Here is a 57,035-nt window from a genome sequence, read left to right as displayed (position 1 = left end):
GAGCACGTCCAGGGAGCAAGCGCGTCTGCAGATCTGACGTCGCTCGACGAGCTGGTCGGCCTGGAGGCGGTCAAGAACGAGATTCGCAAGCTCGCCGCCCTCGCGCGTGCGCAGGTGCGGCGACGCTCGCAGAACCTGCCCGTGCAGGCGGTCGCCATGCACATGGTCTTCACGGGCAATCCGGGCACCGGCAAGACGACGGTCGCACGCCTGGTGGGGCGGATCCTGGCCGGCCTCGGCTTGCTGGGGAAGGGGCACGTCGTCGAGGTTCAGCGTTCCGATCTGGTCGCCGGAACGATCGGCGGAACCGCCCTGAAGGTCCAGGAGCAAGTCAAGAATGCGCTGGGTGGCGTGCTGTTCATCGACGAGGCGTACGCGCTCTCGCGGGACGGCAATCAGGGCTCGGACTTCGGGGCCGAAGCCATCGAGACGCTGCTCAAGGAAATGGAGGACAAGCGCGATCAGCTCGTGGTCATCGTCGCCGGCTATACCAACGAGATGCGGCGCTTTCTCGAGGCAAACCCAGGGCTCAAGTCGCGGTTCGCCCGGCATGTCGAGTTCGAGGATTACGGACCGGCCGAGCTCGTCGAGATATTCCACAAGCTTTGCAAGGACGAGCAGTATCGCCTGGTCGACGGTGCAGCGGAGCACGCCGCCGTCGCGTTCGAGCGCATGCACCGACGACGGGGATCCAGTTTCGGCAACGGGCGGGATGTGCGCTCGCTGTTCGAGAGGGTGAAGGAGCGGCAGGCGATGCGATTGGATTCGCAGCCGCACGCCGACCTGCAGTCCATTGTGGCGCAGGATTTTCCCGAGCTCGATCGCGGCATCGGGGACGATCTCGAGGGCGCCTTGCGCGAGCTGGATGAGTTGATCGGGCTCGCGACGGTGAAGGACGAGGTGCGCAATCTCACGAATCTCGCCCGGGTGCAGATGCTGCGGCGGGAACGTGGCCTTTCGGTCCAACCCGTATCGTTGCATATGGTGTTCACGGGCAACCCGGGGACCGGCAAGACCACCGTCGCACGCCTGGTCGGCCGCATCTTCTCGGCTTTGGGCTTGCTCGAGAAGGGTCATGTCGTGGAGGTGCAACGCGCCGATCTCGTTGCCGGCTATATCGGCCACACCGCGCTGAAGGTCCAAGAGAAGGTCAAGGCGGCCCTGGGCGGTGTGCTGTTCATCGACGAGGCGTATGCATTGGCCCGGCAGGAGGCGTCGGGGTCTGATTTCGGCAAGGAAGCCCTCGATACCCTCTTGAAGGAGATGGAGGACAGGCGCGATCAGCTTGCGGTCATCGTTGCCGGTTACGGCGAGGAGATGCACCAGTTCGTCGAGACGAACCCGGGGCTGAGGTCGCGCTTCACGCGATACATCGAGTTCGCCGACTACGAGCCGGAAGACCTTTACCGGATCTTCCGGCATCTATGCGCACGCGGAGGCTATCGCTTGGGGCCACTGGCGGAGCAGCGTGCCAGGACGGCGATCTCCGCATTGTACGGCGGTGATCCAAGGACGTTCGGCAATGCCCGGGCGGCGCGCACGCTGTTCGAGAGGACCATCGAGTCGCAGGCGGCGCGGATCATTGCCGATCCAGGCGCCGACCCGAGCGAGCTCGTGGCCGACGACTTCCATGCCTGATACAGGCTATGGCCTTTCATCCTCCTCCACAGCTTCGCTGGGGAGGAGGATGACTCAGATATGCAACGCCTCGCCCAGCGCGCGCAGGCTGGCTTCGTGGAACGCCTCGCCCAGGGTCGGATGGGCGTGGATGGTGCCGCCGATGTCCTCCAGCCGCGCACCCATCTCGAGGGCGAGGCCGAACGATGAGGCGAGCTCGGAGACACCGGGACCGACCGCCGCGATTCCCAGCACGAGATGATTGTCGGCGCGCGCGGTCACGCGCACGAAGCCGTCGTCGTTGGCCAGGGTGAGGGCGCGGCCATTGGCCTGGAAGGGGAATTGCGCGGTCAGGATCTCGCGGCCGGCGCGCCGCGCGTCGTCGGGCGAAAGCCCGACCGTGACGATCTCCGGATCGGTGAAGCACACGGCCGGGATCGCGGCCGCATCGAACACGCGCCGGTGCCCGGCGATCTGCTCGGCGACGACGACGCCCTGCGCCATGGCGCGATGGGCGAGCATCGGCTCGCCGGTGAGATCGCCGACCGCCCAGACGTTGCGCATCGAGGTCGCGCAGCGCTCGTCGATCTGCACGGCGCCGCGATCGAGCGTGAGGTCGAGCCGCTCGAGCCCGAAGCCCGAGAGCCGGGCGCGCCGGCCGGTGGCGACCAGCACGCGGTCCATCGCGATGGTGCGCCGGCCGATCCCATCCTGGTCGACCGCGAGGGCACTGCCGTCGTCCGACAGGCCGGCAGCCTTGGCCTGCGTCAGCACCTCCATGCCGAGCGCACGCATCCGGCGGGCCACGGGGCGGACCAACTCGGCGTCGTAGGCGGGCAGGATGCGGTCGAGGGCCTCGACCACGGTCACTTTCGAGCCGAGCTTGGCGAAAGCGATGCCGAGCTCGAGGCCGATATAGCCCGCGCCGACCACGGCCAGCCGCTCGGGGATGGCGTCGAGCGACAGCGCCTCGGTCGACGAGATCACCTTGCCGCCGAACGGCAGGGACGGCAGTGCGGCGGCGACCGAGCCGGTCGCCAGCACGACATGCTCGGCCCGGATCACCTGAGGCCCGGTATCGGTCTCGACGCGGCAGCTCTTGCCGTCGGTCATCTCGGCGCGGCCCTGCACGATCTTGACGTGATGGCGCTTCAGCAGCGCGCCGACGCCGCCGGTCAGGCGGCCGACGATGCCGTCCTTCCACTCGACGGTGCGGACGAAGTCGATGGTCGGCCGCTCGACCTTGAGTCCGAACGGCGCTTTGGTCGCCTGCTCGACGGCCTGGTGAAAGGCCTCGGCAGCATGGATGATCGCCTTCGACGGGATGCAGCCGACGTTGAGGCAGGTGCCACCCAGCCCACCCTCGCGTCCGTCCTGCTCGACGAGAACGACGTCGAGGCCGAGCTGGCCGGCCCGGATGGCGGCGACGTAGCCGCCCGGTCCGCCGCCAACGATCAGCACCTTGGCAGTAATGTCGGCCATCTCACGCCTCAATGAACAGGGTGGCCGGCTCCTCGAGCAGGGCCTTGAGCCGCTGCACGAAGCGCGCCGCGTTGTAGCCGTCGATCACGCGGTGATCGAACGACGACGACAGGTTCATCATGGTGCGCGGCACGAACTGGCCACCCTGCCAGACCGGCCGCACGACCTGCTTGTTGATGCCGATGATCGCCACTTCCGGGCGATTGACCACCGGCGTGGTGACGATGCCGCCCAGAGGGCCGAGGCTGGTGATGGTGATGGTCGAGCCGGTGAGCTCGGCGCGTGTCGCCCGTCCTTCGCGTGCCGCCTCGGCCAGGCGCGCTATCTCGCGGGCGAAGTCCCACAAGCCGAGCGCCTCGCAATGCCGCACCACCGGCACCAGCAGGCCGTTATCGGTCTGGGTCGCGATGCCGATATGGACGCCGCCGTGCCGCTCGATGGTTTCGGCTTCGTCGTCGTAGAGCGCGTTCATCTCGGGAAAGTCGGCGACGCCCTTGACCACTGCCTGCATCAGGAACGGCATCAGGGTGAGGCGCGGCCGGTCCTGTTTCTTCTCGGCGTTCAAGGCGGCGCGCAGCTCCTCGAGCGCGGTGACGTCGACCTCCTCGACATAGGAGAAGTGGGCGACCCGCCGCTTGGAGTCCGCCATCTTCTGCGCGATGCGTCGGCGCAGGCCGATCACCTTGACCGTCTCGACGTGCTGGTTGGGCGTACGGCCGGCCGGTGCTGCGGTCGCCGGACCGCTCTTCAGGAAGGCGTCGAGATCGTCGTGCAGGATGCGGCCGGTCGGCCCGCTGCCGCGGACCTGGCGCAAATCCACGCCGGCGTCGCGCGCGCGCCGGCGCACGGCTGGCGAGGCGAGCGGCTTCTCGCCGGGCGGTCGCGGCGGGCCCAGCGAGCCCGAGGCCACCGGGCGCGGCGCGGGTGGCGCCGTTTCGGCGATGATCGGCTGGGTCGGCGCGGGCGTCGGCAAGGGCGTCGGCGCGACGGGCGCGGAGGCGAGCGCTTCGCGGGGAGCCGCCTTCACCTCCTGGTCGCCTTCGCCCGCGACCTGGAGGCGCACGAGCTCGGCGCCGACGGCCAGCACGCCGCCCACCTCGGCGCCCAGGGCCACCACGGTGCCGGCAACCGGCGAGGGGATCTCGACGGTCGCCTTGTCGGTCATGACGGCAGCGAGAACCTGGTCCTCCAGCACCGACTGGCCGACCTCGACATGCCATTCGACCAGCTCGGCCTCGGCGACGCCTTCGCCGACATCGGGCAGCTTGATGATGCGGATGCCCATCTCAAGCCTCCATCACGGACTTCAGCGCGCGGCCGATTCGCGCCGGGCCGGGGAAGTAGTCCCATTCCTGGGCGTGCGGATAGGGCGTGTCCCAGCCGGCGACGCGCACGACAGGGGCTTCGAGGTGATAGAAGCAGTTCTCCTGCACCAGCGCGCTGAGCTCGGCGCCGAAGCCCGAGGTCAGCGTCGCCTCGTGCACGACGACGCAGCGGCCGGTCTTCTTCACCGAGGCGGCGATCAGGTCGAGGTCGTAGGGCACCAGCGTGCGCAGGTCGATGATCTCGGCGTCGATGCCGGTTTCCTGCGCGGCGGCCTCGGCGACGAACACCATGGTGCCGTACGCCAGCACCGTCACGACGGAGCCCTCGCGCCGGATCGCCGCCTTGCCGAGCGGCACGGTGTAATGCCCGTCCGGCACCTCGCCTTGCGGATGGCGCGCCCACGGTGTCACCGGGCGGTCGTGATGGCCGTCGAACGGGCCGTTGTAGAGCCGCTTGGGCTCGAGAAAGATCACCGGGTCGTTGTCCTCGATGGCGGCGATCAGCAGGCCCTTGGCGTCGTACGGGTTGGACGGCACGACGGTCTTGAGGCCGGCGACATGGGTGAACAGCGCCTCCGGGCTCTGGCTGTGGGTCTGGCCGCCGAAGATGCCGCCGCCGGTCGGCATGCGTACCACCATGGGCGCGGTGAAGCCGCCGTTCGAGCGGTAGCGCAGGCGCGCCGCCTCCGAGACGATCTGGTCGTAGGCCGGATACATGTAATCGGCGAACTGGATCTCGACGCAGGGGCGCAGGCCGTAGGCCGCCATGCCGACGGCGGCGCCCACGATGCCCGATTCGCTGATCGGCGCATCGAAGCAGCGGCTCGAGCCGTACTTCTGCTGCAAGCCTTGGGTGCAGCGAAACACGCCGCCGAAATAGCCGACATCCTCGCCGAACACGACGACGTTGTCGTCACGCGACATGCAGACGTCCATGGCGTCGCGGATCGCCTCGACCATGGTCTTGCGCGGCATCGCCTACACTCCCCCCTGCTGGCGCTGGCGGCGCAGGTGAGGCGGCATCTCTTCGAACACGCCTTCGAACATGTCGCGTGCCGAGGGGTGCGGGCCGGTGTGCAGGGTGCCGTGGGCCTCGGCCTCCTTCTGGATCGCGATGACCTCGGACAGTATCTCGGCCTCGGCCTGCTTGTGCCGGTCCTCCGACCAGGCGCTGCGCTGGATGAGATGGTTTTTCAGCCGCAGCACCGGATCGCCGAGCGGCCAGGCGTCGGACTCGGTCTTGGGCCGATAGGCCGAAGGGTCGTCCGAGGTCGAATGGGCGCCGACGCGGTAGGTGACGTACTCGACCAGGGTCGGCCCGAGATTGCGGCGAGCGCGCTCGACCGCCCACCTGGCGACGGCATGGACCGCGGGATAGTCGTTGCCGTCGACGCGCAGGGCGGGGATGCCGAAGCCCAGCCCGCGCGCGGCGAAGGTGCCCGAGCCGCCGCGCGCGATGCCTTGGAAGGTCGAGATCGCCCACTGGTTGTTGACGATGTTCAGCACCACCGGCGCCTTGTAGGTCGAGGCGAAGACCAGCGCGGCATGGAAGTCGGACTCGGCCGTCGAGCCGTCGCCGATCCAGCCGGCGGCGATCCTGGTGTCGCGCTTCATCGCCGAGGCCATCGCCCAGCCGACCGCCTGGATGTACTGGGTGGCGAGGTTGCCCGAGATCGAGAAGAAGCCGTGCTCCTTCGACGAATACATCACCGGCAGCTGCCGGCCCTTCAGCGGATCGAGCTCGTTGGAATAGATCTGGTTCATCATGTCGCGCATCGGATAGCCGCCGGCGATCAGCAGCCCGGCCTGGCGATAGGTCGGGAAGTTCATGTCGCCCGGCTCGAGCGCCTTGCGGAAGGCGCAGCTCACCGCCTCCTCACCGAGATGCTGCATATAGAACGAGGTCTTGCCCTGTCGCTGCGCCATCTGCATGCGCGCATCGAAGGCGCGCAAGGTCATCATGTGGCGCAGGCCCTCGAGCAGCTCGGCATCGCTCAGCAGCCCGGCCCACGGACCGACCGCCTTGCTCTCGCGATCGAGCACACGGATGATCGAGAAGGCGAGATCGCGGATGTCGGCCGGCGCGCAGTCAACCGGCGGCCGCCGCACCTCGCCGGCCCGCGAGATCGGCACGTCGCTGAAATCGGGCGTCCCGCCCGGCCGCACCGCCGGTGCCGGGACATGGAAGCTGAGCGGACCTGGTTCGGGCATCACGGGCTCCCGGGCACGGCAGGGACGTCGATCGCGCCCCCGTATCACCTCATGCCGAGACGGGAGCGTAGCGAGCGTCTCGAAGCAAGGGCAACAGGCAGTTCGATCGCAAAGCAACACGCAAGGAAAGGTCCCTCGCTAGGCTCGGGATGACAGTATTGGTGTCATCCCGAGCGCAGCGAGGGACCTTTCTTTCGCGGGCGGGTGACCCGGCAACTGAGGAGTCATGCTCTTCCGGACCGCGTATGTGGACGGCCCCTTGATTACAAGAGTTTTTTGACGCCAGCGGCGTCAAAAGAGAGTTGGGGAGTGGTCTGCGGCGAGCAGCCAGTCAAAGTTGAAGACTGCCCGCCTCGCGACGGGCGTAGCGCTTCATCCTCGGGGGCCCACAGGAGGCGCGCGCCGCGCAAGCGCCCGTTAAGTGGCTGGCGGAGCGGCGCGCGGGTCCCTGTGGGCCCCGAGGATGAAGCGCGCGTGGGCGCCCGACGAGACTGGTCATCGAGCGCATCATCGCGTCAGGTGTGGTGCCGTGGACGATGGCTGGCCGGCTAGCGGCACGAACTGCTTGGATAGAGGAACGGTCGAGGCGATTGCGGTCGTATGTCCGGTCTGTTGTCGCGATGAAGATCGCTGCCAAGATGGTTTCCGCGTCCCTGAGTTCCTAACGAGCGAGCGGCATCGAATGCCGCGCGGTCCGACGGAGTGTCCCAGGGAACTCTTATCACCTGATCAGTCCATCTCCTCGTTGTTCGAGCAAGCCTCGGCCGTCAGCGTGATGTGATGTCCACAGTCACGATTTCTATGCGGCGATTGCGATGGGCTCACCTCTGGTTAGGGTGGCGGGGCGCTTGGCCGGGACGTGGTTTGGGTCATAGCGTTGGCCGCTGACCATGAGCCTCCAGGCGATGCGGGCGGTCTTGTTGGCCAGCGCCACGGCGACCAGCTTGCGCGGCTTGCGCCGCAACAGGTCTGCCAACCACGGCGAGGGCTGGATGCGGCCCTTCATGACATGCTCGATGTAAGAGGTGGCTCCTGCGACAAGGATGGCGCGCAGGCTTTCGTCGCCGGCGCGGGTGATGCCCCCCAGCTTCTGCTTTCCGGCGGTCGAGTGGTCCTTGGGCGTCAGGCCGATCCAGGCGGCGAACATTCGGCCACTGGCGAAGGCCTTGGGGTCGGTGGTCCTGATCGCCAGCCGGCACGCCCCGATCGGCCCGATCGTCGGCACCTCGACCAGGCGCCGGCTGAGTTCGTCGGCACGATGCCATGCCTTGAGCCGACGCTCGATCGTCGCCAGCCTGGGCGCGAGCTCGGCGAACTCCTGGCCGAGAACGTCGAACATCTCCTTGGCAAGGTCCGGAACACTGCGGTCCTCGGCAAGCTGGCCCAGCAGCCCCTCGATCTTGTCGAGCCCCTTGGGGACGACAAGGCCGAACTCCGCCGCGTGGCTGCGGATCGTATTGCTCAGCTGGGTGCGCCGCTTCATCACACTCTCGCGTATGCCGAGCAACATCTGGGCGGCCGACTGCTCCTCGCTCTTGACCGCCACGAAGCGCTTGCGCACCCGCGGCCGGCTCATCGCCTCGCAGATCGCCTCGGCATCCTTCGCATCATTCTTGCCGCGCGCAACATAGGCTTTCACGTATTGCGGCGGGATCAACACAACCTCATGGCCGAGCTTGCGCAGTTCACGCGCCCAATGGTAGCTCGCCCCGCACGCCTCCAGGCCAACCACCGTCGGCTCGAGCGTGGCGAAAAACGCCAGAAATTGCGCCCGCCGCACCTTGCGCCGCAACACCACCCGCTCGGCCTCGTCGACACCGTGCACCTGGAAAACGCTCTTCGATGTATCGACCCCTATCCGTGCTATCTTTGCCATGGACGGCTCCCCTGGTGTGAGATTTCAACGACCTCACCTTGGCACATCGATGCCGTCGGGGGGCCGTCCACACCAACGAGCGGGACCCTCTACTTCGCTGAGGGCAGGCGCTCGCGGTTCAGGACTCATGACCCCTCCGCCCCGTATGACGGGGCACCTCCCCAGCTTCGCTAGGGAGGGGAATGAATCACGGCAGCGCGTCGGGCGAGAAGCCCGCCGGCACCTTCAAGCCCATCCGCGCGCGGAACTGTTGCGACCAGGTCCTGTTCGCCACCTTCTGGGCCTCGGCCAGGATCGCGGGCTCGTCCATCGTCAGAACCACCCCGTCGCGCATCAGCCACTTGCCGTCGACCATCACCGCCTCGACGTCGCGCGCCTGGCCCTGATGGACGAAGGTGGAGACGACGCGCAGCACCGGCACCATGTGCGGGCGCACCAGGTCGACCATGATCAGGTCGGCCTTGTTGCCCGGCGCCAGCCAGCCGCCGTCGGGGATGCCGAGCGCGCGATAGCCGTTGCGGGTCGCCCAGCGGAGCGCGTGCTCGGGCGTCGGGTTGCGGCCGTCCGCGCGCCGGATGCGCTCCATGAACAGGCCGGTGCGCAGCACCTCGACCATGTCCTCGGCCATGTTGTCGCTGCCCATGGCGATGGTGCAGCCGTAGGACTCGAGATCGGCGATGCGCGGGCTCAAGCCGCGCCGGGCGGCGATGGCGGCATTGAAGGAGACCGTGACGCCGGCCTTGCCCAGGATCGTCTCCTCGCCCGGTTCCATGCAGCGGCAATGGGCGCATATGAGCCGGTCGTTGAGGAAGCCGAGATCGGCCAGGTACTCGGTCGGCAGGCGGTTGCGATGCGCCTTGACGGCCGCGACCTCGCCCCAGATCTGGTTGAGATGGATGGTGGCCCAGGTGCCGAGCTTCTGCTGCAGCGCGCGCAGGTCCTCGAGCAGCTCGGGCGAGCACATGTCGGGCGCCCACGCCGAGACGGCGATGCGCAGCCGTCCGTCCGCCTTGCCGTTCCACTTGTTGAAGGTGTCCTCGATGATCCGGAGATGGCGCTGGCCCAGCGCGCGGTCGAGCTGGTAGGGCGCCGGATCGCCGATCTCGGTGCCGATTCGATCGAAGGCCCGCTCGCCCAGCAGGAAGCGCATGCCGGTGTCGGCCAGCGCGCCGGCATAGTCGTCGACGTTGTTGGAATCCTCGAGCGCCAGGGTGGTGCCGCTGCGCAGCGCTTCGAGCGCGCCCAGGAGCGCCATGGTGCGCCGCTCATCCGGCGTCATGGCCGGCAGCGGGATTGGCGACAGGCCGCCCGAGAAGGGCGGCTTGTGCGGCGGCGAGAGGTCCTCGAACACGCCACGCGCCAGGGTCATGGTGAAGTGCGTGTGGACGTTGGCGAAGCCCGGCATGACCATCTTGCCGGTGCCGTCGACGCGCTCGGCGGCCGGGTAGCGGGCCAGCAGCTCCGCGCTCGGCCCGATGGCGGCGATGCGATCGCCCTCGATGGCGATCGCGCTGCCGTAGTGCACGCTGTCGCGATCGTCGACGGTGACGATCGCCGCGTCATGGATGACCGTGGTCACGGTCTCAGCCGGTCTGGACGCTGGCGCCGCCATCGACCGGCAGGGTGACGCCGGTGATGAAGTTCGCCTCGTCGGACGCCAGGAACAGGGCGGCGTTGGCGACGTCCCAGCCGGTGCCCATCTTGCCGCGCAGCGGCACCTTGGCGTCGCGCTCGGCCTCGACCTGGGCGCGTGTCTTCTTGAACTCGCGGGCCCGCGTGTCGACCGCCATCGGCGTGTTCATCAGGCCGGGCAGGATGACGTTGGCGCGGATGCCGTACTTGGCGTTCTGGTAGGCGAGCTGCTCGGTGAAGGCGATCATCGCCGTCTTGCTCGCCTTGTAGGCGACGTAGGGATAGGTCGTGATGGCGGCCATCGAGGAGATGTTGACGATGGCGCCGCTCTTCTGCTCGCGCATGATCGGGATCACGTGCTTGCAGGCGAGGATCACGCTCTTGAGGTTGATCGCCATGCAGCGGTCGTAGGCCTCCTCGGTGATCTCCAGCAGCTCGGCATCACCGCCCGAGATCGAGACGCCGACATTGTTGTGCAGGATGTCGATGCGGCCCCAGCGGGCATGCGCGTCGGCGACCATCGCCTTGAGGTCGGCGTCCTTGGTGGCGTCGGCGCGGAACGCGACGGCGGTGCCCTGGTTCTGGCCGATCAGCGCCACCGTCTCCTCGGCGCTTTTGAGGTTGTGATCGACGCACAGCACCTTGGCGCCCTCGCGGGCGAAGGTCAGTGCGGTGGCGCGGCCGTTGCCGACGCCCTCGCCGGGGCTTTGGCCGGCGCCAACGACGATGGCGACGCGATCTTTCAGGCGCATGTCAGCTCACTCCCGGAATCGGATACTGTTGGAGCACTTCCTTGTAGTAGGGCTCGTTGTCGATCTTCATGGTCGCCAGCACGCGCACCACGGCGCAGTAGAAGGCGATGGTCAGCACCAGGTCGGTCATGTGCTCGTTGCTGAGGTGCTGCTTGATCTCGGCGAAGGTCGCGTCGGACATGCCGATGTCGCGCACCATCTCGCGGGCGCCCTTGAGGATCGCCTTGGCGAGCGGCTCGAGCGCGCTGGGCTTGCCCTCGGTCTCGGCCATCAGGCCTTCGATGTCGGCATCGGTGACGCCGAACTCCCTGCCGATCTTGACGTGATGGGTGAACTCGTACTCGGAGCGCTCCATCCAGCCGACCTGCAGGATGGCGAGCTCGCGCAGGCGCGGATCGAGCTTGCTCTTGAAGCGGATGAAATTGCCGATGCCGTTGAAGGCCTTCGCCATGTCGGGCGAGTTGACCAGCAGCTTGTGCAGGTTGGTGTTGCGCTTGAGCATGTCGCGATACTCGGGCGCGACCTGGTCGGGCTCGAGATACGGTAGACGGGCCATTCTTCCTCCGGGCTTCGTTCAAGGGCTGCTTCGCGCCGACCGGCGCGGGTTGTATTCGACCGGCATCGTAGCATTTGTTGCGTCCGAGCCATCGGGTGCTCGCGGTTCAGTCTCCGCAGAACGATATTCTTGTTTTCCTTCAAGCAATTGACGGCTCGAAAGAATGGCGATCGTCATGACATAAAGCAACTTGTATACTCGCGCGAAAAGTGTAGTGTGGCGATGCGCCCGTGCGACATCCTGATACGAGCGGGCGCCACATCGATGACACGTTCCAGCGCGATGTCGCGCGCCCCCCGACGAGGGTTCCAGGGAGTCCTGAAGACCGCCCGGACCGGAGCGTCCGGAGGATGATGAGGAGTGGTCGAGCTATGGCTTTTCCGATCGCGACGCCGGCCGAGCTGATCGGTCAGCTCTACGTCGGGTACTTCGGTCGCGCGGCCGATCCGGCCGGATTGGATTACTGGGTGGATCGCTTCAACGACGGCATGTCCCTGCTGGCGATCGCCAATTCGTTTGCCGTGCAGCCCGAAGCGACGTCTTTGTACAGCTACCTGGCGGCGCCATCGCTCGGCGATCCGCAAGCCTTCATTGCGGCGATCTACCGCGACCTCTTCAACCGGACTCCGGATGCGGGAGGCCTGGCCTATTGGGTGGATCAACTTACGGCGCAGGGCACGCCACCCGGGCAGATGGTGCTGGACGTCATCTCGGGTGCGCAGGGGGCGGACATCACGACCATCCAGAACAAGACGCACATTGCGGTCGCCTACGCGCAGAGCTTCGTCGACGACAACGTGGCCTGGAATCAGATCGACAACATTGGAGATGCCCGCGCCGCGGTGGCGTACGTGACGCACGATCCTGCGACAGTGGTGACGGTTGAGATCGCGATCAGCGCGATATCCTCCGGCTACCAAGTGTGGTTCGAATCGGGGTTGATAAACGCGCCGATCAATGGCGATGTCATAATTGTTCGACCGGTTGTAATCAATGCCTTGAACGTGACGGCCGACGACGCCACGACCAGGATTGTCGGTAGCTACGACGATGTGACGGTCGTCGGCAAGTCTGGCGGCGTTGGCGTCGGCGAGACGGTGTGGCTCGTGCACGATCCGGCGGTCACCACGGGCGTGATCGGCGTCGACCTTCGCGCGGTAGAGGGTCCGACAGCGGTGTACAACGCCGGGGGCACGCACTCGCTGTCGATCACCGGCGGCGTCGGCACGACCAACACGCTGGTCGGCGGATTGGCGGCGGACACGATCGTGGCCAAGGGCACCGGTCCGGGATTCGGCTCGAACTTCATCTGGGGAGGTCTCGGCGGAGACACCGAGACCGGCGCGGCCGGCGGTGCGACTGGCAATGTCGGGACCGTGTTCCTGATCAATGACCGGGCTGAATCGCTTGGCAACGCACCGCATGGTCCGGACGCGACCCTTGTGCACATCACAAACTTCCACCCCAGCATCGACACGCTGCTGATCAATCCGGCAGCGCTGGTGATGGGCGACGTACCCGTGTTCCTCGGCGACGCAGCGGAGTATTACAATGCGCTGGCGCTGCTGGCGGGCGGGGGCGCAGCGCGGACTCAGGCGGTCTACCAGCTCGATGACCGGGCGTTGTGGATCGACGCCGACAATAACGGCCTGCTGAACACGCACGACATCAAGGTGCTCATCGATTTCTCGGAGTGGAGATTCCAGCCCGGCGCGATCAGCTTCGGCAACCTGCTAGGCCTGTTCGACGGCCACCAGGTGACGAACTACATTGATGCAAGGCTCGCTCCTCCTGGCTCGGATGGCACGGTCGACCTGATCGGCGTGCTGGACGATATCGACGGCAATTCAACGTCCTAGTGACTCTCCGAATCGCGCTCCGGACCCTGGAGCGTGACGCCGCCGTCGATCACCAGCACCTGGCCGGTGATGTAGCGGGCGTGGTTGGACAGCAGGAAGCGCACGCCGTGGCCGATGTCCCAGCCGGTGCCTTCGATCTTCAGCACCGAGGCCTTGGCGCGGGTGGCGCGGGCTGCCTCGCTCATGCCGTTGCCGCGGGCATAGACCATGGGCGTGTAGACCGGGCCGGGGCAGATGCAATTGACGCGGATGCGGTCCTTGCCGTGATCGACCGCCATCGCCTGGGTGAGGCCGATCACCGCCGCCTTCGACGTCGAGTAGGTGGTGAGGCCGCGCGGCCGCAAGGCCGAGATCGACGAGATGTTGACGATGGCGCCGCCCTTGGCTGTCTTGATCATCGCCGGGATGGCATGCTTGCTCAGCAGGAACATCGTCTCGACGTTGACCTGCATGACGCGGCGATACTCCTCGGGCTTCTCGTCGACGACGCTGCCGCGGCTGCCGATGCCGATATTGTTGTCGAGGAAGTCGAGCCGGCCCCAGCGATCGACCGCGGCATCGACCAGCCGCTTGCACTCCGCTTCCTTGGTCATGTCGCCGGCATGACACACGGCGGTGCCGCCCTCGGCCTTGATCATGTCAACCGTGCGCTCGGCGAGCTTCTGGTCGAGATCGGCCACCACCACCTTGGTGCCGGCGCGCGCCAGCAGGATCGCTGCCGCGCGCCCATTGCCGATGCCGTCGCCGGCCGCGCCGCCGCCGGAAACGATCGCTACCTTGCCGGACAAGCCGGCATCATCCTCCGGTCCTTTCATCGTACTCCCCTTTAAGGCCAGCCCGCCCCTGGCACATCTACCCGAATGGTCTCGACGCGACCGTCGCGCTTGTCGGCCACCGCAGGCCCGCTGCCGCTGTTGGCCACGACGCAAAAATCGGAATGCCAGAGCCTGCCGTCGTGCCAGCGCGGTCCCTCGCCGAAGCCCTGGCCCTCGAGGAACGGCTCGAGCTTCATTGCTTGTCCCATTCGATTCGGAACGAATTGCCCTCTGGCTTGATGTAGCCCGCGTTCTCGCCGGGGAAGTGCGCCGGGCAGAGCAGGACGTTGCTCTCGACGCAATCCTCCAGGAGCTTGCGGCGCGAGCGCGCCGACATCTCCTGGTCGGAGCAGAACTGGCTCGACCAGTCGGGATGATAGACCTGGATCGGATGATGCATGATGTCGCCCGAGAAGCAGGCGCGCTTGCCGCCGTTCTCGAGGTTGATGGCGATCGAGCCCGGCGTGTGGCCGGGATAGTCGCGGATGGTCAGCATCGGGTCGGGCTGGTGGTCGCTGTCGATCATCACCGCCTTGCCGGCCTCGACGACCGGCAGCACCGAATCGTCGAACGAGCCGTCGTTCACCTTGCCCTCACCCTGCCGGGCGCGCTCGCTTTCCCAATGCGCGTACTCGCGTTTGGCGAACAGGTAGCGCGCGTTCGGGAAGGTCGGCACCCAGCGGCCGTTCTCGAGCCTGGTGTTCCAGCCGACGTGATCGACATGCAGATGCGTGCACATCACGAAGTCGACCGACTCGGGCGGGCAGCCGCAGGCGCGCAGCCGGTCGAGGAACGGCAGCGAGAGGTTGTTCCAGGCGGCGTTGTGGCGCTGCTTGTCGTTGCCGAGGCAGGTATCGATCAGGATCGTGTGCCGGCCGGTCTTGACCACCCAGGTATGGACCGAGCCGACCAGCCGGTCGGAGCCCGGCTCGACATGCACCGGCACCATCCAGTGCTTCTGCGCATCGAAGGCCTGCTGGTCGAAGCGCGGGAACATGCGGTTGGGCCGGAAGCCCGCGGCGCACAGCTCCTCGACCTTCTCGATGGTGGCGTTTCCGATGCGGCGCACGGTCATGGGGGGGCGGCTCCTGGTGAAGGCTGTTGGGGCTCCTAGAAGGTCACGACACTGCGGATCGATCGACCGGCATGGTGTGGGTGATCAGCGAATCGATGTCGATCTTGCCGTCCATGTACCAGTCGACGATCTTCGGCACGTCGCGCCGTCCCTTGGCGCCGCCGAACGCGGTGCCCATCCACTGCCGGCCGGTGACGAGCTGGAAGGGACGGGTGGAAATCTCCTGGCCGGCGCCGGCGACGCCGATGATCACCGACTTGCCCCAGCCACGATGGCAGCATTCCAGCGCCTGGCGCATCAGCTTGGTGTTGCCGACGCATTCGAAGCTGTAGTCGGCGCCGCCGTCGGTCAGCTCGACCAGGTGCGCCACGAGGTCCTTGCCGCCCAGCGTCTCGGGATTGACGAAGTGGGTCATGCCGAACTTGCGGCCGAGCGCTTCGCGCGCCGGGTTGAGATCGACGCCGACGATCATGTTGGCGCCGACCATGCGCGCGCCCTGCACGACGTTGAGGCCGATGCCGCCCAGGCCGAACACCACGACGTTGGCGCCGGGCTCGACCTTGGCGGTGTTGATCACCGCGCCGATACCGGTGGTGACGCCGCAGCCGATGTAGCAGACCTTGTCGAACGGCGCGTCGGGCCGGATCTTGGCCAGCGCGATCTCGGGCAGCACCGTGTGGTTCGAGAAGGTCGAGCAGCCCATGTAGTGATGGATCTTGCGGCCGCCGATCGAGAAGCGCGACGTGCCGTCGGGCATGACGCCCTGGCCCTGGGTCGAGCGGATCGACGTGCAGAGGTTGGTCTTGCCGCTGAGGCAGCTTTTGCAGGCGCGGCATTCCGGGGTGTAGAGCGGGATCACGTGGTCGCCCTTCTTGAGCGACACGATGCCCGGCCCGACGTCGACCACGATACCGGCGCCCTCATGGCCGAAGATCACCGGAAAGAGGCCTTCGGGATCGCCGCCCGAGCGCGTGAACTCGTCGGTATGGCACACGCCCGATGCCTTGATCTCGACCAGCACCTCGCCGAACTTCGGCCCTTCGAGATCGACCGTCTCGATCTCGAGAGTCTTGCCGGCCTCGTAACAGACCGCCGCCTTTGTCTTCACGCTTCGCTCCTCCACCCGGGCGGCGAAGCCTAGAGCAGCCCCCGTGCGAGCGCCACCGGAGTCATCGCGCGAGGCGAAAACGGGCAACTGACTTGACGGAGGTGATCCATAAGTCTGGGGCCCGCTGCTGGCAACCAAATCACCTCATGCTGAGGAGCGAGCGCAGTGAGCGTCTCGAAGCATGGGCAACAAACACCGTCCCCGGGGCCCGTCCTTCGAGACGCCGCGCTGGGCGCGGCTCCTCAGGATGAGGATATTGTCGAAGGTCGCCTCTTCTTCAGGCGGCGCGTTCACTTCGTGAGTTTGGCGATCGTCGCAGCCACTTCGGCATCGCTCGCGAACTCGCCGCGCTTGGCTTCGCGCAACCCTGCTTCGATGTCGGCCAATTGCCACGCTTCGAGTGAGTCGGCATCGCCGGTCACTTTGTCCATGCGGTCAGGCCTCTTCGTGAATCGCGTCATGTCGTTCTCCCGTCCCGCACCTCACGCCGTCAACCGCACCAAGTCTTTCTTGGCCGCTCGGTACTGCGCCACCAATCGCCGGCACAGCTCGGCCGCAGCCGGGATGTCGTCGATGTTCCCGACGCCGTGGCCGGCCGTGAAGATGTCCTTCCAGCGCTTCTTGCTTTCTCCGGCAGCGACGATCTTGCCGGGCAACGTGGTGCGCAGCACGTCGAGGTCGATGCCGGCGGCGAGCAGGCTGGGGGTCAGCCAGTTGGCCGGCGCGCCGTCGATCGAGGCGGTGAGGAAGACATCGGTGGCGCGTGTCTTCAGGATCATGTCCTTGTGGGCCGCCGCCGCCATCGCCTCGCGGGTGGCGATGAAGCGCGTGCCGATATAGGCGAGGTCGGCGCCCATCGCCTCCGCGGCGAGAACGTCACGCCCGGTGGTCTGCCCGCCCGCCAGGACCACGGCGAAATCCTCGCCGAGCTGGCGCACCTCGTTCATCAAGGCGAACGGGTTGATGGTGCCGGTATGGCCGCCGGCGCCGCCTGCCACCGCGATCACGCCGTCGACGCCGGCCTCAAGCGCCTTCTCGGCGTGGCGGCGATTGGCGATGTCGTGCAGGGCCACGGCGCCCCAGCCATGGATGCGCTTGATGGCGTCGCCGGGCGCCCCCTTGGAGGTCAGCACCACCGGCACCTTGTACTTCTCGACCAGCTCGAGGTCGCCGGGATAGCGCGGATTCGAAGCATGCACGACCAGGTTCACAGCCCATGGCGCCGGTTTGCTGCCGGCATCCTCGAGCCTCTTCATGCCGTCCTGCATCTCGTCGAGCCAGGCCTGGAACTCCTCGCGGCTGCGCGTGCCGTGCGCCGGGAAGCTGCCCATGATGCCTTCGCTGCAGCACGCGAGCGTCAGCGCCGGATTGGACACCAGGAACATCGGCGCGGCGATGGCGGGGATCGCCATGCGCTCCATGAGCTTGTGCACTTCAGGGCGGGGCATGCGGGGTGATCCTGTCGCTATTGATGGTCGTGTCATTGTCCTTCCCAGCTTTGCTGGGGAGGTGTCCGCGTCTTCAGGCTTTTGGCCGCTGCGCGGCCAAAATGGCGACGCGGACGGAGGGGTCATGAGCAACAATCAATGAGGCTCATGACCCCTCCGTCGCCGTATGACGGCGACACCTCCCCAGCAAAGCTGGGGAGGAGAATGACATGGGCATTCTCAAACCTCTCCGATCGTGGGCGTCGTCGACGTCACGCCGGAGTCTTTCAATCGTGTCAGCTCGGCATCGCCATAACCCAGGAGCTCGCGCAGCACCTCGTCGGTGTGCTGGCCGAGCTCGGGGGCGGCGCGCTCGATGGTGATGCCGCGTCCGTCGAGCCGATAGGGCAGGCCTTTGACCAGCCAGCCATTGTCGTCGCGCACCAGGGTCGTGCCGGCGAGCGCGTCGTCGGCCAGGAGATCGTTGCCGTCGTTGCAGGGCGCCGCGCCAATGCCCCTGGCGAGCAGGTCGGCGACGGCGGCGCGGCGGTCACGGCCGGCGCAGAAGGCGGCGAGCGACGGGTCGGCGCTCTCGAGCGTCGCGGCGACCCAGCGCCCGTCGACGCAGCGATAGGCATCCTGCTGGACGACGCCCGCCTCGCCGTTGTCGCGCGGGGCGAGCCGGTATGCCGGATCGGCCGCAGCGGCGAGAATCTCCTCGCCCAGGGTGAACGAGGCGACCTCGCGCTGCGAGAAATCGAGGAAGCAGCCCTTGCCGCTGCGGCGCGCCTCTATGACGGCGGTGATGACGATGCCGGTAGCGAACAGCGACACGATCTGGTCGGGATAGTTGACGTCCATGCCGGAGATGCGCGGCTCCTCGCCGGCGTAGCCGGTGATCGAGGCGATGCCCGACGTGGCGTCGAGCGTCGAGCCGAACGACACGTTCATGCGCTCCGGCCCGGTGTCGCCCTGGCTCGAGATCGCCGCGAACACGAGGCGCGGATTGCACTCCTTCAGCGCGGCGTAGCCGAGACCGGCGCGATCGAGCACGCCGCGGCGAAAATTCTCGACCACCACGTCGCACTGCCGGGCGAGCTCGCGGATCACGCGCTGGCCTTCGGGATCCTTCAGGTTGATCGCCAGCCCGCGCTTGTTGCGGTTGGTGAACTTGAACGGCGGCGAGCGGTTCCACCAGCCGTCATCGTTGTCCATCTTGCCGACGACGCGGAAGGGATCGATGTAGGCGCCCGATTCTATCTTGATCACGTCGGCGCCGAGATCGGCCAGCATGGCCGAAGTGTTGGCGCCGGCGGTCAGCAGGCCGAAATCGAGGACGCGCACGCCGCTCAGGGGGCCCTTCATGCCGCGCGCTCCGCCTGCTCGAGCGTGGGCGCCGGCCGCGGCGCGAAGGAGCGGCCGTTCCACTGCACCGGCAGCTGCGGCATCAACAGCCGGCCGGCCGTTGGATGGGTCATCTCGGCGAGGAAGGAGCGCGCCAGGTACTGCTCGTTGGCCAGGAGCTCGGCCGGCGTGAAGATCGGCCCGAACGGCACGCCCTTGGCCTGCGCCGTCCGGCCGATCTCGTCGCGGGTCTTGTCGGCGAACCACGGCGTCAGGATGTCGTAGAGGTGGGCGATGTGCTGGCGCCGGCCGGCGCGTGTCGCGAACTTCGGATCCTCGAGGCGCGGGTCGGCGATCAGGCGGCGCAGCGCCGGCCACTGGGTCACGGTGTAGACGACGGCGACGTGGCCGTCACGGCACGGCATGGTCTGGAACTCGGAGTTGCGGCCCTCGCGGCCGGGCGACGTGCCTGACGCGGCCGCGCCCGATGCCGCCTTCCAGTTCACCCATTGCAGGACCTCGGCCAGCGAGACGCGCACGGCGGGAGCGCGTTGGCCGGTATCGCGTGCAGCGAGCGCGGCGGCGAGCCCGGTGAAAGCCGTGAGACCCGCCGCGTAGGAGGCCTGGTGGCCGCCCAGCTTCAGCGGCTTGCGCGCCGGCTCGCCGATCATGTGCATCAGGCCGCCCAGCGCCTGGACGGTGAGCTCGCTCACTGGCCGCATCGCGGCATTCATCTCGACTGGGAACGCGGCAATCTCGATCGGCGTCGCGCGGCCCCCGCGCGCCAGCGACGCGACCGAGGTTGGCTCCTCGAACAGAACGGCGTCGGCACGGTCGAGCAGGGCCCGCAGGCGGGCGCGCCCGGCGCCGCTGTCGAGGTCGAGCACCAGCGACCGCTTCGAGGTGTTGAGGAAATGGAAGAGCGCACTTTCGCCGGTCGGAAGAAGCGGCGGCAGGCGGCGTACCGCGTCACCGCCCGGCGGCTCGATCTTGAGCACATCGGCCCCGAGGTCGGCGGCGATCTTGCCGGCAAGCGATGTCGCCAGCCGCAGGCAAGGCGCCACGTTCGGTTCGTTCACCTCGACGATGGTGAAGCGGGCGAGGGGCAACGACGGGTTTTCGTTCGGCACGGGCGCGATCATCGAAAATATTCGACGAAGCTGCAACCTCATGCATCCTCCCCAGCTTCGCTGTGGTCGGCATTTTGGCCGCAAGCGGCCAAAAGCCTGAGGTGTCCGCGTAATCGCGGACGGAGGGGTCATGAGCAACCCCTCCTGTGCCCTTGACCCCTTCGTCGCGCAAGACGCGACACCTCCCCACTTCGTGGGGAGGGCAAGAGAGTGCTACGGTCACTCCCGACGGAGGATTTGGTTACATGGCACAGACCGGCAATCACAAGGGGCTTCAATTCGGCATCTTTCTCGCCCCGTTCCACCGCGTCGGCGAGAATCCTACGCTCGGCATGGCGCGCGACATGGAGCTGCTCGAATGGCTCGACGAGCTGGGTTACGACGAAGCCTGGATCGGCGAGCACCATTCCGCAGGGTGGGAGACCATCGCCTCGCCGGAAGTGTTCATCGGTGCCGCCATCGAGCGCACGCGCTACATCCGCCTGGGCTCGGGCGTGACCAGCCTGCCGTACCATCATCCGCTGATGGTTGCGAACCGCTTCGTGCAGCTCGACCACATGTCGCGCGGCCGCACCATGCTGGGTTGCGGCCCGGGCGCACTGCCGTCGGACGCCTACATGATGGGCATCGATCCCTCCACCCAACGTGATCGCATGGAGCAGTCGCTGGCCGCCATCATGGCGCTGCTGAAGTGCGAGGAGCCGGTCACCATGAAGACCGACTGGTTCGAGCTCAAGGAAGCGCGGCTGCATCTTGCGCCGTACTCCTATCCGCATTTTCCGATTGCCTGCGCCAGCACCATCACGCCGTCGGGCATGATCGCCGCCGGCAAGCATGGTCTCGGCGTGCTGTCGATCGGGGCCGGCCTGCCGGGCGGGCCCGAGGCAATGGCCAAGCAATGGGCGATCTACGAGGAGACTGCGGCCAAGCATGGCCACACGGCCGACCGCTCGAAGTGGCGCATCGTCGTGAACGCCCACCTGGCCGACGACGACGAGCAGGCGCTGCGCGAGGTCCATGCCGGCGAGCGCTGCGAGACGGTGACCTATTTCGAGGACACGCTCGGCCGCCCGCCCGGCCGCTCCGACGATCCGCTGCGCGACGGCGTGAAGCAGGGCACGACCCTGGTCGGCACGCCCGACACGGTGGCCAAGGGTATCGAGCGCCTGCTCGGGTACTCCAAGGGCGGCTTTGGCGGCATCTTGTTCCGTGCCCACGAATGGGCCAGCCGCGAGCAGACGCTGCGATCGTACGAGCTCTTTGCGCGCTATGTCATGCCGCGCTTCCAGGGCTCGCTCGACACCATCATCGGCTCGAACAGCTGGTCGCGCGAGAACCGCAAGGCGGTGTTCGGCCCGACCGTCGCCGCGGTGAAGAAGGCCTTCACCGACGTCGGCCGCGAGGTCCCTGAGGAGTTCCGCGCCCGCACCGTCGGCGCGCGCGATGTCGCCGACGGCTAGAATCATGCTTTTCCGGACCGCGAGCGCCTGCCCTGAGCCTTGTCGAAGGGCAGGCGCTCGCGGTCCGGAAAAGCATGAGCCGGGGTCGACCAGGCGATCGCTGGCTTTCTATTCGGTCGATGGCGAGCCCAGGCGTTTCTTCGATCGCGCCGCAGTCGACCGTCTGTTTGCGCCGGGTTGGCGGCTGCTCAGCGCCGAGGAGCTGACGATCGATCGCTACGACCTGCCGAAAGCGGTGTGGGAAGTGGTCGCGGAAAGAAGGTGATCATCATGGCTGGGCGCGCGCCGCTCCAGTGGCGCGTCATGTGTTGGTTCACAGGAAGATCGCGCCACTGGAGTGGCGCGCCCCCAGCGAAGAGATGGACCGCAAGTTCTGCGGCGCGCATCAAGGTTCTTCAGGGCGAAAGGTATCGCTTTCCCGTGCCTGGGGAATCGCCCACGATGCAGTGCAACATTGAAGGGGAGTTGGCCCGCCGATGAGCATCAAGGGCAAAGCCTACATAGCCGGCATCTACGAGCATCCGACACGACTCGCCAAGGATATCTCCCTGGCGCAGATCCACGCCCAGTGCGCCAAGGGCGCGCTGGAGGATGCCGGCCTCACCAAGGACGATGTCGACGGCTATTTCTGTGCCGGCGATGCGCCGGGACTCGGGCCGATGTCGATGGTCGAATACATGGGGCTGAAACCGCGCCATGTCGATTCCACCGACACCGGCGGGTCGTCCTACGTCCTCCATGTCGGCCACGCCGCCGAGGCGATCGCGATGGGCAAGTGCAAGGTGGCGCTGATCACGCTCGCCGGCCGGCCGCGCGCCGAGGGCATGGCGACCGGCACCGTGCCGCGCAGCCGCGGCGGCACGCCGACGCCCGACGAGCCGTTCGAGTTCCCCTATGGGCCGACCGTGGTGAACATGTATGCCATGTGCGCCGCGCGCCACATGTACGAGTTCGGCACGACCTCCGAGCAGCTCGCCTGGATCAAGGTCGCCGCCTCGCACCACGCCCAGCACAATCCGCATGCCCTGCTGCGCGACGTCGTGACGGTCGAGGAGGTGGTGAAGTCGCCGATGATCTCCGATCCGCTGCACCGGCTCGATTGCTGCGTCATCACCGACGGCGGCGGCGCCATCGTCGTGGTGGCGCCCGAGATCGCCAAGTCGCTGAAGCGGCCCAAGGTCAAGCTGATCGGCGCCGCCGAAGCCATGAAGACGCAGATGGGCGGCAAGGTCGACCTGACCTACTCGGGCGCGCGCTCGACCGGCCCCGCGTCGTTCGCCGAGGCGGGCGTCAAGCCCTCCGACATCAAGTACGTGTCGATCTACGACAGCTTCACCATCACCGTGCTGATGCAACTCGAGGATCTGGGCTTCGCCGAGAAGGGCAAGGGCGGCAGGCTGGTCGCCGACGGCAACCTGATCGCGGGCCAGGGCAAGCTGCCGTTCAACACCGACGGCGGCGGCCTGTGCAGCAACCATCCTGGCAATCGCGGTGGCCTCACCAAGGTGCTCGAGGCGGTGCGGCAGCTGCGCGGCGAGGCGCATCCGGCCGTGCAGGTGAAGAGCTGCGACCTCGCCCTGGCGCACGGCACCGGCGGCTCGCTCGGCCTGCGCCACGGCAGCTCCACCGTCATTCTGGAAAGGGAATAGGACCATGGCCGAGAGCAAGGAACGCAAGCTGCCGGCGCCGACCGTCAGCGCCGAGACCGAGGCCTACTGGAATGCCGCCGCCCAGGGCAAGCTGCTGGTGCGCAAGTGCACCGCCTGCGGTGAGCTGCACCACTATCCGCGGACGATCTGCCCGTTCTGCTTCAGCGACAAGACCGACTGGATCGAGGCGTCGGGCAAAGGCAAGATCTACTCTTTCAGCGTCATGCGCCGCGCGCCGGTGCCCTATGCCGTGGCCTACGTGACCTTGGCCGAAGGCCCGCGTATGGTGACCAACATCGTCGATTGCGACCTCGACAAGCTCGCGTGCGAGCAGCCGGTCAAGGTGGTGTTCAAGCCGACCGAGGGCGGGCCGCCGCTGCCGATGTTCACGCCGGCTTGAGCCCGGGCTGTTCCGGGCCGTCGAGCCTGCCTGCGGGCGATAGGGGACGGGTGTGATGAGAAGGCGAGTTGCGCTGCTTGGTCTTGCGTTGGCGCTCCTCGCGCCGGCGGCGGTGCGGGCGGCCGACGCGGTCGACATGCTGCTGGTCCTCGCCGCCGACGTCTCGCGCAGCGTGACCGAGCCCAAGTTCAAGCTGCAGCGCGAGGGCGCGGCCGCCGCCATCAGCCATCCCGACGTCGTCCGCGCGATGACGTCGGGGCCGAACCGGCGCATCGCCGTCTGCTTCATCGAATGGGCGACGGCGGGGATGCAGAACATCGTCATCGACTGGACGGTTATCGGCGACGGCGTGTCGGCGCGCAGCTTCGGCGACCGCCTGGTCGAGGCGCCGCGCTCGTTCGCCGGCAGCACCTCGATCAGCGGCGCCATCGATTTCTCGGTGAGCCGTCTGGAGCAGGCGCCCTTCAGGTCGGAGAAGCGCGTCATCGACATCTCCGGCGACGGCAACAACAATTCCGGGCGCCCGGTCACCGCGGCGCGCGACGACGCGCTCGCCAAGGGAATCACCATCAACGCCCTGGTGATCCTGACGCCGCCGGAAGAGTCATTCCGCCCGGAGCACACCAACCCGCCGGGCGGCCTGGAAAAGTACTTCAAGGACAACGTTATCGGCGGCGACGGCTCGTTCACGCTGGTCGCCCAGGGCCACGAGTCGTTCGGCCGCGTGCTGACCAAGAAGCTGATCCAGGAGGTCGCCCACGCGCCCGGCCCGGAGATCGCGGTCGCGCAGTAGGAGCCTCGGGTAGTGGTACGTTTGAAAAATCCGCCGCCATCCTTGACGCACGGCTAGAGAAGCAGAAAACTTGGAACTGCAACCAGGGGAGGCGGCAATGAGGCTGGGACTGTTTCTCGCGACTGTGATCGGGCTGGCGGGCGCTTCTCATGTCTCCAGCGCGGCAGACGCGTCGTGGCCTGCCGTTGGCGCATTGGAGAGTGGCATGTCGACGTCGTGCGGCGGCGGCACGGTGAGTACCGGGCCGGAATGGACCGCCGCTGCCCGTGGGCAGGTCGACATCAAGGGGAACACGCTCACTTTTAAAAGTACGAGCGCAATTCCGAACCATTCATTCACCGTCGATTTGAGTGCGTTGAATCCCGATGGTTCCGGAAAAGTTGTCGGCATCGACAAGAATAACAGAGAGTTCTACCTGACGTTCGATCCGGGCAGCGGAGCCCGCACATTCCATATGACCTATCGCCTTAAGGCTTGCCGGCGCGTCTATACGCCCACGACATAGGGCGGGCTCGGCCCCCTACTGAGCAGCCTCCCAGTCTTCCAGCGCCTTCACCATATCGGCCATCTCTCATCGTTTGGGCGTGACGCCAGCGGCCATGGCGGGCGTCATCTTCAGCGTCTTGTGAATGCGCACGAAATTGTAGTGCATGAAGTAGATCGCCATCATGTGGTTGTGGTTCGCGGCCTTCTTGCTGAAGGCGTCCGTCAACCTCGTCATGCGCCGGTTGCCCATGCGGATGTTGAGGTTCTGGCGCTCGCAGCAGGCAACCGCCTGAGACGAGCGGCCCCTTTGTCCACTATCATGTTGTCATGATGATTGGCCGGTCTCCCTCCAAATCCGCCAAGGACGAGCAATAAATGGCAAAACCAATAACGAAATGGATAAGAAGCACGCTCGCCTCGCTTGCAATGGTTGGCGTGCTCGCTGGCTGCGCCAACATGCCCGGTGCGGACGGCAGGTACGCGACGAACGATCGCGGCCGGAGTAACAGTCGCGCAGAGGCTCCTGTCTCCCCGGCGATCAATCCAACGGTCGGGATCGGGCGGGAAGAACAGCCAAACGGCTGACGTGGCCAACCGAAGCATTGCGGTCCGTGGAAGAGCCCTGAGCGGGGGGCTTGCTGGGGCAGGGCATTCACACATGGGCGCTCTCTCATTTCCTCCCCAACTCCGTTGGGGAGGTGTCGCCGTCTTCGGCGACGGAGGGGTCATGAGCCCCAGTCCCGCTGCTCATGACCCCGCCGCCCCGTATGACGGGGCACCTCCTATGAAAATCGGGGCGGGCACCGCCCCGATTTTCTCAGCATCGTGGTGCGCGCCGGCGTGCTGGGGGTCTCCCCAGCAACGCTGGGGAGGAGGCTGAAAGGCGCGCCCATATGCGAATGCCCTGAGCGGGCGGGTGCGCACCGCCGCTACACCCGGGCTTCTTTCACGGCGCCGCGGAGTGCGCGCTGGAGGCTTTCCGATCAGGGAAGGAGACTGAATACGGCAGTGCCGTGACTGCCGCCTGGAGCTCTTCGCGGTCTCTTGCCACAGCGAGAACGTAGCGGTCGGGCCGCAGGATGGCGGCGCGGACCTCGTGCTCGGCCAGCCAGTCGGTCCCGACGCCCGGGAGCACGACCATGTTCGTCGCGAGGCCATCCACCAGCGAATCATCGCCGACGACGGCGAAGCGCTGGCCGATCGCCTCGTCCATCAGCCTGCCATCGGCGAGCCTTGGTTGTGGGAAGATCGTGCCGACCGGCGGCGGCGCGTCGAGGCGGCATCCCGGGCCGAGCTGGGGACGCGGGAAATCGAAGAGTTCCGGCCGTTTGGCGAAGCGGCGCTCGCGATCGGCGACCGTCTCTGAATCGGTCGCCTGGATGACGTTGCCGAGGCGCACGGCGAGCTCGATGAAGGCGCGGACGTGCGGCAGGCGCTCGCTTTCGTAACTGTCGAGCAGACTGTCCGGCGCCTCGCCGCGCAGCACGGCGGCGAGCTTCCGGGAGAGGTTGGCGGCATCGCGCATGCCGGCGCACATGCCCTGGCCGAGGAATGGCGGGGTCTGGTGGCAGGCATCGCCGGCCAGCAGCAGCCGGCCGCGCCGCCAGCCCTCCTGGACCAGAGAATGGAAGATGTAGACGGCGGAGCGCTCGATGCGTGCTTCCTCTGGGCCGAGCCAGCGCGCGATCATCGGCCAGAACGTTTGCGGCTCGACCATGCGCTCCGGATCGTCGCCGGGCATCAGCATGATCTCCCAGCGCCGCCGGCGTTGTCCTTCGGGGCCGCCGACATTGACCAGGGTCATCGGTCGCTTGGGATCGCAGAACTGCAAGGTATGGCGCGGCAGCGCCTGGAAGCGCGGGCTTTCGGGATCGCACAGCAGGTCGACCACCAGCCAGTGCCGGTGCAGGCCGAGATCGACCTGCCGGCTGCCGATCGCGTGGCGCACCAGGGATCGCGCGCCGTCGCAGCCGACGACGAAGCGCGCATCGAGGTCGTCGACCGATTTCACCTCGTGGCCGAGATGGACGCGCACGTTGGCGAAGCGCCTCAGCCCCTCGCGCAGGATGCCTTCGAGCATCGGCTGATAAAAATACCAGCTGCCGGCCCAGCCGTGCGGGCCCGGCCCGTCGATGCCCTTGCGGATCAGCAGGGTGCGGCCCGACGGGTCCTCGTAGCGCACGCCGTGGGCGCTCGGCGTCGATGTCTCGGCGATACGCTCGGCCAGGCCCGCCGCCTGGAAGATGCGCATCACCTCGCCGTCGAAATGCACCGCGCGCGGCAGCGGATAGACGTCGCGCTCGCGGTCGTGGATGTCGACCGAGAGCCCCTCGCGGCCGAGCAGGTTGGCGAGCAGCGCGCCGACCGGCCCGCAGCCGACGATGGCAACGTCGGCTCGTTTGGTGCCGTCTCCGCTCATGCATTCTCCTCCCCGGCTTGGCTAGGGAGGTGTCGGTGCCTGCGGCGACGGAGGGGCCATGTTCATGTGCTGGGAGCGCGCCACTCCTGTGGCGCTCTTCTTCTTGATCACACATCCTATGGGCGCCACAGGAGTGGCGCGCTCCCAGCCATGACCCCTCCGTCCGCGAAGAAGCGGACACCTCCCCAGCGAAGCTGTCGAGGACAATAACATGAGCGCCACGTCGGCGGAGGCTTCTCCGCCACCAGGGCGTGCCCTCCGCGACCGGGTCCGGGTCACCCCTGCAGCGCTTCCCACACTCGCTGCGGCGTCGCCGGCATGTCGATGTGGCGGCCGCCCAGCGCGTCTGAGATGGCGTTCATCACCGAGGGCAGCGAGCCGGCGCAGCCGGCCTCGCCGCAGCCCTTGGCGCCCAGCACGTTGGTCTTGGCCGGCACCGAATGGAACGCCATGGCAAAGGACGGCGCATCCGACGCGCGCGGCAGGGCGTAGTCGGTAAAGCTGCCGGACAGCAGCTGGCCGTCCTCGCTGTAGACCACGCGCTCGAACAGCGCCTGGCCGATTCCCTGCACGACGCCGCCATGGCTCTGGCCTGCCACCAGCAGCGGATTGATGACCGTCCCGAAATCGTTGACCATCGTGTACTTCACGACCTCGACGCTTCCAGTCTCGGGATCGATCTCGACCTCGGCGACATGAGCGCCGTTGGGGAAGGCCGAGGGCGCCGCCTCGTGCACGTGGCTGACGTCGAGCGAGTCGGGCACGCCCTGGGGCAGCTCGAGGCCGCCGCGCAGGCGCTCGGCCAGATCCATGATGCCGATGCCGCGGTCGGTGCCGACGATCGCGAAGCGTCCGGCCTTGAACTCGATATCGGCGGCCGACGCCTCGAGCACCGCGCCGGCGATCTGCCTGCCCTTGTCGATCACCTTGTCGGAGGCTTCGACGATCGCCGCACCGCTCGCCATGATCGATTTCGATCCGCCGGTGCCGCCGCCGGCAATCAGGAGGTCGCTGTCGCCCTGGACGAGCTTGATGCGCTCGAACGGCACGCCGAGCTTCTCGGTCAGCACCTGGGCGAACGCCGACCAGTGGCCCTGGCCGTAGTCGAGCGTGCCGGTGATGATGGTGACGTCGCCGTTGGGCTCGAAGCGCAGTCCGCCCATCTCCTTCATCGGCGGCGCCGTCACCTCGAGATAGTCGCCGATGCCGATGCCGCGCAGCTTGCCGCGCTTCGCGCTCTCGGCCTTGCGCGCGGCGAAGCCCGCGACGTCGGCGAACCTCACCGCCTTGTCGAGCAGGGCGGTGAACTCGCCGCTGTCGTAGGTCGTGCCCGACGCGGTCTTGTAGGGCATCTCGTCCGGGCGGATGTGGTTGCGGCGGCGCAGCTCGAGGCTGTCGAGACCCATCTCGCGCGCCGCGGTGTCGATCAGGCGCTCCATGAAATAATTGGCCTCGGGGCGTCCGGCGCCGCGATAGGCGCCGACCGGCGAGGTGTGGGTGAACATCACCTTGGTGGCGACCTCGATCAGCGGTGTGCGGTAGATCGCGGCGAGATTGCGCGTGACGCCCATCGAGCCCATCAGCGGCCCGACATTGGCGAGGTACGCGCCGACATTGGCATAGCCGGCGAGGCGCACGGCGAGGATGTTGCCCTGCTTGTCGAGCGCCAGCTCGCCGTCGAAATCGTGGTCGCGGCCGTGCTGGTCGCTCAGGAAGCTGCCGCTGCGCTCGTCGGTCCACTTGACCGGGCGGCCGAGCAGCCTGGAGGCATGGAACAGGCCGGCATATTCGGGATAGGGCGAGCCTTTCATGCCGAACGAGCCGCCGACATTGCCGGTCAGCACGCGCATCTGGTCGGGCTTGATCCTCAACAGATCCGCCATCTGGTGCTTGAGGCCGAACACGCCCTGGCTGCCGGCGTGAAGCGTGTAGCGATCGCTCGCCGCGTCGTAGTGGCCGATCGCCGAGCGCGGCTCCATGGCGCAGACGACGATGCGATTGCTGACCAGCCTGAGCCGCGTCACGTGCGCGGCCTTGGCGAAGGCTTCCGCCACCTTGGCCGTGTCGCCGTAATGGTAGTCGACGCAGATGTTGCCGGGCGCGTCGTCGAACACGATCGGCGCGCCGGGCTTGGCCGCTTCGCGCGAATCGGTCACTGCCGGCAGGCTGTCGATGTCGACCGTCACGGCTTCGGCCGCATCCTTGGCCTGGGCGAGAGTCTCGGCGACGACGAACGCCACCGGGTCGCCGACGAAGCGCACCTTGCCGGTCGCCAGCGACTGGCGCACCGGCATCTTCATCTGGCTGCCGTCACGGTTCGGCACCGGGATCATGGTCTTGAGCGGGCCGTAGCCGGCGGCGTCGAGATCGGCGCCGGTCCACACGCCCAGCACACCCGGCATGCCGCGCGCCTCCTCGATGTCGATGCCGCTGATCGTGCCGTGTGCGACCTGGCTGCGGACCATCACGCAATGGGCCTGGTTGGGCAGGTTGAGATCGTCGGTATAGCGGCCCTGACCGCGCAGCAGGGTCGGATCCTCCTGGCGCGGCACCGGCTGGCCGATACCGAATTTGAGCGAATTTAGAGCGTCAGCCTCGAACGGCGCGTTCATGGGAATCCATCGGAATTGGGGGGAGTTGCCTTCATTATAGCCCACTCCAGCAGAAGCTGTGCCAGCTTCGGCGGCCTGTCAGGCCGACAACGATACTGTCATCCCGAGCCTGACCAGGGACCTCTCCTTGCTCGACAGTACGATCGTAGATGAGGCCTGAAGGCGTCGCTCCGCCCTGCCGGTCGCCTGGCGGCCGTTGCTACCAGTTGCGCCAGCCGTTGTGCCAGCCGGGGCTGCCCACCAGCGGGCTCAGAATGGCGCCGACCAGGCCGCCGTTGCCCCAGCCGCCATTGTGCCAGCCGCCGTTGCCCCAACCGCCGTTGTGCCAGCCACCGTTGTGCCAGCCACCGTTGTGCCAGCCACCGTTGTGCCAGCCATTGCCCCACCAGGCGAGCTTGGTCTCGGGGTCGACGGCCACGTAAGGCTCCGACTTCTGGGCGTCTTGCGTCCAGGCTTCCGACACGGAGTCGCGGATCGCCTCGAGGCGGGCGGCGACCGATTGCGATTCGGAGGGCGAGGCGGCAGGCGACGTCGAGGCAGCCGCGTCCGCCGCGGCGAGGCCGATGGAAAGTCCGGTTGCCCCCGTCTGGAGCAGGGCGGCCAAGGCCTGAATCGAGCGCCGGTTGCTGGACATGACCGTCAATCTCCTCCGAGAAAACTCAGTCAAACGACATGCGCGAAAGCGCCTCATTAGCACATGGGTTTCAGCTCGCGGCCAGCAAAAAAGCTCCGCCTGTTTGGACCGAGGGCATCCCTGCCGGGGCCGCGCTACCGCGACGCCGTTCATGGGATCTGTGATCGACGAGATGAGCGCCACGTCAGGCGGAGGTTACTCCGCCTGACGTGGCGTGCTCGCTGCGGAAGGGTGGCGCAACGAGAAGCCCGCCGGTCCCCCGGGCGCGGTCTCGTATGGCGGCTGAGTCTGTCGGTCGGGCTGGCGTTGGTCGGCGACCCTGACCGACACTCGCAGGCCCGACCATCGAGGAAAGTCAACGTGCCTGCCATAGCCTGGGATCTGCCCGACGACATCCGCGCCGTGCGCGAAGGATTGATCGATTTCGCCCGCAAGGAAGTGCTGCCGCGCCACGAGGCGCATCGGGCGCTGTTCGAGGATCCGCGCCGCCTCTATCGCGAGGATGGCCGCTTCTCCGACGCCTTGAAGGGATTGATCGGCGAGGTGCGCCGCGCCGCGGCCGGCGCCGGCTACTACAACATGTGCGTGCCCGAGCAGCTGGGCGGCGGCGGGCTCGGGCATCTTGCCTACTATGCCGGCTGGGAGGCGTTGTTCCACCTCTGCGGACCGCACAACTGGCTGATGCTCTACGTCATCAGCCACTGGGCCTTCGGGCCGAGCCGGCTGCTCGAGAAGGTGACGCCCGCGGCGCGTGAACGAATCCTGGGACCGATGATGGCGGGCGAGGCGTCGATGTGCTTCGGCCTGTCCGAGCCCGGTGCAGGCTCGGATGCCGCCGCCCTGGCAACGCGCGCGGTGAAGGACGGCGACGGCTGGCGCCTGACGGGACGCAAGATCTGGACGTCCAACGCGCCGGTCGCCGACTACTGCATCGTCTTCGCCAAGACCGACGCCGAGGGGGCCGATCCTGAGCGCGCGGCGGCGCGCCGCGGCGGCATCAGCGCCTTCCTCGTGCCGACCGCCTCTCCCGGTTTCGAGGTTCAGCGCGTCATCAAGCTGTTCGGCCATATCGGCGGCGACGAAGCCGAGCTCAGGCTCGAGGACGTGCGCGTCGAGCCGTGGCAGCTCGTGGGCGAGCTGCATCAGGGTTTTGCCGCGGCGCTGTACGGCGTCTCGCTCGGCCGCATCTACAATTCGGCGCGTGCCGTCGGCTACGGCCGCTGGGCGCTCGAGCTGGCGCTCGACTACGCCAAGACGCGCAAGGCGTTCGACCGTCCGATCGCCGACTATCAGGGCGTCACCTTCCCGCTGGCCGAGAGCGCCACCGAGCTGCACGCCGCTCACCTGATGGGGCTGAACGCCGCCACGCTGCTCGACCAGGGACATCCGGCAGTCAAGGAGCTGTCGATGGCCAAGGCCTACTCGGTGCAGGTGGGCTACCGCGCCGTCGACCGCGCCATGCAGACACACGGCGCGATGGGCTTCACCAACGAGGTCGGCCTGCATCATGCCTGGCATTCGCTGCGCATCGTCAACGTCGCCGACGGCACCAACGAGATCCTCAACCGCTCGATCGTCCAGCGCCTGCTCAAGGGCGACACGGAGGTGTGAGAGCGGAAGACGCTTTCTTTTTTCCTCCCCAGCTTGGCTGGGGAGGTGTCGCGACGTTCTCATCCTCCTCCCCAGCTTCGCTGGGGAGGTGTCTCGGTAATCCGAGACGGAGGGGTCAGGAGCCTCAGTGGGGCTTTCGACCCCTCCGTCCGCGATTACGCGGACACCTCCCCAGCGAAGCTGGGGAGGAGGGATAGAGCACATCACCCCGAGCGCGCTGCCTCCTTGCGGATATCGCGCAGGGCGATGACGGCGTCCTCGCTTGGCGGTCGCGCCGCATTCGGGCCCATGGCGCGGCGGCCATGCTCGATGACGCAGACATGGGCATAGAGGTTGGCGAGCCACGACCTTCCTTCGGCCGTCATGTTGAGGGCGTGAACAGCCTCGCCCAGGAAAGGCTCGACCTTGGACCAGAAGAACTGCGGATAGTGATCCGCCGTATCGGCCGGCGTGGTGTAGCCCAGCATGCGGTTGACCCCGATCTCCTGGAATTCGTGGAACAGGGCGTTGAGCTTCTTGGGGTACAGCGGGTCGCCCAGCTGGCCGATCAGGTCGGCTGCACGCACGAACGCCGCCTCGGTGTCGGTGGCGGCATGGTCGGCGCCGTCGGGCACCGGGAAGCGAGTCAATTCGATGTTGAGCGCCAGACGGTCGGGGTCGATCAGCGGATTGTGGATGAAGCGCTCGCGGACGAAGATCTTGCCGCGGTCGACGTGCCACGGGGCGAGGGCTGCATCCGACGCGCCGCGCGGCAGCTCGATCATCTCGCCCCTGGCGTTGACGACGAAGCGGTAGTCGGTATCGGCCCGGCAGACGCCGCGCAGGTAGCCGATGTCGTGCGTCAACGCTGCCAGGATCACGTGCAGCCACATCTCGGGCGGCACGTCGGTGCGCATGCGCCGGCCGCGCAGGATGTCCTGCGCCACCAGCGTCACCAGGGCGGTGTGCTCGGCCGTGTGATAGAGCGCATCGCTGAGCGACAGTCTCTCGATCACCAACCGCGCCGCCTCGCCGATCAGCTCGGCATAGGGTGGCGCAGCCTTGCCGTAGCTGCGCCTGAACGTCTCCATGAGACGGTCGGCCAGTGCATCCGCAAGCAGCGAGGAGGTGTGAAGCATGAGATCATCGTCACTATGAGCCGATCGTGACGGCAGCGCTACTCCTCCTCGCCCGGCCAATGGCTCGCTTGCCGTTCACTGGTCGACGAAGCGCACGCGACCAAGGTTTTCACGGCGCCGCAAGGCCGGTCGACCGAGGACGACCGGGCCGGTCGATTTGGTCGCCCGTGCTATGGACCCTGACCGGCGCGGAAGCGATGCCTCGACAAGGCCGCGCATGGCGTTGGCTGCGAGGGATGGGCTACAGTGGCGCATGTCGACTCTCGATCCCGTCACGCTGACGGTCATCCAGAACGGCCTGGTCCAGGTCTGCAACGAGATGGACCTGGCGTTCGTACGCGCCGCCTTCTCGCCGGTGATCTCCGAGGGCATGGACCGCTCCGACGGCATCTACGACGCCGTCGACGGCGCGCTGATCGCCCAGGGCGAGCTCGGCCTGCCGGTGTTCGTCGGCACCATGCAGTTCTCGACCCGCGCCGTGATCGAGCGGGTCAAGACGCACTATGCCGGCCGCGTCGACCCGGGCGACGTGTTCATCGTCAACGATCCCTATCTCGGCGGCACGCACCTGATGGACGTGCGGTTCGTCAAGCCGTTCTTCTACAAGGACGAGCTGTTCGCCTGGCTGGCCAACACCGGCCACTGGCCCGACGTCGGCGGCATGGTGCCGGGCGGCTTCTCGGCCAGCGCCACCGAGGTCGAGCAGGAGGGCCTGCGCCTGCCGCCGGTGAAGTTCTGGAAGAAGGGCGAGATGGACCAGGAGATCCTGGCCATCATCCTGAGCAACATCCGCATCGCCGACCAGCGGATCGGCGACATCAAGGCCCAGGCCGCCGCGCTCGCCACGGGCGAGCAGCGCCTGACGGCGCTGATCGACCGCTACGGCGCCGCGACGGTGCGCCGGGCGATTGCCGAGATGCGCCATCGCGCCGAGCGCCAGATGCGCGCGCGCATCGCCGCCATCCCCGACGGCACCTACGAGGGCGCCTCGCAGGTCGACAGCGACGGCGTGGTCGACGAGCCGCTCACCATCCGCATGAAGATCGTCAAGAAGGGCGAGGATCTCACCTTCGACATGACCGGCTCCAGCCCGCCTTGCCGCGGGCCGATGAACAGCGTCATCGCCACCACCAAGTCGGCGATCTATCTCGCGGTGAAGCACATCTTCCCCGAGGTGCCGATCAATTCGGGGACGTTCGAGCCGCTGCACATCGTCGAGCCCGAGGGCACGTTCCTCTACGCCAGGTATCCGCGGCCGGTGTCGGGCTGCGCCGCCGAGGTGAGCCAGCGCATCGCCGAGGCGGTGTTCGCCGCGCTCACCACGGCGATCCCCGACCTGCTGTTCGCCGCCCCGGCCGGCACGTCGGGCAATCTCGGCGTCGGCGGCTACGATCCCGAGCGCGGCCGCAACTACATCATGTATCTGTTCACCGGCGGCGGTTACGGCGGATTCCAGGGCGGCGACGGCCTGTCCAACGGGTGCTCGACCATCGGCATCTCCAAGATGCCGCCGGTCGAGGTGCTCGAGCAGTTCTTCCCGGTGCTGTTCGAGGAGTTCTCGCTGCACGAAGGCTCGGGCGGTGCCGGCCAGTTCCGCGGCGGCTTCGGCATCAACTACGCGATCCGCCTGCGCCGCGGCGAGGCGCGCGTGTCGATGGTGATGGATCACGGCCGCAGCGGCCCGCAGGGCGTGCTGGGCGGTCGCGACGGCGGCGTCAACCGCGTCGCGATCGACCGCGGCGGCACGACCTATACGCCGCCGCATCTGTCGAAGGACCAGGACATCCGCATCGGCGTTGGCGACGTCGTGCGGGTGTCGACGCCCGGCGGCGGCGGCTTCGGCGACCCGGCCCGCCGCGATCCCGCCGCCGTCGCGCGCGATGTGGCGCGCGGTTACTACAGCGACGCCGAGGCGCGCGAGAAATTCGGCAAGCGGCTGGCGGCGGAATGAGCGAACATGATTCTTCTCCTCCCCAGCTCTGCTGGGGAGGTGTCGCCGTCATACGGCGACGGAGGGGTCATGAGCAACGTGACTGTGGCCCTTGACCCCTCCGTCCGCGATTACGCGGACACCTCCCCAGCGAAGCTGGGGAGGAGGGATTTGGGCCGCCGCCTGCTCCTCGCAGCATCGCTCGCCCTCGTCGCCAGTAGCAACGCCCGCGCCCAGATCCAGAAGCCGGCGTGGATGGTCGTGCAGGGGGCCGACGGGTCGTTCTCCGTCGATATGCCGGGGCAGCCGCTCTACAAGCAGCTCGACACGACATCGCCCGGCGGCACGGCGTTCGTCCTGCATTCCTACAGCCTGGAATTCCGCCGCCTCTCCTTCGTCGCGCAGACCGCGCTTTATCCGGCCGACATCGATGTGCGCGTGCCCAAGGCCAACCTGCAGGCGGTGCTCGACGATCGGGCGCGGCGGCTCGACGGCGGGCGCTGGAGCCGCCTCGACTGGCGCGACGTGCAGGGCGCGCCGGCCGCCGAGTCCGTCGGCCCGGTCGTGGGCGGCAGCGTGCTGCGCCAGCTCGTGGTGCTGAAGGGCCGCCGCTTCGTGTCGCTCGCCTATCTCGCACCGGCCGACGCGCTGCGCACGCCCGAGGCCGATCGCTTCTTCAAGTCCTTCAGGTTGGGGCCATGAGCAAACCGCGTATTCACATCCTGGCACTCGGCGGCACCATCGCCACGCGGCCCGATGCATCGGGCGCCATGCAGATGGGGCTGGGCGCCGACGATCTGGTGGCCGCCGTGCCGCGCCTCGGCGGGCTGGCCGAGATCGCCGCCGAGACGGTGTCGCGCGTCGGCAGCCATTCGCTCTCCTTCGACCAGATCCACGCGCTCGCCGCGAAGATCAGGTCGCTGAAGGTCGACGGCGTGGTGGTGACGCAGGGCACCGACACGCTGGAGGAGACGGGCTTCCTGCTCGACCTGCTGCTCGATCTCGACATTCCGGTGATCGTGACGGCGGCGATGCGCAATCCCGCGCTGACCTCGCCCGACGGGCCGGGCAACCTGCTGGCCGCCGTGCGCGTCGCCTGCGATCCCTGGATGCGCCGACATGCCCGCGCGCTCGGCGTCCTGGCGGTGATGCTGGACGAGGTCCATGCCGTCGCCGACGTGCTGAAGGCCCATCCGACCCGGCTCAATGCCTTCGTCTCGCCGCAGACCGGGCCGCTGGCGGCGCTGGTCGAGGATCGCGTGGTGCCGATGAGCCTGCCGGTGCGCGATGCCATCGCCGCGGCGCGGCCACGCCTGGCGTCGCTGTCCGCCGAGGCCCAACCGGTCGCCCTGTTCTGGACATCGCTCGACGAGCCCGGGAGGGTGCTCGAGGCGCTGATCGAGGCGCCGGACCATCTCGGCTATCGCGGCGTCGTGCTGGGCGCCATGGGCGGCGGCCATCTGCCCGAGCGCATGACCGGGACGGCCACGCGCTTGGCCGGCATCCTGCCGACCGTCGTGTCGCCGCGCGCCGGCGGCGGGCCGATGCTACGCCAGACCTACGGCGGTGCGAGCTCGGAGATCGCCTTGCGCGAGGCCGGCCTGATCTGGGGCGGCCGCCTGCATCCGCTGAAGGCGCGTGTGCTGCTCGAGACGTGCCTGCGCGCTCGCCTCGACCGTGCTGCCATCGGCGAGATCTTCGACGGCTGGGGCTGACACCTCGCGCGCCTGCTTCGCCGCGGCGAAGCCGTGCATGCCCATCAGCCATTGCATGGCGACGATCGTGCCCTTGATCGGCTGCAGCAGGCCGAGCGCCAGGCCCAGGATGACGGGCAGCCAGATCATCGCGTGCACCCCGTAGCTCGGCGTGTAGGCGAGCTCGACATAGAGCGTCAGCGGCACGACGATGTGTCCGACGATGACGATCGTCAGGTAGGCCGGGAAATCGTCGGCGCGGTGATGGTAGAGCGCTTCGCCGCACTGTGGGCAGCGATCGACCACCTTGGTGAAGGCTCGGAACAGCCGGCCCTCGCCGCACGCCGGGCAGCGGCCGCGCAGGCCGCGCAGCAGGTAGAGGCTTGCTTTCTCGGGCTGGGACATTGTCGGCTGCTCCTTCTCCAAACTCCTCCCCAGCGGAGCTGGGGAGGTGTCGCCGTCTTACGGCGACGGAGGGGTCATGGGCACCAGCACTGATGCCTATGACCCCTCCGTCCGCTTCGCGGACACCTCCCCAGCAAGCTGGGGAGGAAAAATCGTGGGCTTGAACATCGCCTACGTGAACCATACAATCAACCTACAAAAGGGAAATTGTATGGACTGGACCCCTACAATTCAGGATCAGTCGGGACCGCTCTACGAAAGCATCGTCGAGGCCTTGAGCCGCGACATCGCCGCGGGGCGGCTGCATCGCGGGCAGCGCCTGCCGACCCATCGTGCGCTGGCGACGGCGCTGGGCGTCGATCTGACGACGGTGACGCGCGCCTACAATGAGGCGCGCCGCCGCGGGCTGACCGAAGCGCGGGTCGGGCAGGGGACATTCGTCGCCGAGAGCCGGCTGCGCGTCGCCCGCGCCCCGGCCGGCATCGATTTCGACCTGTCGATGAACCTGCCGCCCGAGCCGATCGAGGCCGATCTCGACGGCCGCATCGCGCGCGGCCTCAGCGAGCTGCGGCGCGAGCACGGCTTCTCCGACTTCCTGAGCTACCACCATGCCGGCGGCAGCGAGAACGACCGCGGCACGGCGGCGGACTGGCTGCGCCGCCGCGTGCGCGGCGCAGCCGCCGACCGGCTGATCGTGTCGCCGGGCACGCAGAGCGCCCTGTTGGCGCTGCTGCTGGCGCTGACCCGACCGGGCGACACGGTGCTGACCGACCGGCTGACCTATCCCGGCTTCAAGGCCGCCGCGGCCGCGCTCGGCGTTCGCCTGGCCGGCATCGAGGCCGATCGCGACGGCATGATCCCGGAGGCGCTCGAGGCGGCCTGCCGGCGGCACGCGCCCAAGGCGGTGTACCTGATCCCGACCATCCACAACCCGACCACGCTCACCATCCCCCTGTCGCGCCGCGAGCAGCTCGCCGCGATGATCCGTCGCCACGACCTCGCGCTCGTCGAGGACGACGCCTACGGCAGCCTCGATCCCAGGCAGCAGCCGATCGCGACGCTGATCCCGGAGCGCAGCTATCTCGCTGCCAGCCTCGCCAAGTGCATCGCGCCGGGATTGCGCGTGGCGTTCGTGCTGATGCCGGATCGCGCCGCCGCGGCCGCGGTGACGCATGCGCTGCGCACGGTGTCGCAGATGCCGGTGCCGCTCACCGTTGCGCTGGTGATGCGCTGGCTGGCCGACGGCAGCGCCGATTCGATCGTCGCGGCGATCGCGGCCGAGGCTGCGGCAAGACAGAAGCTGGCGGCCAAGGCGCTTTCGGGACAGAGTTATGCTGCGCACCCGAAGGGTCACCATGTCTGGCTGGCGCTGCCGCCGACTTGGACCCGGGCCGAGTTCGCCGCGCACGTTCAACGACAGGGGCTCGCCGTGGTCACCAGCGACAGCTTTGCCGTCGACGGCAATCCCGAGCACGCGATCCGCGTCGCCCTCGGCGCCGCGCGCAGCCGCGCCGATCTCTCGGCCGCACTCGATCTCCTGACGACGGCGTTGAAATCGCCGGCTTACGCCCAACGTATCGTGTGAGCGTGGAGCCGGCCCGCTGGAGGAGCACGTTCTCATGGTGCCGAAATTGTTACGAGCTCCAGGCAATGTCCTCATCCTGAGGAGGCCGCGCAGCGGCCGTCTCGAAGGATGGGCCACAAATGAACTCGCAGAACAAGCCGGTTGCAGCATCCACCGCGTTGCCCACCCTTCGAGACGCGGCCTTGCGGGCCGCTCCTCAGGGTGAGGTTGGAATGAACGTCAGCGTTTGCGGAGCACGTCACCATGCTCGAATCCCTCGACGCCACCCTGCTGGCCCGCCTGCAGTTCGCCTTCACCGTCTCGTTCCATTTCATCTTCCCGTCGTTCTCGATCGGGCTGGCGAGCTATCTCGCGGTGCTCGAGGGGCTGTGGCTGTGGACCGGACGGCAGGTCTATATCGACCTGTTCCGCTACTGGCTGAAGATCTTCGCGCTGGTTTTCGGCATGGGCGTGGTGTCGGGCATCGTCATGTCCTACCAGTTCGGCACCAACTGGTCGGTGTTCTCCGACAGGGCCGGGCCGGTGATCGGCCCGCTGATGGCCTACGAGGTGCTGACGGCCTTCTTCCTCGAGGCGGGCTTCCTGGGAGTCATGCTGTTCGGCATGAACCGCGTCGGCCGCGGCTTGCATTTTTTCGCCACGCTGGCGGTCGCGGTCGGCACCTTCATCTCGGCCTTCTGGATCCTGTCGGCCAACAGCTGGATGCAGACGCCGGCGGGCTTCGCCACCAATGCAGCCGGCCAGTTCGTGCCGGTCGACTGGCTCGCCATCGTCTTCAACCCGTCCTTCCCCTATCGCCTGGCGCACACCGTGATGGCGGCCTACCTGACGACGGCGCTGGTCGTCGGCGCGGTCGGCGCCTGGCATCTCCTGCGCGAGCGCACCAACGAGGGCGCGCGCACCATGTTCTCGATGGCGATGGGCATGATCACGGTGGTGGCGCCCTTGCAGATCCTGGCCGGCGACCAGCAGGGGCTCAACACGCTCGAGCACCAGCCGGTCAAGATCATGGCCATGGAGGGCCACTTCAAGAGCCACCTCGACGGGGCGCCGCTGGTGCTGTTCGGCTGGCCCGACCAGGCAGCCGGCGAGATGCGCTATGCGATCGAGATCCCCAAGGCCTCGTCGCTGATCCTGAAGCACTCGCTGGATGCGCCGCTCAAGGGGCTCGACACGGTCGACCGCAAGGACTGGCCGCCGGTGGCGATCGTGTTCTGGTCGTTCCGCATCATGGTCGGGCTCGGCCTCCTGATGCTGGCGCTGGCCGGGTTCAGCCTGCTGGCGCGATTCAAGCGCCGGCTGTTCGACTGGAAGCTGCTGCATCGCTACGCGCTGGCGATGGGACCGGCAGGGTTCGTCGCCGTGATCGCCGGCTGGGTGACGACCGAGGTCGGCCGCCAGCCCTTCACGGTGCATGGCCTGCTGCGCACATCGGACTCGGTCTCGCCGTTGCAGGCGCCAGCCGTGGCGGCGTCGCTGGTGGCCTTCATCGCGGTCTACTTCATCGTGTTCGGCGCCGGCGTCTATTACATCCTGCGGCTGATGAGCCATTCGCCGCATCGTGACGAGCCGGGACCCGAGCGCGACCAGCCGGTGCGTGCCGCCGGCATCACGCCGGCGCCGGCCATTGCCGAACCGGTCGCGACGCCGAAGGGAGGGACCTGATCATGCTCACCTTCGACCTGCCGACGATCTGGGCGTTCATCATCGCCTTCGCGATCTTCGCCTATGTCGTGACGGACGGCTTCGATCTCGGCATCGGCATCCTGTTCTCCCGGCTGCCGCCAGGACGCGAGCGCGACAGCGCCATGAACTCGATCGCCCCGGTGTGGGACGGCAACGAGACCTGGCTGGTGCTGGGCGGCGGCGGCCTGCTGGCCGCATTTCCGCTCGCTTATGCCACCATCCTGTCGGCGCTCTATGCGCCGATCGTGGCCATGCTGCTGGCGCTGATCTTCCGCGGCGTCGCCTTCGAGTTCCGCTGGCGCGATCCGCGCCATCGCGCCTTGTGGGACGTCGCGTTCAGCGTCGGCTCGGTGGTCGCTGCCCTGGCGCAGGGCATCACCCTGGGGGCGCTGCTGCAGGGCGTCGCGGTCGACAGCCGCATCTATGTCGGCGGCTGGTTTGACTGGCTGACGCCGTTCAGCGTGCTGGTCGGCGTGAGCCTGGTCTGCGGCTATGCGCTGCTGGGCGCCGCCTGGCTGATCATGAAGAGCGAGGGCAGCCTTCAGGAGCGCTGCTATCGCCTGGCCTTTGGCCTCGGCATCGGCACCATCGTCGCCATCGCCGCAGTGAGCGCGGCGACGCCGTTCCTGAGCGACGTCTACTGGAAGCGCTGGTTCGCCTGGCCGCAGGTGCTGTTCACCGCGCAGGTGCCGCTGCTGGTCGCGATCGCCACCGTGGCGTTCTTCGTGGGCCTGGCGCGCCGCCATCACGTCACGCCCTTCCTGATGGCGCTGGCGGTCTTCACGCTGACCCTGGCCGGCCTCGGCATCAGCCTGTTCCCCTACGTCGTGCCGCCGAAGATCTCGATCTGGGACGCCGCTGCACCCACCGCGAGCCTGATATTCATGCTGCCCGGCGCCCTGGTGATGGTGCCGATCATCATGGCCTACACCGCCTATTCCTACTGGGTGTTCCGCGGCAAGACCGGCCACGAGGGCTACCATTGACCATGGCCAAGCTTGGCATGCCCGGACCGCGACAGTGGCTGTGGTTCGTCGGCCTGTGGGCCGCCGGCGTCGGGGTGACGGCGCTGGTCGGCTACGCGATCAAGCTGTGGCTGCGAGTGTAGGGTGAGCGCGGCATGCGCTGCCGTTGCTTCGCGAGAGCGTCATATTCGGATTGAAGCACCAAAGAGTACCTCACCCTGAGGAGCATCGCGCAGCGATGCGTCTCGAAGGGTGGGCGACAACGTTGCTGCTGCCCACCCTTCGAGACGCGGCTTGGCGGCCGCTCCTCAGGATGAGGTTTTCTTCGGTGTTTCAACCAAAGAAAATCACGCTTTAGTGCGCATCGGGGCACAGGTGGATCTCGATGGTCGAATGGACGATTTCCTCGTGGATCGACAGGCGGCGGCGCATTTCCTCCGGCGAGAGCGCGGCGTCGTGCGTGACGATGGTCAGTGCGCACGAATAGACCGCTTTGCCGACGCGCCAGACATGGAGGTCCGTGACACGGCTCTCGCCGGGAAACTGAGGATCCTCGACGACCTCGCGGATCTCGTTCACGACTGGATGATCCATCTCGCGGTCGAGCAGGACCTTGCCCGTTTCCACGATCAACCCCTTGGCCCAGATCGCCACCAGCGCGGAGCCCGCCAGCCCCATGGCCGGATCGAGCCAGTCCCAGCCGTACAACCAACCCCCGGCCAGCGCGATGATCGCCAGCACCGACGTCGCGGCGTCCGCCATGACGTGCAGATAGGCGGACCTGAGGTTGAGGTCGTGCGTGTGATCGTGACCGTGTGCATGCCCGTGGTCGTGGGCGTGGTCATGGTGGTGACCGTGATGGGCGCCACCCAGGATGAAGGCGCACACGACATTGACGAGCAGCCCCAGGCCGGCGACCACGATGGCCTCGCGATAGCGTATCGGCTCGGGCGCCAGCATCCTGTCGATCGATGCAAAGGCCATGAGCCCGGCGACGCCGAGCAGCAGCACGGCGCTCGCGAAGCCGCCCAGCACTTCGACCTTCCACGTGCCGAAGGCAAAGCGCCGGTCCGTCGCGAGGCGGCGCGCCGCGGCATAGGCCAGCGCCGAGAGCCCGATGGCCAGGGCGTGCGAGCTCATGTGCCAGCCGTCGGCGAGCAGGGCCATCGAGTTGAACCACCAGCCGGCGCCGATCTCGACGATCATCGCGGCGATCGTTATGGCGAACACCAGGCGCGTGCCGCGCTCGGCGCGGCGGCTGGTCGTGTCGAAGACGTGGGCGTGGGTCCAGGTGGAAAGCTGCTCGATGTGCATATGTCGTCCTGGCAGGAACCGGTTCGATCGCAAAGGGCGAGTTCGTCACACCGGCCGCCGGGAAAGGCGATTCCCGCCTCTCCGGTCAGTTCCGCCGCTGCCCTGGGTCAGGTCGTCCTTCGCACCGGGCGGCAGTTGAAGGCGAGGGGACGGTGGCTGGCGTCGCGCAGGCTGGCCAGCTCGTCGCGGCCGATCCATTCGTTGCCGGCGTCGACGTAGCGGAAGCCGTCGCCGGTCGGCTGGTACTCCATGCGCCAGGTGCGGCCGTCGAAGGTCACCGAGGCGCGGTTCTTGGCATAGACCACCGACACTTCCTTGCGGCCGTCGCACAGGTAGGCAATGCCGGCCGGCTTGGGATCGTCCGGCGCCGGGCGCGGAATGGAGAGCGACACGACCTGCTCCTGGGGCTTGCAGGCAGCCGCCGACAGCAGGCTCAAGACGACGATCGACAGGCGCTTCATCGTGCGCTTTCCTCCATTCGTCAAAGCCCATTTCGTTCGGCTGGAACAGCCGAACGGAATGTGCCTGCCGCAACAGTTGATCCCCGGTGCGAGAAAGTTGAGCTAGCTTACGGCGTTCACCGGGCCGGGCAAACCGAGGAGAGGATATGCCGCAATTCAGGCTGCGCGATGGCGCCGAGCTCTACTACGAGACGCACGGCAGCGGACCGCCGCTGTTCCTGGTGGCCGGGCTGGGCGGCGACGGCCGCTTCTGGGACGCCCAGCTGGCGGAGCTGTCGCGCCATTTCACGGTGACCGTGCACGATCATCGCGGCACCGGGCGCAGCACGCTCTCGCGCATCGCCTACAGCGTGGCCCAGATGGCCGACGATGCGCTGCAGCTGATCGAGGGGCTGGGCTACGACAAGGTCCACTGGTGCGGCCATTCGACCGGCGGGGCGATGGGCCAGATCATGGCGATCGAGCACAGCAAGCGCATCGATCGCCTGGTGCTGAGCGCCACCTGGGGCAAGACCGATGCCTATTTCCGTCGCCTGTTCGAGAACCGCTCCCAGGTGCTGCGCGAGCTGGGCCCGCTGGCCTACACACGCTCGAGCGCGCTGGTGCTGCACATGCCGTCCTGGGTGCGCGACCACGATGCCGAGCTGGCGGCGATCGAGGCCAAGGCGCACGAGACGATCCCGATTCCCGAGATCGTGCTGTCGCGCATCGCCGCCATCACGGCGCACGACCAGCGTGACCGGCTGTCGGCGATACGGTCGCCCACGCTGGCGATCTGCGCCCGCGACGACGTCGTGACGCCGCTCTATTTCACCGAGGAGCTGGTCCGGCTGATCCCGGGCGCGCGCGCCCATGTGCTGGAGAACGGCGGCCACTTCTATCCGAACGTGCACGGCGCCGAGTTTCGGCGTGTAATGACCTCTTTCCTGCTGGAGCCCTGAGCCTCATGAAGATCGAACCTGCGATTGCCGCCGCCACCGCCGAGCTGACCGCCATCCGGCGCGACATCCACGCCCATCCCGAGCTCGGCTTCGAGGAGGAGCGGACCTCGCGGATCGTCGCCGGCAAGCTCAAGGAATGGGGTTGCGAGGTGACCACCGGCATCGGCAAGACCGGCGTGGTCGGCACCATCCGCGTCGGCAACAATCCGCGCGCCATAGGCCTGCGCGCCGACATGGACGCCCTGCCGATGGACGAGCACAACACCTTCGACCATCGCAGCCGGCACCAGGGCCGCATGCATGCCTGCGGCCATGACGGCCACACCACCATGCTGCTGGGCGCCGCCAGGTACCTGTCGGCGACCCGCAATTTCGACGGCACGGTGCACTTCATCTTCCAGCCGGCCGAGGAGGGCCGCGGCGGCGCCGAGGCGATGGTCAAGGACGGGCTGTTCGAGAAGTTCCCCTGCGAGGTGATCTTCGGCATGCACAACCGGCCCAAGCTCGATGTCGGCAAGTTCGCCATCCGCTCGGGCCCGCAGATGGCCGGCGGCGGCCTGTTCGACATCAGGATCACCGGCAAGGGCGCGCACGGCGCGCGGCCGGAAAGCGGCATCGACCCGGTGATCATCGCCACCCAGATCATCTCGGCGCTGCAGAGCGTGGTGTCGCGCAACGTGGCCGCGCTCGATTCGGCGGTGATCTCGGTCACCCAGATGCATGCCGGCGACGCCTACAACGTGATCCCGCAGGAGGCGGTGCTGCGCGGCACCATCCGCGCCTTCCGCAAGGAGACGATGGCGCTGGTCAAGGAGCGCATCGAGACGATCTCGACGGGCATCGCGAGCACGCTGGGCGGCCATGCCGAGGCTGACGTGCGCGTGGTCTTCCCGCCGCTGGTCAACAACCGGGACGCTGTGACGTTCATCGCCGACGTCGCGGCCGAGATCGTGGGCGAGGAGAACATGAACCGCGAGGGCCCGTACGTCATGGCCTCCGAGGATTTCTCCTACATGCTGGAGAAGGTGCCCGGCGCCTTCATCAACATCGGCAACGGCGGCGGCGAAGGCGGCTGCGAGGTCCATAACCCGGGCTACGATTTCAACGACGAGATCATCACCCTGGGCGCCACCCTGTGGTCGCGCGTCGTCGAACGCCGGCTGGCCCGCGACCAGAGATGACGCCTGGATCAGCCTCGAAGGACAGGCGTTGAGCACGGAGCCGTCACCGGCGCCGGGCCTGAGGCACTGGCTGCTGCGGGATCTTCCCTACGCGGCCATGCTGGCCCTGGCGCTGGGCGGCGTCGTGCTCACGGCCTTCCACGGCCGGATCACTTACTACTACTGGATGGCGCTGGCGCCCATCTATGGGCTGATCAGCGTCACGTCGGGCTGGAGCAGGCTCGCAACGCGCGGCGAGCGCCTGCAGCTGATCGCGACGCAGGCGCTGCATTGGCTGGCCTTTGTCGCGGCGATGTGGCTGATGTTCCTGCCGCAGGTGCGCGGCATCGAGAACGACAACGCCACCAGCCTCACCCTGCTGATCCTGCTGGCGCTCGGCACGGTCGTCGCCGGCATCCATGCCAGGGCGTGGCGCGTCGGCGCGGTCGGCTGCGTTCTCGCGCTGCTGGTGCCGGCGGTCGCGTGGGTCCAGGACTCGGCCGCCTTGCTGACGATCGGGGTGGTGCTGGCGGCCGTGGTCGGCGCCGCCTTCTGGTGGATGTGGCGTCGCGAAAGCGCACGCCTGTGAACCCAGAGGTCACGCTGTGGAGCGACTATGTCAGCCCCTATGCCTTCGTCGCCAAGGCGGGGGCCTATGCGCTCGAGGCCGACTACGAGATCGCCCTGCTGTGGCGGCCCTACACGCTCGACATCGCCTCCTACATGGGCTCGGTGGACGCGCGCGATCCGCATCATTGGCGGCGGGTGCGCTACAGCTACATGGATGCCCGCCGGCTCGCCAACAAGCAGGGGCTGACGCTCAGGGGCCCGAAGAAGATCTACACCGCCCGGCCCGCCAATGCCGGCATGCTCTATGCCCAGAGGCACGGCGTGTTCCGTGCCTACAACGATCTCGCGTTCGATCGCTTCTGGCGCCGCGAGCTCGATCCCGAAAGCGTCGAGGCCGTGGCGGCGCTGATGGCCGAGATCGGCGCGCCGGATGGCTTCACATCCTTCCTCGCCGGCGACGGCGGCACCGAGCACGATCGCCTGCGCAGCGCTGCGGAAGCATCCGGCGTGTTCGGCGTGCCGACCTTCGTCTTCGACGGCGAGCTGTTCTGGGGCGGCGACCGCCTCGGCCTGCTGCGCGAGCGGCTCGACGAGAAGGGCGTGCGCCGACGCTCTTTTCTGTCGTCCTGAGCGCAGCGACCTCATCGCCGTTTGCACAGGTGTGCTTTGCAACTTCTGGCGATGAGATCCTTCGCGGCGCTCAGGATGACACCAAAGGCGGGCGTCCCTTCTATATTTACTTCGGCACGTCGCTAGCCGGACTTCTCCGGTGGCTGGTCGAGGTTGCGGTCGACGCGCTTGTGAAGCGACTTCACGTCGTGCCGCATGACCTTGGCGCGATCCTTCAGGCGGCGGCTGGCGCGCCGGAAAGCGTCGTTGACGGCGAACTGAGGGCCGGAAAAGCGCTCGTCGAGCCCGGGTGTGCGGTCGATGTCGACCGTCATGCCGCCGGGCATCTTGATGTGCACGGACACCTCGTAGAGCCCCCCGTTGCGATGATTGCCATCGGGCAGGCTGAAGACGACGTGGCATGCCGTCATGCGGCCGAAGAACTGCTCGAGATGCTCGGCCTGCTCCTCGATCAGTCGACGGATGGCCTCGCTGGAGGGCGTGTTCTGGAATGTGATCCTGAGCGGCGTATGCATGATCCCTCCTTCGTTGTGCCCGTCATTCGCGAACGCGAGGCGCAGGGACCAGGTTGCAGACGCGACCGTGCCCCTGCCTGTGCCGGCAAGCCTTGGTCCGCGAAATTCGCTTGCAGCATAGCACGCCAGCCGGCGCGTGCCGAGGAGGGGCAGCGACCCTAGCCGGCCTCCCGCTCCATCGACAGCTCACGCTCGAGGGACGCGAGGTCGCGGTAGATCGAGGCAACGGCCAGGACGCGGCCGCTCCGGCGGTATTCCACGAGACAGTCGCGCTTCTGGATGCTGCCGTCGATGAAGCTCTCCTTGGACAGGTTGGGCCGGTCGACCGGCTCCGCCGCATCGTCGCTCAGCAGGGTGACGGTGCCGGCGAACCCCTCGCGCCGCAGCATCTCGGCCGCGGCGAAGCCCGCCGCGCCGCCACCCACGATCACGATCCTCCGAGCCTGTCAGCACCAGCAGAACGTCGTCATCTCCGACATGACCGACGAGCTTGCCGTCGGCGAAATCGGCAAGCCGCACGCCTTGCGTCAGATCAGGCCCGCTGGGCCTCTTGTCCTCGCTCATCACGGCTATCGCAGGCAGGCAGTCGGCCGCTGGCGGCCGGGATCTGCGATTGGCGTCGTCCGGAAAGCGCGAGCGGCTCCATCAGCTCGAGTATTGCGCTAGTCGCCGGCCGCCACGGCGCTGGTGTCGGGGGCGGCGCGATCCTGAACCGCCGGACGCACCACGCGATGGCTCACCATGCGATGGTGCAGCGTCCGGATCGTGTCGCTGCCGCGGGTCAGGCACAACCACGGGAAGACGCCGTGCACGAAGCAGGCGAGGCTGCCCAGCAGCATGCGACCGCCAAAGCCGAAGGCCATGCCCATGTGCTGCAGGTAGGTCTCGTTGACCGAGGCGGGATGATCGGTGAAGCGGTGGAGCATGGGCAAAGCGTACTGGTTGGCGGCAAAAACGGCTTGCTACTTTTGCGCCAAATCGCGCTAGGCTGAGAAAATCATTCCAAGGGACGGGCATGGCCGAGAAAATTCACCTTGATTCGTTCGACAAGAAGATCCTCGATTGCCTGCAGGACGATGCCAGCATGGCGCTGGCCGAGCTCGCCCGCCGGGTCGGCCTGTCGACCACGCCGTGCTGGCGGCGGATCAACCGCCTGCAGGACGCCGGCATCATCCGCACCAGGGTGGCGCTGCTCGACCGCAAGGCGATGAATGCCGGCGTCACGGTGTTCGTGGCGGTGCGCACCGCCCAGCACAATGCCCAGTGGCTCGGCCGCTTCGCCAAGGCGGTGGCGTCGTTCCCCGAAGTCATGGACTGCTACCGCATGAGCGGCGAGATCGATTACCTTATCCGCCTGGCGCTGCCCGACATCGAGGCCTACGACGCCTTCTACAAACGCCTGATCGCCAAGATCGAGCTCAGCGACGTCACCTCCATGTTCGCCATGGAGGAGATCAAGTCGACCACGCGGCTGCCGCTTCACTATCTGCCCTGACGATGTGCTGGGGGCGCGCCACTTCGGTGGCGCGTCGTCGTCGACGATGCGGAAGAGGCGCCACTGACGTGGCGCGCCGCCGGCCATGAATGCCTTTCGACGCACCGGCGGGACGGCCGCGGTCCGCAAGAGCACGAGCGCCGCGAAACCACCGCTAGCGCCGGCCGGTTCAGCGCCCTAGGATCGCCGCCGTTCGCAAGCAGTGACTGCAGGGGAAACGATGACCACGGGTAATTCCGGCAAGAACCGCAAGAAGGTGCTGATCGTCGGCCGCATGCCGCAGGCCGGAATCGACGTGCTGAAGACGCGCGACGACGTCGACTACGAGATCCTGGCCGACGATTCGGTGCCCTCGCTGCATCCCAAGCTCAAGGACGCCAATGCCGTCACCCTGGGCGCCACGCCGTTCCGCCAGGCCGAGCTCGATGCCGCGCCGGGCATGATGGTGGTGGCGCGGCTCGGCGTCGGCTTCGATGCCGTCGAGATCCCGGCGCTGAACAAGCGCAAGATCCCGCTGATGACCACCGGCATCGCCAACTCGGTGTCGGTCGCCGAGCACGCCATGTACATGCTGCTCGCCTCGGCGCGGCTGGTGAGGAAGATGGACCGTTTCGTGCGCGACGACAGCTGGGGCCAGCGCCTCTCCGACCTGCCGGCCGATCTCTTCGGCAAGTCGATCCTGGTGGTCGGCATGGGCCGCATCGGCTCGCGCACGGTGAAGCGCAGCGTCGCCTTCGAGATGGATGTCTTCGTGATCGATCCCGGCATCTCCGCTGCCGAGATCGAGAAGGCCGGCGCCAAGAAGGTGGCCGACCTCAAGGCGATTCTGCCCAAGGTCGATTTCGTGTCGATCCACTGCCCGAAGTCGCCCGAGACCGTCGACATGTTCAACGCCGAGACGCTGGCGCTGATGAAGCCGGATGCCTTCCTGGTGAACACCGCGCGCGGCGGCATCGTCAACGAGGCGGCGCTCTACGCCGCGCTCGCCACCGGCAAGCTGCGCGGCGCCGGCCTCGACGTGCTCGACCGCGAGCCGCCCGATCCGTCCAACAAGCTGTTCGGCCTGGAGAACGTGATCTTCAGCCCGCACATGGCCGGCGTCACCAAGGAGGCGAGCGATCGCATGGCGCAGACCGCGATCGAGAACATCCTGAGCGTGTTCGACGGCCGCACCAATGCCGCCAACGTCGTCAACAAGGAAGTGCTGGGGTAGGCGTTCGTGTTCCTTCCCAACTTCGTTGGGGAGGAGAGTGAAAGGAGCTACCCCGGCGCCAGGTCGTCGATCTCGTCGTCGGTCGGAAAACGGCCGGTCTTGCTGCGCGTGTATTCGAGCGTGCCGTCGACGGTGACGTCGAACTGGCCGGACTTGCCGACCTTCAACTCAATGTCGGCGGCGCCGAGCTTGTGGAGGCGATCCCTCACCCGGAGGGCCTGCGGCTTGTAACCTCAAGCGCCGCAGTATTCGATCAGGACTTTCATGGGCCAAAGGTGGGAGCATATGCTCGCGCCAGCAAGGGGGAATCTTCATGAAGTACGGACCGCTCGGCCGCTCGGGCCTGATCGTCAGCCGCATCTGTCTCGGCGGCAACTCGTGGGGAGCCAAGGGCAACCGCGGCTGGGGCAAGTTCGACGAGGTCGAGGCGCCGGCCTATTTCAAGCGCGCGCTCGACGTCGGCATCACCTTCTTCGACACCGCGGATGCCTACAATGCCGGCCGCTCGGAGGAGATCATGGGCGCCACGCTCATGAAGATGACCAAGCGCGAGAATCTCGTGCTGTCGACCAAGGTCGGCATCCGCATGAGCAAGGCCGAGAACGACGTCGGCACCGGGCGCAAGCATCTGATGGCCGCGATCGACGAGCAGCTCAAGCGCCTGCAGACCGACTATATCGACGTCTACCAGGTCCATCGCCTCGACCCGCACACGCCGATGGAAGAGACCATGTACACGCTCGACCAGATCGTGCGCTCGGGCAAGGTGCGCTACATCGGCGGCTCGACCATGCCGGCCTACAAGTTCGCCCAGATGATCATGCTGGCCGACTGGAAGGGCTATGCGCGGCCGATAGCGATGCAGAATCTCTACAATCTCATCCAGCGCGAGGAGGAGAGCGAGATGAACCGCCTGTGCCACGAGCAGGGCGTCGGCCTGATCCCGTACTCGCCGCTGGCGCGCGGCTTCCTCGCCGGCAACCGCAGCCGCGACGGCGGCGGCGCCACCGAGCGCTCGAGGAACGACGCGCAGGTGCGCGCCGGCACCTATCGCGACGGCGACTGGGAGATCGTCGAGCGGGTCAAGAAGGTCGCTCTGGCCAAGAACGCCTCGCCCGCCCAGACGGCATTGGCCTGGCTGCTCAGCAAGCCCTACATGGGCGCGCCCATCATCGGCGCCACCGATCTCGACCAGCTGAGCTCGGCCGCGAAGGCGACGGAGGTCGCGCTCACCGCCGACGAGTGCAAGCTGCTCGAGGAGCCCTATCAGCTGCGCGTGTCGCCGGTGAACTGAGCGCGGCTGATCCAGTGGCCAGCGGCTCGTCCTCTTGGCTTCCAGGAAGCGTTGCCCGACATCGCTGCTTCCATTCGTGAGCAGCACACTGTCGGCGACTATCGAAAGCTCGGGCAGAGACAAGCCCTATCTCGATGGCGACCGCTTCACGGCAGGTGACCTGATGATGGCGACCGTGCTGCGCATCCTCGGCCACACCGACATCGTCGCCGGCGACAGGCGCCTTGCCGCCTACGTCCGACGCTGCACCGCGCGGCCTGCCTTCAAGCGCGCCTTCGACGCCCAGATTGGAGATTTCAGGCAGGCGGCTTGAGCCTCCGTTATGGCGGCGTCCTTCATCGCCGGGAGCGCGCCACAGATCTTGTTTCCCTCCCTGCGCGAAGCGCGGGGAGGTGCCCCGTCATACGGGGCGGAGGGGTCAAGAGCCTCAGTCGAAGCGTTCGTTCGTTTCAGGCCGCACGTGTGTTGCTCATGACCCCTCCGCCCCCTGCGGGGGCACCTCCCCAACGCAAGCGTTGGGGAGGAAAATGAGATGACCCTTCGTTTCGTCTGGCAGACAGAATCTCCGTCTCCTCCCGCTCGTCGCCATCGACCGAGCGCCCTTTCGTGCCATGCTGATGGCCTGAAAGAAGAACCAGGGACGGAGGAAACAGTGATAAGCGAGAATGGTCGTATTGCGTGTCTTGCGTTGATGCTGGGCCTGCTCGTCGCGGGTCCGGCAGCGGCGCAGAAGAGCGGCGGCGTGCTCAGGATCCAGCACATGGACAGCCCGCCCAGCGCCTCGATCCACGAGGAGGCGACGGTGTCGGTCGCGGTGCCCTTCATGTCGCTCTACAACAACCTGGTGATGTTCGACCAGCACGTGCCGAGGAACAGCCTGGACTCGATCGTGCCCGACCTCGCGGCGAGCTGGGCCTGGCAGGAAGGCGGCACCAGGCTGGTGTTCAAGACGCGCGACGGCGTGCGCTGGCACGACGGCAAGCCGTTCACGGCCAAGGACGTGGCCTGCACCTTCGAGCTGCTGCTGAGCGGCGAGAACAAGCTCCGGCGCAATCCGCGCGCGACCTGGTGGACCAACGTCGAGAAGGTCACCGCCGACAGCGATTCCCAGGCCACCTTCCACCTGAAGGCGCCGCAGCCCTCGCTGCTGGCGCTGCTCGCCTCGGGCTATACGCCGATCTATCCCTGCCACATTCCGCCCGACCAGATGCGCCGCCGGCCGGTCGGCACCGGACCCTTCAAGCTTGCCGAGTTCAAGATGAACGAAGGCATCAAGCTCACGAGGAACGAGGACTATTGGAAGAAGGGCCTGCCCTATCTCGACCGCATCGAGTTCACCATCATCCCCGACCGCTCGACGCGCATGCTGTCCTTCATCGCCGGCAAGTTCGACATGACCTTCCCGACCGATGTCACGGTGCCGTTGCTGAAGAACATCCGCGCCGAGGCGCCCAAGGCGCAATGCACCATGCGCGAGAGCGGCGTCAGCGTTAACCTGATCGTCAACCAGGATGCGCCGCCGTTCGACAATCCCGGGATCCGGCGCGCGCTCGCGCTCACCCTGGACCGGCAATCCTTCATCGACATCCTGAGCGAGGGCGAGAACAAGATGGCGGGCATCATGCTGCCGCCGCCCGACGGTGCCTGGGGCATGACGCCCGAGATGCTGAAGGACCTGCCCGGCTACGGCGACGTCGGCAAGGCGCGCGAGGAGGCGCGGGCGCTCATGAAGGAGGCAGGCTACGGTCCTGACAAGCGGCTCAAGATCAAGGTCAGCACCCGCAACATCGCGACCTTCAAGGACCCGGCGGTGATCCTGATCGATCAGCTGAAGCACGTCTTCGTCGACGGCGAGCTCGAGATCATCGACACCGCGGTCTACTACAACCGCGTCTTCAAGAAGGACTACGTCGTCGCCCTGAACCTCAGCGGCATCGCGGTCGACGATCCCGACGTCGCCTTCTTCGAGAGCTACGGCTGCGGCTCGCTGCGCAACTACAACGGCTACTGCAATGCCGACATGACCAGGCGGTTCGAGGCCCAGTCGCGCGAGCCCGATCCCAAGAAGCGCCAGCAGATGGTGTGGCAGACCGACCACATGCTGCAGGCCGAGATCGCGCGCCCGATCATCTTCTACGGCCGCGCCGCGGGCTGCTGGCAGCCGCAGGTCAGGAACATCACCCTGCACGTCAACAGCATCTACAACAACTGGCGCTTCGAGGACGTCTGGGTGGAGCGGTAGCGTGTTGGGCTGTCCTCCCCAACGCTTGCGTTGGGGAGGTGCCCCCGCAGGGGGCGGAGGGGTCATGAGCAACACACGTATGGATCGGGACAGTGTCGTCGAAACGATCTACGAAGCCCTGAACGGAAAGGACAGGGACGGACGCTTCGACTGGGGCTCATGACCCCTCCGCCCCGTATGACGGGGCACCTCCCCGCGCTTCGCGCAGGGAGGGCAGCATGATGTGATCCGTTCGCCGCGAACGGCGCTCGAATCAACGCCGTCCGCTGCTGCCGATCACGCGTGATTGGCGATCAGGACCTCGGCGTTGCGGATGCCGACCAGCAGGCTCTGCGGATCGGCGGTCACGCCGTCGAGCAGCGCCGTCGCCGCCGCGATGTCGCTGGCGCCGGCCCACTCGATCCCGTGGGCTTCCTGCTCGCCGACGTAGGCGATGCTCACCGCCACCTTGCTCATCAGCGTGGTGATGTCCTTGGCGGCCGCCGTGTCCTGCGCCCCGCTGATGATGTTGATCAGCACCTGGCCCACCGACTGGCCGGCCTGCACCGCCTGCTTGACCTGCCCGGTCCAATAGGCCGATCCGCCCGCGTCGGGGGTGCGGTCGAACAGGTTGTTGTAGACGCTGCCGAGGAAGGCGCCGATCTGCGCGTCGCTCGCGCCGGCCGGGTTGGCCAGGAACGGGTAGAGCGCCGTGGCCTCGGCGCTGGCGGCGAACGAGTGGGCGATGTTGGCGAACACGGCCGCGGGGCCCTGGGTCGGCAGGTTGTGGTTGAACTCGTCGACCCAGAACTCGAAACCCGCCGCATCGGCGGCGCGGCCGAAGAACGCCGCATAGGTCGAGGCGACCTGCTCCTCGGCGGTGAGGGCGAGCAGGTTCAAGGTCGTCGTGGTCGGGCCGGCGATGACGGGAACGACGTGGATCGTCGCCTCGCCCCGGTCGGCCGCTCCGTACTCGCCAAAAGCGGCGTAGCTGAAGGTATCGACGCCGAAGAAGCCGGCGCCCGGCGTATAGGTGACCGCGCCATCCAGACCGAGCCCCAGCAGGCCCTTCAAAGCCCCCGACAGCAGCGCTACCGCGCCGGGCGCCTCGGATACGTCGTTGCTCATGACGCCGAGCGGCGCGCCGGCCGTCAGCGACTGGCCCTGCAGGACCACGAAGGCATCGTTATGGGCATTCAGGGCGTTCGGGAAGGTGGCTGTCCAGGCTCCCGCCAGGGTGCCCTGGCCGCCCGGCCCCGGCGTCGCGACGAGCTCGTGGACCGGGAAGATGAAGTCGGGATACCCGCCGCGGGAATCATAGAAGATGCTGGTGGTCCCGGTGTGGGCGTTCTGGAGCAGCGAGCCGTACTGGTAGAGGCCGACGAACTTGCCTGCGGCCGGCTCGTCGGTGAACTCGAAATAGTTGTAGCCGATCAGGTTGGTCGTGCTGTGCGCCGTGTCGGCATTGTGCAGGGCAAGATAGCTTTCGATGGTCTTGGCTTCGTTGACCGCGGACAAGGCCTGGTCGGCCGGCGTGGGCCAAATCGGATTGCCATCGCCGTCGACGGCGTTGCGGTTGGTGTTGAACACCTCCATCAACATCAGCGGTACGTTGGCGGCGCCGGCACCCGGCCACGGCGTGGCGGCCTCGTCGTAGAGGATGAGCGTGTCCTTGATCCCGTTTCCGAAAGGTGACGTCGTCGAGGCCTGTCCGATGTTGAAGCTGTTGTAGTAGTAGCTGGCGTAGGTCGGATCGGCGGCGGCGAGGCCGGTCACGGCGTTCGCGAAGGTCTGGCCGGGAGGATTGTAGTTGTTGACGTTCCAGCCAACGGGAGCGTGCTGTCCGGCTTCTACCCCCGAGATCACCCAGTTCATCCAGCTCCCCCACTTGCCGGGATGGGTGGGGTCGGTCGGTGTGGCGCCTTGGTCGCCATTGGCGAAGGTGGCCGTGATCGGCACGATGTCGCCGCTCGGGCCGTTGACGCCGCCCGCGCCGTTGATCTTCTCGTGCAGGTTCTTGATCCACCAGATCGTGCGCGCCAGGAAGTCGGAGGCATTGGTGTTGGGCGGGCCTGGGTCCGCGGGATTGTGGTAGACGCCGCCCTCGCCGAGATCACCCTCGTTGCCGACGGCGATCTGGACGTTGGTGAAGATCTTGCCGGTCGTGGGATCGGTGATGCTGGCGATGAACTGATTGAGGTCGCTCTGGATGTCGCTGGTCGCCGAGCCGAACGAATAACTGGCGTTGGGCGTCGTGTTGTTCCAGGCAAACGCGTCGTTGGTCAGGAAGTAGTCGGACACCGGCACGACGACCGTGATGCCGAGGGTCTTGGCGTAGGTCAGGAAGTTGACGTGATCGAGCCCGGAGAAGTTGGGCGCCTGCGAGGGATCGGTGCCGCGGGCGATGCCCCAGTTGTAGAGCCGCACCAGGTTGAAGCCCTCGCTGGCGATCGTCCCCAGGTCATCGCGGTAGACGCCGTTCTGGATCGGCGCGCTGGCGTCGCCCGTTGGCGGCGTCTGGAACCCCTTGCCCCACAGCGAGGCGAAGGCGTCATTGAACATGTCGGAATCGAACGTCTGCAATCTGGTTTCGGGCGCGCCGCTCGGGCCCTGGGTCCACCCCGGCCAGGTCGGATTGTAGTCGACGCCACGAAAGACTTTTCCAGTGTACCAAGCCATGGTTGTCCCCTCGTGCCAGCTCCCCGATGTCACGTATTTATCACGGGACGGCCGATCGAGTCCCGCCTTTAGCGACTGACGGGAAATCCCTTTGGAGGGTGCGCGCGAAGATTCGAATCGTGTTCGACCTCGCGTCCTTCATCTCGCCGGCGGTCTGCCGAATTACCGGATGGTGACCAGCTCCGAAGTTTCGAGGATGACCGATGTCGATATGAAATCAATCCATACTGGCCGATAGTATATCCATATTGAGAAAGGTCGCCGGCGGAGCACGCCATGGGCCGCGAGCGCGCCGCTTCAGGCGGAGATTGCTCCGACTGAAATGGCGCGCTCCCGGCGGAAGAGCTTGTTTCTTGTCAGGGGTGCGCTCCCAGCGCATGACCCCCTCCGTCGGCGTCGGCTTTTGGCCGCGTAGCGGCAAAAAGCCTGCAGATGCCGACACCTCCCCAGCGAAGCTGGGGAGACAACCGGCCCGCCCGCCCGGCGCGCACCACGATGCCGTGAAAATAGGGGCGGTGCCCGCCCCTATTTTCGTAGGAGGAATGATCACCGCGTCGAGATCACGCGTGATTGGCGATCAGGACCTCGGCGTTGCGGATGCCGACCAGCAGGCTCTGCGGATCGGTCGTCACGCCATCGAGCAGCGCCGTCGCCACCGCGATGTCGCTGGCGCCGGCCCATTCGATCCCGTGCTCCACCTGCTCGCCGACGTAGGCGATGCTCACCGCCACCTTGCTCATCAGCGCGGTGATGTCCTTGGCGGCCGCCGTGTCCTGCGCCCCGCTGATGATGTTGATCAGCACCTGGCCCACCGACTGGCCGGCCTGCAGCACCTGCTTGATCTGCCCGGTCCAATAGGCCGATCCGGCCGCGTCGGGGGTGCGGT

General features: G+C 67.2%; 48 protein-coding genes and 5 pseudogenes (1 of these 53 running past the window's edge). 23 read left to right on the top strand and 30 right to left on the bottom strand.

Annotated features, from left to right (window positions below; all coding sequences use genetic code 11):
• On the top strand, positions 1-1,638 hold the final stretch of the coding sequence (locus ACILR9_RS26690) for a right-handed parallel beta-helix repeat-containing protein (protein WP_395713014.1). It extends 2,265 nt beyond the left edge of the window; 1,638 of the gene's 3,903 nt are visible here — the last part of the coding sequence; its start codon lies beyond the left edge, outside the window; it ends in the stop codon at positions 1,636-1,638.
• Between the two features lie 54 nt (positions 1,639-1,692).
• On the opposite strand, the gene lpdA is transcribed toward ACILR9_RS26690, so the two are convergent.
• The 8 genes from lpdA to ACILR9_RS26650 form a co-directional block, all read right to left on the bottom strand.
• Entirely contained in the window at positions 1,693-3,099 is a 1,407-nt protein-coding gene (lpdA, locus tag ACILR9_RS26685; RefSeq protein WP_395713013.1) for a dihydrolipoyl dehydrogenase, read from the bottom strand.
• Between the two features lies 1 nt (position 3,100).
• Positions 3,101-4,384: a dihydrolipoamide acetyltransferase family protein gene (locus ACILR9_RS26680; RefSeq protein ID WP_395713012.1), complete on the bottom strand. Its 1,284-nt coding sequence runs from the start codon at positions 4,382-4,384 to the stop codon at positions 3,101-3,103.
• A gap of 1 nt (position 4,385) precedes the next feature.
• Positions 4,386-5,399 carry an alpha-ketoacid dehydrogenase subunit beta gene (locus tag ACILR9_RS26675; protein WP_395713011.1) on the bottom strand — a complete coding sequence of 338 codons (1,014 nt, stop codon included), beginning with the start codon at positions 5,397-5,399 and terminating at the stop codon, positions 4,386-4,388.
• 3 nt (positions 5,400-5,402) lie between these two features.
• Positions 5,403-6,635, bottom strand: a complete 1,233-nt coding sequence (locus tag ACILR9_RS26670; protein WP_395713010.1) for a 3-methyl-2-oxobutanoate dehydrogenase (2-methylpropanoyl-transferring) subunit alpha — start codon at positions 6,633-6,635, stop codon at positions 5,403-5,405.
• 799 nt (positions 6,636-7,434) lie between these two features.
• Positions 7,435-8,511 carry an IS110 family transposase gene (locus ACILR9_RS26665; protein ID WP_395713009.1) on the bottom strand — a complete coding sequence of 359 codons (1,077 nt, stop codon included), beginning with the start codon at positions 8,509-8,511 and terminating at the stop codon, positions 7,435-7,437.
• Between the two features lie 187 nt (positions 8,512-8,698).
• On the bottom strand, positions 8,699-10,090 hold the full coding sequence (locus tag ACILR9_RS26660) for an amidohydrolase family protein (RefSeq protein ID WP_395713008.1): 1,392 nt from the start codon (positions 10,088-10,090) through the stop codon (positions 8,699-8,701).
• A gap of 4 nt (positions 10,091-10,094) precedes the next feature.
• A complete protein-coding gene (locus tag ACILR9_RS26655; protein ID WP_395713007.1) occupies positions 10,095-10,895 on the bottom strand; it encodes an SDR family NAD(P)-dependent oxidoreductase in 801 nt (266 codons plus the stop codon).
• A 1-nt stretch (position 10,896) separates the two neighbouring features.
• Entirely contained in the window at positions 10,897-11,451 is a 555-nt protein-coding gene (locus tag ACILR9_RS26650; RefSeq protein WP_395713006.1) for a carboxymuconolactone decarboxylase family protein, read from the bottom strand.
• A gap of 371 nt (positions 11,452-11,822) precedes the next feature.
• Between ACILR9_RS26650 and ACILR9_RS26645 the strand changes: the two genes are divergently transcribed.
• A complete protein-coding gene (locus ACILR9_RS26645) occupies positions 11,823-13,310 on the top strand; it encodes a DUF4214 domain-containing protein (protein WP_395713005.1) in 1,488 nt (495 codons plus the stop codon).
• Here ACILR9_RS26645 and ACILR9_RS26640 read toward each other — a convergent pair.
• From ACILR9_RS26640 to ACILR9_RS26605, 8 genes and pseudogenes are all read right to left on the bottom strand, one after another.
• Positions 13,307-14,098 (bottom strand): SDR family NAD(P)-dependent oxidoreductase, encoded by a 792-nt coding sequence (locus ACILR9_RS26640; RefSeq protein ID WP_395713004.1) that lies wholly within the window; start codon positions 14,096-14,098, stop codon positions 13,307-13,309. The genes ACILR9_RS26645 and ACILR9_RS26640 overlap by 4 nt on opposite strands.
• A gap of 38 nt (positions 14,099-14,136) precedes the next feature.
• Positions 14,137-14,322 carry a hypothetical protein gene (locus ACILR9_RS26635; RefSeq protein ID WP_395713003.1) on the bottom strand — a complete coding sequence of 62 codons (186 nt, stop codon included), beginning with the start codon at positions 14,320-14,322 and terminating at the stop codon, positions 14,137-14,139.
• Positions 14,319-15,200 (bottom strand): MBL fold metallo-hydrolase, encoded by an 882-nt coding sequence (locus ACILR9_RS26630; protein WP_395713002.1) that lies wholly within the window; start codon positions 15,198-15,200, stop codon positions 14,319-14,321. The genes ACILR9_RS26635 and ACILR9_RS26630 overlap by 4 nt, the downstream gene beginning before the upstream one ends.
• 61 nt (positions 15,201-15,261) lie before the next feature.
• A pseudogene (locus tag ACILR9_RS26625) lies at positions 15,262-16,308 on the bottom strand (S-(hydroxymethyl)glutathione dehydrogenase/class III alcohol dehydrogenase); the annotation flags it as partial.
• A gap of 290 nt (positions 16,309-16,598) precedes the next feature.
• Positions 16,599-16,739, bottom strand: coding sequence for a hypothetical protein (locus ACILR9_RS26620; protein ID WP_395713001.1), 141 nt, complete (start codon positions 16,737-16,739; stop codon positions 16,599-16,601).
• A gap of 51 nt (positions 16,740-16,790) precedes the next feature.
• Positions 16,791-17,756: an NAD(P)H-dependent flavin oxidoreductase gene (locus tag ACILR9_RS26615; protein WP_395713000.1), complete on the bottom strand. Its 966-nt coding sequence runs from the start codon at positions 17,754-17,756 to the stop codon at positions 16,791-16,793.
• A 219-nt stretch (positions 17,757-17,975) separates the two neighbouring features.
• Positions 17,976-19,100, bottom strand: coding sequence for a CaiB/BaiF CoA transferase family protein (locus ACILR9_RS26610; protein WP_395712999.1), 1,125 nt, complete (start codon positions 19,098-19,100; stop codon positions 17,976-17,978).
• Complete coding sequence (locus tag ACILR9_RS26605; RefSeq protein WP_395712998.1) at positions 19,097-20,251, bottom strand: CaiB/BaiF CoA transferase family protein; 1,155 nt, start codon at positions 20,249-20,251, stop codon at positions 19,097-19,099. The genes ACILR9_RS26610 and ACILR9_RS26605 overlap by 4 nt, the downstream gene beginning before the upstream one ends.
• Before the next feature lie 203 nt (positions 20,252-20,454).
• Between ACILR9_RS26605 and ACILR9_RS26600 the strand changes: the two genes are divergently transcribed.
• From ACILR9_RS26600 to ACILR9_RS26580, 5 genes are all read left to right on the top strand, one after another.
• Positions 20,455-21,669, top strand: a complete 1,215-nt coding sequence (locus ACILR9_RS26600; RefSeq protein WP_395712997.1) for an LLM class flavin-dependent oxidoreductase — start codon at positions 20,455-20,457, stop codon at positions 21,667-21,669.
• Between the two features lie 476 nt (positions 21,670-22,145).
• A complete protein-coding gene (locus tag ACILR9_RS26595; RefSeq protein ID WP_395712996.1) occupies positions 22,146-23,318 on the top strand; it encodes a thiolase domain-containing protein in 1,173 nt (390 codons plus the stop codon).
• A gap of 4 nt (positions 23,319-23,322) precedes the next feature.
• Positions 23,323-23,718 (top strand): Zn-ribbon domain-containing OB-fold protein, encoded by a 396-nt coding sequence (locus ACILR9_RS26590; protein WP_395712995.1) that lies wholly within the window; start codon positions 23,323-23,325, stop codon positions 23,716-23,718.
• Positions 23,719-23,773: 55 nt separating this feature from the next.
• Positions 23,774-24,511 carry a DUF1194 domain-containing protein gene (locus ACILR9_RS26585; protein WP_395712994.1) on the top strand — a complete coding sequence of 246 codons (738 nt, stop codon included), beginning with the start codon at positions 23,774-23,776 and terminating at the stop codon, positions 24,509-24,511.
• Between the two features lie 97 nt (positions 24,512-24,608).
• Positions 24,609-25,016, top strand: coding sequence for a hypothetical protein (locus tag ACILR9_RS26580; RefSeq protein ID WP_395712993.1), 408 nt, complete (start codon positions 24,609-24,611; stop codon positions 25,014-25,016).
• Positions 25,017-25,085: 69 nt separating this feature from the next.
• On the opposite strand, the pseudogene ACILR9_RS26575 reads toward ACILR9_RS26580, so the two are convergent.
• The 4 genes and pseudogenes from ACILR9_RS26575 to grrA all read right to left on the bottom strand — a co-directional run.
• Positions 25,086-25,271 (bottom strand): annotated as a pseudogene (locus ACILR9_RS26575) (IS1 family transposase); the annotation flags it as partial.
• A gap of 672 nt (positions 25,272-25,943) precedes the next feature.
• Complete coding sequence (locus ACILR9_RS26570) at positions 25,944-27,416, bottom strand: bifunctional 3-(3-hydroxy-phenyl)propionate/3-hydroxycinnamic acid hydroxylase (protein WP_395712992.1); 1,473 nt, start codon at positions 27,414-27,416, stop codon at positions 25,944-25,946.
• Positions 27,417-27,691: 275 nt separating this feature from the next.
• Positions 27,692-30,028: a xanthine dehydrogenase family protein molybdopterin-binding subunit gene (locus ACILR9_RS26565; RefSeq protein ID WP_395712991.1), complete on the bottom strand. Its 2,337-nt coding sequence runs from the start codon at positions 30,026-30,028 to the stop codon at positions 27,692-27,694.
• 199 nt (positions 30,029-30,227) lie between these two features.
• Entirely contained in the window at positions 30,228-30,662 is a 435-nt protein-coding gene (gene grrA / locus ACILR9_RS26560; RefSeq protein WP_395712990.1) for a GrrA/OscA1 family cyclophane-containing rSAM-modified RiPP, read from the bottom strand.
• Between the two features lie 360 nt (positions 30,663-31,022).
• Here grrA and ACILR9_RS26555 point away from each other — a divergent pair, with 360 nt between their 5' ends.
• Positions 31,023-32,273: an acyl-CoA dehydrogenase family protein gene (locus tag ACILR9_RS26555; protein ID WP_395712989.1), complete on the top strand. Its 1,251-nt coding sequence runs from the start codon at positions 31,023-31,025 to the stop codon at positions 32,271-32,273.
• Positions 32,274-32,476: 203 nt separating this feature from the next.
• Here ACILR9_RS26555 and ACILR9_RS26550 read toward each other — a convergent pair whose 3' ends face one another.
• Positions 32,477-33,391, bottom strand: coding sequence for a metal-dependent phosphohydrolase (locus ACILR9_RS26550; RefSeq protein WP_395712988.1), 915 nt, complete (start codon positions 33,389-33,391; stop codon positions 32,477-32,479).
• Positions 33,392-33,644: 253 nt separating this feature from the next.
• Between ACILR9_RS26550 and ACILR9_RS26545 the strand changes: the two genes are divergently transcribed.
• From ACILR9_RS26545 to ACILR9_RS26535, 3 genes are all read left to right on the top strand, one after another.
• A complete protein-coding gene (locus ACILR9_RS26545; protein ID WP_395712987.1) occupies positions 33,645-35,342 on the top strand; it encodes a hydantoinase B/oxoprolinase family protein in 1,698 nt (565 codons plus the stop codon).
• 150 nt (positions 35,343-35,492) lie between these two features.
• The gene (locus tag ACILR9_RS26540; protein WP_395712986.1) at positions 35,493-36,023 is read left to right on the top strand and encodes a hypothetical protein; all 531 of its coding nucleotides are present in this window, start codon (positions 35,493-35,495) and stop codon (positions 36,021-36,023) included.
• Entirely contained in the window at positions 36,020-37,036 is a 1,017-nt protein-coding gene (locus ACILR9_RS26535; protein ID WP_395712985.1) for an asparaginase, read from the top strand. Before ACILR9_RS26540 ends, ACILR9_RS26535 begins: the two co-directional genes overlap by 4 nt.
• Before the next feature lie 60 nt (positions 37,037-37,096).
• Here the strand turns inward: ACILR9_RS26535 and ACILR9_RS26530 are convergent.
• A pseudogene (locus ACILR9_RS26530) lies at positions 37,097-37,420 on the bottom strand (DUF983 domain-containing protein); the annotation flags it as partial.
• A 211-nt stretch (positions 37,421-37,631) separates the two neighbouring features.
• On the opposite strand from ACILR9_RS26530, the gene ACILR9_RS26525 reads away from it, so the two are divergent.
• From ACILR9_RS26525 to cydB, 3 genes are all read left to right on the top strand, one after another.
• The gene (locus tag ACILR9_RS26525; protein WP_395712984.1) at positions 37,632-39,005 is read left to right on the top strand and encodes a PLP-dependent aminotransferase family protein; all 1,374 of its coding nucleotides are present in this window, start codon (positions 37,632-37,634) and stop codon (positions 39,003-39,005) included.
• A gap of 243 nt (positions 39,006-39,248) precedes the next feature.
• A complete protein-coding gene (locus ACILR9_RS26520) occupies positions 39,249-40,670 on the top strand; it encodes a cytochrome ubiquinol oxidase subunit I (RefSeq protein WP_395712983.1) in 1,422 nt (473 codons plus the stop codon).
• Positions 40,670-41,677 (top strand): cytochrome d ubiquinol oxidase subunit II, encoded by a 1,008-nt coding sequence (gene cydB / locus ACILR9_RS26515; protein ID WP_395713030.1) that lies wholly within the window; start codon positions 40,670-40,672, stop codon positions 41,675-41,677. Before ACILR9_RS26520 ends, cydB begins: the two co-directional genes overlap by 1 nt.
• Before the next feature lie 333 nt (positions 41,678-42,010).
• Here the strand turns inward: cydB and dmeF are convergent, their stop codons facing one another.
• Both dmeF and ACILR9_RS26505 read right to left on the bottom strand, forming a co-directional pair.
• Complete coding sequence (gene dmeF, locus ACILR9_RS26510) at positions 42,011-42,970, bottom strand: CDF family Co(II)/Ni(II) efflux transporter DmeF (protein ID WP_395712982.1); 960 nt, start codon at positions 42,968-42,970, stop codon at positions 42,011-42,013.
• A 107-nt stretch (positions 42,971-43,077) separates the two neighbouring features.
• Positions 43,078-43,431 (bottom strand): MliC family protein, encoded by a 354-nt coding sequence (locus ACILR9_RS26505; protein ID WP_395712981.1) that lies wholly within the window; start codon positions 43,429-43,431, stop codon positions 43,078-43,080.
• Positions 43,432-43,577: 146 nt separating this feature from the next.
• Here ACILR9_RS26505 and ACILR9_RS26500 point away from each other — a divergent pair, with 146 nt between their 5' ends.
• Genes ACILR9_RS26500 through ACILR9_RS26485 form a run of 4 tightly spaced genes read left to right on the top strand, consistent with a single transcriptional unit; the run spans position 43,578 to position 46,732 of the window.
• Positions 43,578-44,372, top strand: coding sequence for an alpha/beta fold hydrolase (locus ACILR9_RS26500; protein ID WP_395712980.1), 795 nt, complete (start codon positions 43,578-43,580; stop codon positions 44,370-44,372).
• A 5-nt stretch (positions 44,373-44,377) separates the two neighbouring features.
• On the top strand, positions 44,378-45,553 hold the full coding sequence (locus ACILR9_RS26495; protein ID WP_395712979.1) for a M20 aminoacylase family protein: 1,176 nt from the start codon (positions 44,378-44,380) through the stop codon (positions 45,551-45,553).
• 28 nt (positions 45,554-45,581) lie between these two features.
• Positions 45,582-46,121, top strand: coding sequence for a hypothetical protein (locus tag ACILR9_RS26490; RefSeq protein WP_395712978.1), 540 nt, complete (start codon positions 45,582-45,584; stop codon positions 46,119-46,121).
• On the top strand, positions 46,118-46,732 hold the full coding sequence (locus ACILR9_RS26485) for a DsbA family protein (RefSeq protein WP_395712977.1): 615 nt from the start codon (positions 46,118-46,120) through the stop codon (positions 46,730-46,732). Before ACILR9_RS26490 ends, ACILR9_RS26485 begins: the two co-directional genes overlap by 4 nt.
• A gap of 122 nt (positions 46,733-46,854) precedes the next feature.
• On the opposite strand, the gene ACILR9_RS26480 is transcribed toward ACILR9_RS26485, so the two are convergent.
• The 3 genes and pseudogenes from ACILR9_RS26480 to ACILR9_RS26470 all read right to left on the bottom strand — a co-directional run bounded on the left by ACILR9_RS26480 (position 46,855) and on the right by ACILR9_RS26470 (position 48,173).
• The gene (locus tag ACILR9_RS26480) at positions 46,855-47,247 is read right to left on the bottom strand and encodes an HPF/RaiA family ribosome-associated protein (RefSeq protein WP_395712976.1); all 393 of its coding nucleotides are present in this window, start codon (positions 47,245-47,247) and stop codon (positions 46,855-46,857) included.
• Positions 47,248-47,528: 281 nt separating this feature from the next.
• A pseudogene (locus ACILR9_RS26475) lies at positions 47,529-47,811 on the bottom strand (FAD-dependent oxidoreductase); the annotation flags it as partial.
• Between the two features lie 98 nt (positions 47,812-47,909).
• On the bottom strand, positions 47,910-48,173 hold the full coding sequence (locus ACILR9_RS26470; protein ID WP_395712975.1) for a DUF6356 family protein: 264 nt from the start codon (positions 48,171-48,173) through the stop codon (positions 47,910-47,912).
• A gap of 89 nt (positions 48,174-48,262) precedes the next feature.
• Between ACILR9_RS26470 and ACILR9_RS26465 the strand changes: the two genes are divergently transcribed.
• Positions 48,263-48,742 carry an Lrp/AsnC family transcriptional regulator gene (locus tag ACILR9_RS26465; RefSeq protein ID WP_395712974.1) on the top strand — a complete coding sequence of 160 codons (480 nt, stop codon included), beginning with the start codon at positions 48,263-48,265 and terminating at the stop codon, positions 48,740-48,742.
• Positions 48,743-48,962: 220 nt separating this feature from the next.
• Positions 48,963-49,955, top strand: a complete 993-nt coding sequence (locus ACILR9_RS26460; RefSeq protein WP_395712973.1) for a hydroxyacid dehydrogenase — start codon at positions 48,963-48,965, stop codon at positions 49,953-49,955.
• A 47-nt stretch (positions 49,956-50,002) separates the two neighbouring features.
• Here the strand turns inward: ACILR9_RS26460 and ACILR9_RS26455 are convergent.
• A pseudogene (locus ACILR9_RS26455) lies at positions 50,003-50,173 on the bottom strand (Rdx family protein); the annotation flags it as partial.
• Between the two features lie 95 nt (positions 50,174-50,268).
• Here ACILR9_RS26455 and ACILR9_RS26450 point away from each other — a divergent pair.
• From ACILR9_RS26450 to ACILR9_RS26440, 3 genes are all read left to right on the top strand, one after another.
• Entirely contained in the window at positions 50,269-51,249 is a 981-nt protein-coding gene (locus ACILR9_RS26450) for an aldo/keto reductase (RefSeq protein ID WP_395712972.1), read from the top strand.
• Between the two features lie 76 nt (positions 51,250-51,325).
• Positions 51,326-51,562 (top strand): glutathione binding-like protein, encoded by a 237-nt coding sequence (locus ACILR9_RS26445; RefSeq protein WP_395712971.1) that lies wholly within the window; start codon positions 51,326-51,328, stop codon positions 51,560-51,562.
• A gap of 378 nt (positions 51,563-51,940) precedes the next feature.
• Complete coding sequence (locus ACILR9_RS26440; RefSeq protein WP_395712970.1) at positions 51,941-53,491, top strand: ABC transporter substrate-binding protein; 1,551 nt, start codon at positions 51,941-51,943, stop codon at positions 53,489-53,491.
• Between the two features lie 276 nt (positions 53,492-53,767).
• Here ACILR9_RS26440 and ACILR9_RS26435 read toward each other — a convergent pair whose 3' ends face one another.
• A complete protein-coding gene (locus tag ACILR9_RS26435) occupies positions 53,768-56,149 on the bottom strand; it encodes a DUF4214 domain-containing protein (protein ID WP_395712969.1) in 2,382 nt (793 codons plus the stop codon).
• Positions 56,150-56,709: 560 nt separating this feature from the next.
• Positions 56,710-57,035, bottom strand: a 326-nt coding sequence (locus ACILR9_RS26430; RefSeq protein ID WP_395712968.1) for a hypothetical protein, incomplete at its 5' end; no start/stop codon positions are given.

The organism is Reyranella sp. (genome assembly GCF_044224635.1).
Lineage (GTDB): Bacteria > Pseudomonadota > Alphaproteobacteria > Reyranellales > Reyranellaceae > Reyranella.
This window is presented reverse-complemented; position numbering and strand designations above follow the sequence as displayed.

What these genes read in the sequence shown, in the direction of transcription:
- lpdA (WP_395713013.1), bottom strand. Translation starts at nt 3,099, where the DNA reads ATGGCCGACATTACTGCCAAGGTGCTGATCGTTGGCGGCGGACCGGGC.
- ACILR9_RS26680 (WP_395713012.1), bottom strand. Translation starts at nt 4,384, where the DNA reads ATGGGCATCCGCATCATCAAGCTGCCCGATGTCGGCGAAGGCGTCGCC.
- ACILR9_RS26675 (WP_395713011.1), bottom strand. Translation starts at nt 5,399, where the DNA reads ATGCCGCGCAAGACCATGGTCGAGGCGATCCGCGACGCCATGGACGTC.
- ACILR9_RS26670 (WP_395713010.1), bottom strand. Translation starts at nt 6,635, where the DNA reads ATGCCCGAACCAGGTCCGCTCAGCTTCCATGTCCCGGCACCGGCGGTG.
- ACILR9_RS26665 (WP_395713009.1), bottom strand. Translation starts at nt 8,511, where the DNA reads ATGGCAAAGATAGCACGGATAGGGGTCGATACATCGAAGAGCGTTTTC.
- ACILR9_RS26655 (WP_395713007.1), bottom strand. Translation starts at nt 10,895, where the DNA reads ATGCGCCTGAAAGATCGCGTCGCCATCGTCGTTGGCGCCGGCCAAAGC.
- ACILR9_RS26650 (WP_395713006.1), bottom strand. Translation starts at nt 11,451, where the DNA reads ATGGCCCGTCTACCGTATCTCGAGCCCGACCAGGTCGCGCCCGAGTAT.
- ACILR9_RS26645 (WP_395713005.1), top strand. Translation starts at nt 11,823, where the DNA reads ATGGCTTTTCCGATCGCGACGCCGGCCGAGCTGATCGGTCAGCTCTAC.
- ACILR9_RS26635 (WP_395713003.1), bottom strand. Translation starts at nt 14,322, where the DNA reads ATGAAGCTCGAGCCGTTCCTCGAGGGCCAGGGCTTCGGCGAGGGACCG.
- ACILR9_RS26630 (WP_395713002.1), bottom strand. Translation starts at nt 15,200, where the DNA reads ATGACCGTGCGCCGCATCGGAAACGCCACCATCGAGAAGGTCGAGGAG.
- ACILR9_RS26620 (WP_395713001.1), bottom strand. Translation starts at nt 16,739, where the DNA reads ATGGACAAAGTGACCGGCGATGCCGACTCACTCGAAGCGTGGCAATTG.
- ACILR9_RS26615 (WP_395713000.1), bottom strand. Translation starts at nt 17,756, where the DNA reads ATGCCCCGCCCTGAAGTGCACAAGCTCATGGAGCGCATGGCGATCCCC.
- ACILR9_RS26610 (WP_395712999.1), bottom strand. Translation starts at nt 19,100, where the DNA reads ATGAAGGGCCCCCTGAGCGGCGTGCGCGTCCTCGATTTCGGCCTGCTG.
- ACILR9_RS26605 (WP_395712998.1), bottom strand. Translation starts at nt 20,251, where the DNA reads ATGAGGTTGCAGCTTCGTCGAATATTTTCGATGATCGCGCCCGTGCCG.
- ACILR9_RS26600 (WP_395712997.1), top strand. Translation starts at nt 20,455, where the DNA reads ATGGCACAGACCGGCAATCACAAGGGGCTTCAATTCGGCATCTTTCTC.
- ACILR9_RS26595 (WP_395712996.1), top strand. Translation starts at nt 22,146, where the DNA reads ATGAGCATCAAGGGCAAAGCCTACATAGCCGGCATCTACGAGCATCCG.
- ACILR9_RS26590 (WP_395712995.1), top strand. Translation starts at nt 23,323, where the DNA reads ATGGCCGAGAGCAAGGAACGCAAGCTGCCGGCGCCGACCGTCAGCGCC.
- ACILR9_RS26585 (WP_395712994.1), top strand. Translation starts at nt 23,774, where the DNA reads ATGAGAAGGCGAGTTGCGCTGCTTGGTCTTGCGTTGGCGCTCCTCGCG.
- ACILR9_RS26580 (WP_395712993.1), top strand. Translation starts at nt 24,609, where the DNA reads ATGAGGCTGGGACTGTTTCTCGCGACTGTGATCGGGCTGGCGGGCGCT.
- ACILR9_RS26570 (WP_395712992.1), bottom strand. Translation starts at nt 27,416, where the DNA reads ATGAGCGGAGACGGCACCAAACGAGCCGACGTTGCCATCGTCGGCTGC.
- ACILR9_RS26565 (WP_395712991.1), bottom strand. Translation starts at nt 30,028, where the DNA reads ATGAACGCGCCGTTCGAGGCTGACGCTCTAAATTCGCTCAAATTCGGT.
- grrA (WP_395712990.1), bottom strand. Translation starts at nt 30,662, where the DNA reads ATGTCCAGCAACCGGCGCTCGATTCAGGCCTTGGCCGCCCTGCTCCAG.
- ACILR9_RS26550 (WP_395712988.1), bottom strand. Translation starts at nt 33,391, where the DNA reads ATGCTTCACACCTCCTCGCTGCTTGCGGATGCACTGGCCGACCGTCTC.
- ACILR9_RS26545 (WP_395712987.1), top strand. Translation starts at nt 33,645, where the DNA reads ATGTCGACTCTCGATCCCGTCACGCTGACGGTCATCCAGAACGGCCTG.
- ACILR9_RS26535 (WP_395712985.1), top strand. Translation starts at nt 36,020, where the DNA reads ATGAGCAAACCGCGTATTCACATCCTGGCACTCGGCGGCACCATCGCC.
- ACILR9_RS26525 (WP_395712984.1), top strand. Translation starts at nt 37,632, where the DNA reads ATGGACTGGACCCCTACAATTCAGGATCAGTCGGGACCGCTCTACGAA.
- ACILR9_RS26520 (WP_395712983.1), top strand. Translation starts at nt 39,249, where the DNA reads ATGCTCGAATCCCTCGACGCCACCCTGCTGGCCCGCCTGCAGTTCGCC.
- dmeF (WP_395712982.1), bottom strand. Translation starts at nt 42,970, where the DNA reads ATGCACATCGAGCAGCTTTCCACCTGGACCCACGCCCACGTCTTCGAC.
- ACILR9_RS26505 (WP_395712981.1), bottom strand. Translation starts at nt 43,431, where the DNA reads ATGAAGCGCCTGTCGATCGTCGTCTTGAGCCTGCTGTCGGCGGCTGCC.
- ACILR9_RS26500 (WP_395712980.1), top strand. Translation starts at nt 43,578, where the DNA reads ATGCCGCAATTCAGGCTGCGCGATGGCGCCGAGCTCTACTACGAGACG.
- ACILR9_RS26495 (WP_395712979.1), top strand. Translation starts at nt 44,378, where the DNA reads ATGAAGATCGAACCTGCGATTGCCGCCGCCACCGCCGAGCTGACCGCC.
- ACILR9_RS26480 (WP_395712976.1), bottom strand. Translation starts at nt 47,247, where the DNA reads ATGCATACGCCGCTCAGGATCACATTCCAGAACACGCCCTCCAGCGAG.
- ACILR9_RS26470 (WP_395712975.1), bottom strand. Translation starts at nt 48,173, where the DNA reads ATGCTCCACCGCTTCACCGATCATCCCGCCTCGGTCAACGAGACCTAC.
- ACILR9_RS26465 (WP_395712974.1), top strand. Translation starts at nt 48,263, where the DNA reads ATGGCCGAGAAAATTCACCTTGATTCGTTCGACAAGAAGATCCTCGAT.
- ACILR9_RS26460 (WP_395712973.1), top strand. Translation starts at nt 48,963, where the DNA reads ATGACCACGGGTAATTCCGGCAAGAACCGCAAGAAGGTGCTGATCGTC.
- ACILR9_RS26450 (WP_395712972.1), top strand. Translation starts at nt 50,269, where the DNA reads ATGAAGTACGGACCGCTCGGCCGCTCGGGCCTGATCGTCAGCCGCATC.
- ACILR9_RS26440 (WP_395712970.1), top strand. Translation starts at nt 51,941, where the DNA reads ATGCTGGGCCTGCTCGTCGCGGGTCCGGCAGCGGCGCAGAAGAGCGGC.
- ACILR9_RS26435 (WP_395712969.1), bottom strand. Translation starts at nt 56,149, where the DNA reads ATGGCTTGGTACACTGGAAAAGTCTTTCGTGGCGTCGACTACAATCCG.